The sequence below is a fragment of the Nocardia sp. GP40 genome, from assembly GCF_050434125.1.
Taxonomy (GTDB): Bacteria; Actinomycetota; Actinomycetes; order Mycobacteriales; family Mycobacteriaceae; genus Nocardia; species Nocardia albiluteola.
On record NZ_JBNPVW010000021.1, the window covers coordinates 1 to 56,087 of the forward strand.

58 protein-coding genes and 2 pseudogenes (1 of these 60 running past the window's edge) are annotated in these 56,087 nt (G+C 68.3%); 30 read left to right on the plus strand and 30 right to left on the minus strand.

Features of this window, described 5'->3' with window-relative positions; genetic code table 11:
* Positions 1–326: 326 nt before the first annotated feature.
* A complete protein-coding gene (locus tag ABH933_RS40780; protein WP_429427715.1) occupies positions 327–1,796 on the minus strand; it encodes a recombinase family protein in 1,470 nt (489 codons plus the stop codon).
* Positions 1,797–1,834: 38 nt separating this feature from the next.
* Positions 1,835–1,990: pseudogene (locus ABH933_RS40785) on the minus strand (transcriptional regulator); the annotation flags it as partial.
* 107 nt (positions 1,991–2,097) lie between these two features.
* Between ABH933_RS40785 and ABH933_RS40790 the strand changes: the two are divergent.
* Positions 2,098–2,829: an SDR family oxidoreductase gene (locus ABH933_RS40790; RefSeq protein ID WP_429427705.1), complete on the plus strand. Its 732-nt coding sequence runs from the start codon at positions 2,098–2,100 to the stop codon at positions 2,827–2,829.
* Here ABH933_RS40790 and ABH933_RS40795 read toward each other — a convergent pair.
* On the minus strand, positions 2,820–3,038 hold the full coding sequence (locus ABH933_RS40795) for a hypothetical protein (RefSeq protein ID WP_429427703.1): 219 nt from the start codon (positions 3,036–3,038) through the stop codon (positions 2,820–2,822). The two genes, ABH933_RS40790 and ABH933_RS40795, sit on opposite strands and share 10 nt — an antisense overlap.
* Here ABH933_RS40795 and ABH933_RS40800 point away from each other — a divergent pair.
* Entirely contained in the window at positions 3,037–3,399 is a 363-nt protein-coding gene (locus tag ABH933_RS40800; RefSeq protein WP_215917960.1) for a hypothetical protein, read from the plus strand. The genes ABH933_RS40795 and ABH933_RS40800 overlap by 2 nt on opposite strands.
* Before the next feature lie 62 nt (positions 3,400–3,461).
* Here ABH933_RS40800 and ABH933_RS40805 read toward each other — a convergent pair whose 3' ends face one another.
* Positions 3,462–3,590 carry a hypothetical protein gene (locus ABH933_RS40805; RefSeq protein WP_429427701.1) on the minus strand — a complete coding sequence of 43 codons (129 nt, stop codon included), beginning with the start codon at positions 3,588–3,590 and terminating at the stop codon, positions 3,462–3,464.
* A gap of 45 nt (positions 3,591–3,635) precedes the next feature.
* On the opposite strand from ABH933_RS40805, the gene ABH933_RS40810 reads away from it, so the two are divergent.
* Positions 3,636–4,622 carry a sterol desaturase family protein gene (locus ABH933_RS40810; RefSeq protein ID WP_429455277.1) on the plus strand — a complete coding sequence of 329 codons (987 nt, stop codon included), beginning with the start codon at positions 3,636–3,638 and terminating at the stop codon, positions 4,620–4,622.
* Between the two features lie 294 nt (positions 4,623–4,916).
* Here ABH933_RS40810 and ABH933_RS40815 read toward each other — a convergent pair.
* The 6 genes and pseudogenes from ABH933_RS40815 to ABH933_RS40840 form a co-directional block, all read right to left on the minus strand.
* Positions 4,917–5,384: pseudogene (locus ABH933_RS40815) on the minus strand (ABC transporter ATP-binding protein); the annotation flags it as partial.
* Complete coding sequence (locus ABH933_RS40820; RefSeq protein WP_429427697.1) at positions 5,381–6,955, minus strand: ABC transporter permease; 1,575 nt, start codon at positions 6,953–6,955, stop codon at positions 5,381–5,383. The gene ABH933_RS40820 and the pseudogene ABH933_RS40815, both read right to left, overlap by 4 nt.
* Entirely contained in the window at positions 6,952–7,974 is a 1,023-nt protein-coding gene (locus ABH933_RS40825) for an iron ABC transporter substrate-binding protein (protein ID WP_429427693.1), read from the minus strand. Before ABH933_RS40825 ends, ABH933_RS40820 begins: the two co-directional genes overlap by 4 nt.
* A 98-nt stretch (positions 7,975–8,072) precedes the next feature.
* A complete protein-coding gene (locus ABH933_RS40830; RefSeq protein WP_429427692.1) occupies positions 8,073–8,312 on the minus strand; it encodes a hypothetical protein in 240 nt (79 codons plus the stop codon).
* A gap of 45 nt (positions 8,313–8,357) precedes the next feature.
* Positions 8,358–8,537 (minus strand): response regulator transcription factor, encoded by a 180-nt coding sequence (locus ABH933_RS40835; RefSeq protein ID WP_429427690.1) that lies wholly within the window; start codon positions 8,535–8,537, stop codon positions 8,358–8,360.
* Positions 8,538–8,685: 148 nt separating this feature from the next.
* Complete coding sequence (locus ABH933_RS40840) at positions 8,686–10,191, minus strand: MFS transporter (RefSeq protein ID WP_429427688.1); 1,506 nt, start codon at positions 10,189–10,191, stop codon at positions 8,686–8,688.
* Between the two features lie 356 nt (positions 10,192–10,547).
* Here ABH933_RS40840 and ABH933_RS40845 point away from each other — a divergent pair, with 356 nt between their 5' ends.
* Positions 10,548–10,862 carry a DUF2563 family protein gene (locus tag ABH933_RS40845; protein ID WP_429427686.1) on the plus strand — a complete coding sequence of 105 codons (315 nt, stop codon included), beginning with the start codon at positions 10,548–10,550 and terminating at the stop codon, positions 10,860–10,862.
* Positions 10,855–12,831 (plus strand): alpha/beta hydrolase, encoded by a 1,977-nt coding sequence (locus tag ABH933_RS40850; RefSeq protein ID WP_429427684.1) that lies wholly within the window; start codon positions 10,855–10,857, stop codon positions 12,829–12,831. Before ABH933_RS40845 ends, ABH933_RS40850 begins: the two co-directional genes overlap by 8 nt.
* Before the next feature lie 50 nt (positions 12,832–12,881).
* On the opposite strand, the gene ABH933_RS40855 is transcribed toward ABH933_RS40850, so the two are convergent.
* Positions 12,882–13,358 carry a winged helix-turn-helix transcriptional regulator gene (locus tag ABH933_RS40855; protein WP_429427682.1) on the minus strand — a complete coding sequence of 159 codons (477 nt, stop codon included), beginning with the start codon at positions 13,356–13,358 and terminating at the stop codon, positions 12,882–12,884.
* Positions 13,359–13,553: 195 nt separating this feature from the next.
* Here ABH933_RS40855 and ABH933_RS40860 point away from each other — a divergent pair, with 195 nt between their 5' ends.
* The 4 genes from ABH933_RS40860 (at position 13,554) to ABH933_RS40875 (ending at position 17,529) form a co-directional block, all read left to right on the plus strand.
* On the plus strand, positions 13,554–14,342 hold the full coding sequence (locus ABH933_RS40860; RefSeq protein ID WP_429427680.1) for an SAM-dependent methyltransferase: 789 nt from the start codon (positions 13,554–13,556) through the stop codon (positions 14,340–14,342).
* A 145-nt stretch (positions 14,343–14,487) separates the two neighbouring features.
* The gene (locus tag ABH933_RS40865) at positions 14,488–15,510 is read left to right on the plus strand and encodes an alpha/beta hydrolase (RefSeq protein WP_429427678.1); all 1,023 of its coding nucleotides are present in this window, start codon (positions 14,488–14,490) and stop codon (positions 15,508–15,510) included.
* A gap of 67 nt (positions 15,511–15,577) precedes the next feature.
* Positions 15,578–16,474: an aromatic prenyltransferase gene (locus ABH933_RS40870; RefSeq protein WP_429427676.1), complete on the plus strand. Its 897-nt coding sequence runs from the start codon at positions 15,578–15,580 to the stop codon at positions 16,472–16,474.
* Positions 16,475–16,638: 164 nt separating this feature from the next.
* A complete protein-coding gene (locus ABH933_RS40875) occupies positions 16,639–17,529 on the plus strand; it encodes a helix-turn-helix domain-containing protein (protein ID WP_429427674.1) in 891 nt (296 codons plus the stop codon).
* Between the two features lie 6 nt (positions 17,530–17,535).
* On the opposite strand, the gene ABH933_RS40880 is transcribed toward ABH933_RS40875, so the two are convergent.
* Entirely contained in the window at positions 17,536–18,129 is a 594-nt protein-coding gene (locus ABH933_RS40880) for a hypothetical protein (RefSeq protein ID WP_429427672.1), read from the minus strand.
* Positions 18,130–18,203: 74 nt separating this feature from the next.
* Positions 18,204–18,374: a hypothetical protein gene (locus tag ABH933_RS40885; RefSeq protein WP_429427671.1), complete on the minus strand. Its 171-nt coding sequence runs from the start codon at positions 18,372–18,374 to the stop codon at positions 18,204–18,206.
* A gap of 114 nt (positions 18,375–18,488) precedes the next feature.
* Here ABH933_RS40885 and ABH933_RS40890 point away from each other — a divergent pair, with 114 nt between their 5' ends.
* Positions 18,489–19,511, plus strand: coding sequence for a sigma-70 family RNA polymerase sigma factor (locus ABH933_RS40890; RefSeq protein ID WP_429427669.1), 1,023 nt, complete (start codon positions 18,489–18,491; stop codon positions 19,509–19,511).
* Here ABH933_RS40890 and ABH933_RS40895 read toward each other — a convergent pair.
* Entirely contained in the window at positions 19,500–20,492 is a 993-nt protein-coding gene (locus tag ABH933_RS40895; RefSeq protein WP_429427667.1) for an NADPH:quinone oxidoreductase family protein, read from the minus strand. The two genes, ABH933_RS40890 and ABH933_RS40895, sit on opposite strands and share 12 nt — an antisense overlap.
* Before the next feature lie 140 nt (positions 20,493–20,632).
* Here ABH933_RS40895 and ABH933_RS40900 point away from each other — a divergent pair, with 140 nt between their 5' ends.
* From ABH933_RS40900 to ABH933_RS40910, 3 genes are read left to right on the plus strand one after another with little or no spacing between them, the layout of a single operon-like run.
* On the plus strand, positions 20,633–21,556 hold the full coding sequence (locus ABH933_RS40900) for an NADP-dependent oxidoreductase (RefSeq protein WP_429427665.1): 924 nt from the start codon (positions 20,633–20,635) through the stop codon (positions 21,554–21,556).
* A gap of 42 nt (positions 21,557–21,598) precedes the next feature.
* Positions 21,599–21,805 (plus strand): hypothetical protein, encoded by a 207-nt coding sequence (locus ABH933_RS40905; RefSeq protein WP_429427664.1) that lies wholly within the window; start codon positions 21,599–21,601, stop codon positions 21,803–21,805.
* Between the two features lie 30 nt (positions 21,806–21,835).
* Complete coding sequence (locus ABH933_RS40910) at positions 21,836–23,314, plus strand: FGGY-family carbohydrate kinase (RefSeq protein WP_429427663.1); 1,479 nt, start codon at positions 21,836–21,838, stop codon at positions 23,312–23,314.
* A gap of 30 nt (positions 23,315–23,344) precedes the next feature.
* Here the strand turns inward: ABH933_RS40910 and ABH933_RS40915 are convergent, their stop codons facing one another.
* Positions 23,345–23,683: a VOC family protein gene (locus ABH933_RS40915; RefSeq protein ID WP_429427662.1), complete on the minus strand. Its 339-nt coding sequence runs from the start codon at positions 23,681–23,683 to the stop codon at positions 23,345–23,347.
* Between the two features lie 107 nt (positions 23,684–23,790).
* Between ABH933_RS40915 and ABH933_RS40920 the strand changes: the two genes are divergently transcribed.
* A complete protein-coding gene (locus ABH933_RS40920; RefSeq protein ID WP_215923631.1) occupies positions 23,791–23,949 on the plus strand; it encodes a hypothetical protein in 159 nt (52 codons plus the stop codon).
* A gap of 1,481 nt (positions 23,950–25,430) precedes the next feature.
* The gene (locus ABH933_RS40925) at positions 25,431–27,023 is read left to right on the plus strand and encodes a TROVE domain-containing protein (RefSeq protein WP_429427660.1); all 1,593 of its coding nucleotides are present in this window, start codon (positions 25,431–25,433) and stop codon (positions 27,021–27,023) included.
* A gap of 48 nt (positions 27,024–27,071) precedes the next feature.
* Here ABH933_RS40925 and ABH933_RS40930 read toward each other — a convergent pair whose 3' ends face one another.
* From ABH933_RS40930 to mca, 3 genes are all read right to left on the minus strand, one after another.
* Positions 27,072–28,280 (minus strand): MFS transporter, encoded by a 1,209-nt coding sequence (locus ABH933_RS40930; protein ID WP_429427658.1) that lies wholly within the window; start codon positions 28,278–28,280, stop codon positions 27,072–27,074.
* Positions 28,281–28,420: 140 nt separating this feature from the next.
* Complete coding sequence (locus ABH933_RS40935; RefSeq protein ID WP_429427657.1) at positions 28,421–28,726, minus strand: hypothetical protein; 306 nt, start codon at positions 28,724–28,726, stop codon at positions 28,421–28,423.
* Positions 28,723–29,622, minus strand: a complete 900-nt coding sequence (gene mca / locus ABH933_RS40940) for a mycothiol conjugate amidase Mca (protein ID WP_215923628.1) — start codon at positions 29,620–29,622, stop codon at positions 28,723–28,725. The genes ABH933_RS40935 and mca overlap by 4 nt, the downstream gene beginning before the upstream one ends.
* A 283-nt stretch (positions 29,623–29,905) precedes the next feature.
* Between mca and ABH933_RS40945 the strand changes: the two genes are divergently transcribed.
* The gene (locus ABH933_RS40945; RefSeq protein WP_429427655.1) at positions 29,906–30,370 is read left to right on the plus strand and encodes a DUF4307 domain-containing protein; all 465 of its coding nucleotides are present in this window, start codon (positions 29,906–29,908) and stop codon (positions 30,368–30,370) included.
* A gap of 316 nt (positions 30,371–30,686) precedes the next feature.
* Complete coding sequence (gene greA / locus ABH933_RS40950; RefSeq protein WP_215923626.1) at positions 30,687–31,181, plus strand: transcription elongation factor GreA; 495 nt, start codon at positions 30,687–30,689, stop codon at positions 31,179–31,181.
* Positions 31,182–31,291: 110 nt separating this feature from the next.
* On the opposite strand, the gene ABH933_RS40955 is transcribed toward greA, so the two are convergent.
* Positions 31,292–32,440: a cystathionine gamma-synthase gene (locus ABH933_RS40955; RefSeq protein ID WP_429427653.1), complete on the minus strand. Its 1,149-nt coding sequence runs from the start codon at positions 32,438–32,440 to the stop codon at positions 31,292–31,294.
* Positions 32,441–32,545: 105 nt separating this feature from the next.
* Between ABH933_RS40955 and ABH933_RS40960 the strand changes: the two genes are divergently transcribed.
* Together ABH933_RS40960 and ABH933_RS40965 are read left to right on the plus strand one after the other, a co-directional pair.
* The gene (locus ABH933_RS40960) at positions 32,546–33,709 is read left to right on the plus strand and encodes an acyl-CoA dehydrogenase family protein (RefSeq protein WP_429427651.1); all 1,164 of its coding nucleotides are present in this window, start codon (positions 32,546–32,548) and stop codon (positions 33,707–33,709) included.
* Between the two features lie 185 nt (positions 33,710–33,894).
* Positions 33,895–34,290 carry a DUF6401 family natural product biosynthesis protein gene (locus tag ABH933_RS40965; RefSeq protein ID WP_429455283.1) on the plus strand — a complete coding sequence of 132 codons (396 nt, stop codon included), beginning with the start codon at positions 33,895–33,897 and terminating at the stop codon, positions 34,288–34,290.
* On the opposite strand, the gene ABH933_RS40970 is transcribed toward ABH933_RS40965, so the two are convergent.
* The 4 genes from ABH933_RS40970 to ABH933_RS40985 all read right to left on the minus strand — a co-directional run bounded on the left by ABH933_RS40970 (position 34,208) and on the right by ABH933_RS40985 (position 37,754).
* Positions 34,208–34,582 (minus strand): hypothetical protein, encoded by a 375-nt coding sequence (locus ABH933_RS40970; protein WP_429427647.1) that lies wholly within the window; start codon positions 34,580–34,582, stop codon positions 34,208–34,210. The genes ABH933_RS40965 and ABH933_RS40970 overlap by 83 nt on opposite strands.
* A 131-nt stretch (positions 34,583–34,713) precedes the next feature.
* Entirely contained in the window at positions 34,714–35,343 is a 630-nt protein-coding gene (locus ABH933_RS40975) for a transglycosylase SLT domain-containing protein (RefSeq protein WP_429427645.1), read from the minus strand.
* Positions 35,344–36,032: 689 nt separating this feature from the next.
* On the minus strand, positions 36,033–36,167 hold the full coding sequence (locus ABH933_RS40980) for a hypothetical protein (RefSeq protein ID WP_429427643.1): 135 nt from the start codon (positions 36,165–36,167) through the stop codon (positions 36,033–36,035).
* Positions 36,168–36,356: 189 nt separating this feature from the next.
* Positions 36,357–37,754, minus strand: a complete 1,398-nt coding sequence (locus ABH933_RS40985; protein ID WP_429427641.1) for a cystathionine beta-synthase — start codon at positions 37,752–37,754, stop codon at positions 36,357–36,359.
* Positions 37,755–37,897: 143 nt separating this feature from the next.
* Between ABH933_RS40985 and ABH933_RS40990 the strand changes: the two genes are divergently transcribed.
* The 5 genes from ABH933_RS40990 to ABH933_RS41010 all read left to right on the plus strand — a co-directional run bounded on the left by ABH933_RS40990 (position 37,898) and on the right by ABH933_RS41010 (position 41,457).
* Entirely contained in the window at positions 37,898–38,377 is a 480-nt protein-coding gene (locus ABH933_RS40990; protein WP_429427713.1) for a hypothetical protein, read from the plus strand.
* 215 nt (positions 38,378–38,592) lie between these two features.
* Positions 38,593–39,540 carry an SGNH/GDSL hydrolase family protein gene (locus ABH933_RS40995; protein WP_429427639.1) on the plus strand — a complete coding sequence of 316 codons (948 nt, stop codon included), beginning with the start codon at positions 38,593–38,595 and terminating at the stop codon, positions 39,538–39,540.
* A 72-nt stretch (positions 39,541–39,612) separates the two neighbouring features.
* On the plus strand, positions 39,613–40,833 hold the full coding sequence (locus ABH933_RS41000) for an acetyl-CoA C-acetyltransferase (protein WP_429427637.1): 1,221 nt from the start codon (positions 39,613–39,615) through the stop codon (positions 40,831–40,833).
* A gap of 115 nt (positions 40,834–40,948) precedes the next feature.
* Positions 40,949–41,146: an antitoxin Phd gene (locus tag ABH933_RS41005; protein WP_215923616.1), complete on the plus strand. Its 198-nt coding sequence runs from the start codon at positions 40,949–40,951 to the stop codon at positions 41,144–41,146.
* Complete coding sequence (locus ABH933_RS41010; RefSeq protein WP_429427635.1) at positions 41,146–41,457, plus strand: type II toxin-antitoxin system death-on-curing family toxin; 312 nt, start codon at positions 41,146–41,148, stop codon at positions 41,455–41,457. Before ABH933_RS41005 ends, ABH933_RS41010 begins: the two co-directional genes overlap by 1 nt.
* Before the next feature lie 37 nt (positions 41,458–41,494).
* Here ABH933_RS41010 and ABH933_RS41015 read toward each other — a convergent pair whose 3' ends face one another.
* Positions 41,495–42,355 carry an alpha/beta fold hydrolase gene (locus ABH933_RS41015; protein WP_429427633.1) on the minus strand — a complete coding sequence of 287 codons (861 nt, stop codon included), beginning with the start codon at positions 42,353–42,355 and terminating at the stop codon, positions 41,495–41,497.
* 59 nt (positions 42,356–42,414) lie between these two features.
* Complete coding sequence (locus ABH933_RS41020; protein WP_429427631.1) at positions 42,415–43,002, minus strand: TetR/AcrR family transcriptional regulator; 588 nt, start codon at positions 43,000–43,002, stop codon at positions 42,415–42,417.
* Positions 43,003–43,114: 112 nt separating this feature from the next.
* Between ABH933_RS41020 and ABH933_RS41025 the strand changes: the two genes are divergently transcribed.
* Positions 43,115–44,194 (plus strand): Gfo/Idh/MocA family protein, encoded by a 1,080-nt coding sequence (locus tag ABH933_RS41025; protein WP_429427629.1) that lies wholly within the window; start codon positions 43,115–43,117, stop codon positions 44,192–44,194.
* A gap of 74 nt (positions 44,195–44,268) precedes the next feature.
* On the opposite strand, the gene ABH933_RS41030 is transcribed toward ABH933_RS41025, so the two are convergent.
* The 3 genes from ABH933_RS41030 to ABH933_RS41040 form a co-directional block, all read right to left on the minus strand.
* Positions 44,269–45,120 carry a Bax inhibitor-1/YccA family protein gene (locus ABH933_RS41030; RefSeq protein WP_215923611.1) on the minus strand — a complete coding sequence of 284 codons (852 nt, stop codon included), beginning with the start codon at positions 45,118–45,120 and terminating at the stop codon, positions 44,269–44,271.
* A 147-nt stretch (positions 45,121–45,267) separates the two neighbouring features.
* Entirely contained in the window at positions 45,268–46,419 is a 1,152-nt protein-coding gene (locus tag ABH933_RS41035) for a class I SAM-dependent methyltransferase (protein WP_429427627.1), read from the minus strand.
* 484 nt (positions 46,420–46,903) lie between these two features.
* Positions 46,904–48,358 (minus strand): MDR family MFS transporter, encoded by a 1,455-nt coding sequence (locus ABH933_RS41040; protein WP_429427625.1) that lies wholly within the window; start codon positions 48,356–48,358, stop codon positions 46,904–46,906.
* Between the two features lie 110 nt (positions 48,359–48,468).
* Here ABH933_RS41040 and ABH933_RS41045 point away from each other — a divergent pair, with 110 nt between their 5' ends.
* Positions 48,469–49,167 carry a hypothetical protein gene (locus tag ABH933_RS41045; RefSeq protein ID WP_429427623.1) on the plus strand — a complete coding sequence of 233 codons (699 nt, stop codon included), beginning with the start codon at positions 48,469–48,471 and terminating at the stop codon, positions 49,165–49,167.
* 83 nt (positions 49,168–49,250) lie between these two features.
* Positions 49,251–49,877, plus strand: coding sequence for a DUF305 domain-containing protein (locus tag ABH933_RS41050; protein ID WP_429427621.1), 627 nt, complete (start codon positions 49,251–49,253; stop codon positions 49,875–49,877).
* 49 nt (positions 49,878–49,926) lie between these two features.
* On the opposite strand, the gene ABH933_RS41055 is transcribed toward ABH933_RS41050, so the two are convergent.
* Positions 49,927–50,214, minus strand: coding sequence for a hypothetical protein (locus ABH933_RS41055; RefSeq protein ID WP_215923641.1), 288 nt, complete (start codon positions 50,212–50,214; stop codon positions 49,927–49,929).
* A gap of 313 nt (positions 50,215–50,527) precedes the next feature.
* Here ABH933_RS41055 and ABH933_RS41060 point away from each other — a divergent pair, with 313 nt between their 5' ends.
* From ABH933_RS41060 to ABH933_RS41070, 3 genes are all read left to right on the plus strand, one after another.
* Positions 50,528–52,855, plus strand: a complete 2,328-nt coding sequence (locus tag ABH933_RS41060; protein ID WP_429427619.1) for a tetratricopeptide repeat protein — start codon at positions 50,528–50,530, stop codon at positions 52,853–52,855.
* A gap of 111 nt (positions 52,856–52,966) precedes the next feature.
* A complete protein-coding gene (locus tag ABH933_RS41065; protein WP_429427617.1) occupies positions 52,967–54,511 on the plus strand; it encodes a hypothetical protein in 1,545 nt (514 codons plus the stop codon).
* A gap of 32 nt (positions 54,512–54,543) precedes the next feature.
* Positions 54,544–55,167 (plus strand): TMEM175 family protein, encoded by a 624-nt coding sequence (locus ABH933_RS41070; protein ID WP_429427615.1) that lies wholly within the window; start codon positions 54,544–54,546, stop codon positions 55,165–55,167.
* A 71-nt stretch (positions 55,168–55,238) separates the two neighbouring features.
* Here the strand turns inward: ABH933_RS41070 and ABH933_RS41075 are convergent, their stop codons facing one another.
* Positions 55,239–56,087: the 3' portion of an NADP-dependent oxidoreductase gene (locus ABH933_RS41075; protein ID WP_429427613.1), read on the minus strand. 72 nt of this gene lie beyond the right edge of the window; only the last 849 of its 921 coding nucleotides appear in the window; its start codon lies off the right edge, out of view; it ends in the stop codon at positions 55,239–55,241.

The following is a 56,087-nucleotide window of genomic DNA, read 5'->3' on the forward strand; positions in this document are numbered from 1 at the left end:
CCGATCCTTCGGACAAGCCACAACCCGGACCTACCACCACTCAGTCTAACGACGGACTCCCAACTGCCTCTTGACATAAAGGGGAGCCATTACAGCTCACTCAATCTAGCTATATCCAGCCAGCCGGAAGGATATACTGACCGACCTTCAATCCGACTGCTGGAGCTAGCCGGAGGTTAGCGGGCTGCGGCCAGATATCTCTCGCGCAACTGGCCATCAGCGGGGAGTTCCAACTGGCCGCTAACACGCGACCGACCAGATGAAGACCGAGACCATTCACACGATTCGCCGCAGACTCCGCAGGGACCAGAATCCGGGGAGAAAGATCACGCGGCGACGGCAATGGGCTCGACCACGATCCGGGACCGGTCGAACACCGGACCTCGGACCGTGGCGGGCATGATCTTCACCCGCTTGCCGTGCAGGGCGCGTTTGAACATCGACCGTTTCTCGCCGACGTTCGCCGCCTTCCACCGCGCCTCCCACACCTCCAGGGATTCCGCGCGCGCCTTCGCCGAGTCATCGACCACCCGCGTGGCATCGATCGCCTCGAGGGTGACTTTCAACTCGTCGATCCGCCGATCCAACGGCGTGACAGCGGCGTCGTAGCGTTCCAAGCTGATCTCCCCGCGTCCGAGCCGACCGGACAACACCGTTGCCAACTCCTGCGACCGGGCCAGCTCATCGGCGACCGGCCGCCGCTTGGTCGCCGTCGCGACCGCTGCGGCGTTCATCGCCTCCGCATGACGCGGATCCGACAGGATAGCGACCACCAGCTTCCCGATCGCGGTGTCCAGCAGCCGCATATCCACCGACACCTTGTTGCACCCGCCACCGGTCAGCCGCTTCTGACATATGTACCGCCGCCGCGTCGTCCCATCGGGATACGGTGCCCGCTTGTACTGCGGTCGTCCGGTCAGTCCGCGACCGCAGTTCCCGCACTGCACCAGTCCCGAGCACACGTACTCCCCGGTCGCGGGTCGTCCCTTGCCCTGCCCAGCGAGCAATCCGGTCAGCCGGTCCCAGTCCGATTCGCTAATCAGCGCGGGTCCCTCGGTCCGGGCGACGTTTTCCCCCAGATACGGCACATAACCGCCGTTACGCGGATTGGCCGCGACCCGCTTCACCTTCTCCCCGCTCCACCGGGCACCGACCGAGGTCGTGATGCCCCGATCGTTGAGATCGAGCGCGATCTTCTTCATGCTTTCCCCGGCCAGGATCCGGCGCACCATCTCCCGGATCACCGCCGCCTCGGATTCACGGACCGTGGTCCCGTCGCGTTCGTACCCGAACGGGCGATGCGTGTGGTTGGACTCCCCGCGCGTGGCCTTCACCCGCTTGCCGCGCTTCACGCGAGTCGACAACCGGTCCGACTCATACGCCGCCGCGTTCAACTGATCGCGAAAAGTCTTGCGGCCGTTGGCAGTCGACAGATCATATTCGCCTTCGCTGTCCAACACCAGCAGGCCGCGTTCCGCCGCCAGGATCAGCCGTTCCCCCTCGATCGGCCGCCGCGAGAACCGCGCCATGTCGAACACGATCACCCCACCGCTCGCGCCCGACTCCAACCGCTTCATCAACGCGTCCCACGCCTTGCGCTGCACACGCGGATTCCACGCCGAGCGCCCCTCGTCGATGAACACTTCCCCGACCTCCGCGCCCAGCTCCGCCACCCGCGCTTGGCAGTCGTCGACCTGCCCGCCCGTGGACCGCTGCCGCTCATCCCCGATACGCGACACCCGCGCATAAATATCTATGATTGTGTGGTTACCGCCCGTGACCTGGCCATTCGCCATCACGATCACTCCCTTGGCTAAGGGGCCACTAATCCAATACTAGCCCCGGCCAGCAGGGCCAGTTCCTCCCGGCGCAGACCCGGCGTGCGGCGTCGGCCCGTGCTCGGCATGCCGACATCCGAGGGCGCGACTCGTTCCCGTCGGCGGCGCAGGAATACGCCCAGTTCACGACGTCGATCGGCGGAGTCGGTCATGCTCGGTGGCACCTCGGATTCCAGAATAAGCAGATTCTGGATACCAGGGTAAATGCCGCGCAGACTCGTTGCCGGGGGCGACCGCTCCCCTGACGAAGGGACTTCCGATGCTGGACGAGAAGGTCGTTGCGATCACCGGAGCGAGCAGCGGGATCGGCGAGGCGACAGCGCGGTTGCTCGCCACCCGCGGTGCGCGACTGGTGCTGGGCGCACGCCGCGGCGACCGCCTCGCCCAGGTCGCGGCGGACATCGAAAGGGATGGCGGTAGCGCCGTTTTCCTGCCGACCGACGTGACCGCGGCCGCGGACCTGCGGGCGTTGACCGCGCTCGCCACCGATCACTTCGGGCGCCTCGACGTGCTGGTGAACAATGCCGGACTCGGCACCATCTCACCGCTGGACGATCTGCGCGTCGACGACTGGGATGCGATGGTGGACGTCAACATCAAGGGCGTGCTACATGGAATCGCCGCTGCCCTACCGATTTTCCGTGCCCAGCACAGCGGGCACTTCGTGACCATCGCCTCCACCGCCGCCTACCGGATCGTTCCCGACATGGCCGTCTACGCCGGAACGAAATTCGCCGTCCGGGCCATCTGCGAGGGCCTGCGCCAGGAGGCCGGTGCGGACCTGCGCGTCACACTGGTCTCCCCGGGACCGGTCCGCACCCCGTTCGCCGAGGCGTCCACCAACCCCCGCGTGCGCGCCGCGATCAAGCAGACCAGTGACCGCATCGGCCTGCCCGCCGACGCGGTCGCCCGGGCCATCGCCTTCGCCATCGATCAGCCCGAATCGGTCGATGTCAGCGAACTCGTCATCAGACCTACCGCTCAGGCCTGAGACAGCAGCTGGGTCAGACCGACGATCGGCCCGGCTCGAGTGCAGGCGGTAGCGGTCACCGACTCGGCCACTGTCGTGGTGCCGCCGACGTGGTATCCGAGGGTGGCCGCCAGCGGTTCCGGTGGACCGTCCAGCGAGGATTGCGGGATTCTGTCAGGCTGTTCGGGGAAGCGCGTATGCGGTTCTGCTAGATGAGGGAGCAACATCATGATTCGTACATTCACCATGACCGTGGCCGTTTCGGCCGCGATGATCGGCGCGGGGGCCGGAATTTCCCAGGCCGCGGCGCCGGTGCCCGTGCAGCCGGTTGCCGCCGGACAGACCCAGGCGCTTCCCGGGCAGACGGTCGGCGGCGTCGTCGGTGGGGCGGTCGGCACGGTTGCGGGTGCGGGTCTCGGTGCGGTGGTAGGCGGCGCGGCCGGGTGCGTCGCGACGACGGTCGCGTGCCCCGTCGGGACGGTCGCCGGCATCGGCATCGGTATCGGCATCGGCGCGGCGACGGGTGCGGTCGTCGGCGCGACGGTGGGTGCGGGCGTCGGCGGCGCCATCGGCGCGCAGATCCCGGGCTGATTTCGTACGGCGGCGCTCGGGTCCTGTCGGGGACCCGGGCGCCGCTGTCGTTCGGTGGGGCCCTACCTCGCATCGCGGAATGGATCGGCGACGAGTACACCGATCGCGCCGGCCGCATCGCGCTCGCCGACCTGATCGCCGCGAGAGACGGCGAAGGCGCCTATCGGCAGGCCGAGAGCCTGCTCACCCATTTCGTCGCCAGATCGAACCAGTCGGCCCCGGAGAATTGATCGATCATGTTCGACCTCATCCTGCACGCCATTCCCGTTTTCGTGCTCTGCGTCGTACTGGAAGCCCTGTCGTTCCGATATCTCGCCGACGACGACGAACTCGGATACGAATCCCGTGACACCCGAACCAGTCTGGCCATGGGCATCGGCAGCTCCATCATCAACATCGGCTGGAAACTGGTGGTGGTGGCCACCTACGCCGGACTGTATCTGCTTGCGCCGGTACATCTTCCGACACACAATCCACTGACCTGGGTCGGGCTGTTCTTCGCGGACGAAATCGCCTACTACTGGTACCACCGCACGCATCACACCATTCGGCTGTTCTGGGCCAGTCACGTCGTGCACCATTCGAGCCGGCGCTACAACCTCTCGACCGCGCTGCGGCAGCCCTGGACGCCGTTCACGGCCCTGCCCTACTGGGCGCCGCTCGCACTCCTGGGCTTCCCGCCCTGGATGATCCTGCTGCAGCAGTCGATCAGCCTGCTGTATCAGTTCTTCGTCCACACCGAACGGGTCGGAATGCTGTGGCGCCCGCTGGAATTCGTCATGAACACCCCGTCCCACCATCGCGCGCACCACGGTTCCAACACCCAGTACCTGGACAGGAACTACGGCGGCATCCTAGCCATAGCGCACCGCACCGGCTCGGGTACCGGTCTCGGGATCCGCTTGCCCGCGGCCCCTGCGCATTTCGGCGCCCGGCGGGCTGTGGCCGAAATGATTACGACACAAACAGTTTCAGTTGTGAAGCAGGTGTCCGCTCCCGGCGACGCCGACATGGACGACGCTGTCGGCCGGGGGTGGCGGGTCGTCGGCGCTGGTGTAGGCGATCAGCCTGTCCGGCATCCCGTTCCCGGCGTCGGGGGCGAGTTCGACGCGGTGGTCGTACCCACGGAAGTGGCTGCGCACGATGCGGCAGGGGACCGAAGCCGGCGCCGGCTCGGTGACGAATCGGAGCTGCTGCGGGCGCACCAGCACGTATCCCCCTGACACGGAGGGCGATTCGAGGCCGAGCGCGCCCGCGGACTCGACGGGGATCAGGTTGGCTTCGCCGAGGGCTCGAGCTACGCCGGCGTCGACGGGACGCTGGAACAGTTCGTGCGGCTCACCGGCCTGGGCGATGCGTCCGTCGCGTAGGACGGCAACGAGATCGGCGAAGGCCAGTGCCTCGTCCACGTCGTGGGTGACCAGGATCGCGGTCGCGCGGGCCTGCCGGAGCAGGTCGGCGACCTCGGTGCGCAGGTCGGCGCGCAGGGCGGCGTCGAGCGCGGAGAACGGTTCGTCGAGCAGCAGCAGGTCCGGTCGCGGCGCGAGAGCGCGAGCAAGCGCGACGCGTTGCTGCTGGCCGCCGGAGAGTTGATGGGGGTGGCGATCGCCGAATCCGTTGAGGCCGACCAGATCCAGCATGTCGGCGACGCGGGTGTTCCGTCCCGCCCTGGGCAGGCCGAAACCGATGTTCGCGGCGACGCTCAGATGCGGAAACAGCGCACCGTTCTGGGGAACGTAACCGATGCGACGCTGTTCGGCGGGGATATGGGCGCGACCGTCGTCGAGCACCCGGCCGCCCACGGCGACCGTTCCCTGCTCGGCACGGTGGAACCCGGCGATCACGCGCAGCAGGGTGGACTTGCCGCAGCCGGAGGGCCCGAGCACACAGGCCAGCGCCCCGTCGTCGACGGCGAGGTCCACGCCGTGCAGGACGTGGTTGCGTCCATGGGTCGCAGTGAGATTCGTGATTTTCACGCCGGTCATCGAGCGCCTCCGTTCGCCGAGCGCAGGGTGCGGGTGGCCACCATCAGGACGGCGGGAATCGACAGCGCCGTCATCACCGCGGCGTAGGGCGCGGCGGCGCCCCACGCCAATCCCGTGGTGTAGACCCAGAATTGGGTGGCGAGGGTCTGGGTTCCGATGGGCCGCAGTAGCAGCGTTGCGGTCAGTTCGGTGGTGGCGGTGAGCGCGACCATCGCGAACGCGGCGCCGAGCCCGGGGACGATGAGCGGCACCGTGACTCGCGCCAGCACGGCCCACCACCGGACACCGAGCGATCGAGCGACCTCCTCGACGCCGGGAGGTACCTGTGCCAGGGACGCCCGGACCGCGGTGAGCGCGAGGGGGAAGAACAGGATGACGTATCCGGCGACGAGCATGGGCGGTTGCTGGTACAGGGGCTCGGCGTAGCGAATACCGAAGTACACCACCGCCAGTGCGACGGCGATACCCGGCAGCGCCCGGGTCAGATAGGCGACGCGTTCGACGCCCCGCGCCAGCCTGGTGTCGCGGCGCCAGGCATACAGGGCGACCGGAACGGCGGCCAGCGTCGCGGTGACGGCGGCAGCGAGCGCATAGCCGATGGTCGTCGCGGTCTGCGCCCAGATCGACCCAGGTGGCAGCGTGCTCGAATTGCCTTGCACCAGCCAGTATCCGAGCGCGTAGACGGGCACGCCGAGGGTGATCGCCACCACGGACAGCAGCGCGAGCAACGCCGGAATCTTGGCTCGCCGCAGGGCAACCGGCAGGCACGGGCGGCCGGTCGCACCCCCGGACACGACCCGTCCACGCCGCCCGACGCGGGCCTCGGCGGCCACCACCAACAGCGCCAGCCCGACGAGGACCAGGGTGAGCATGCTCGCCGACGCGGTATCGAAGGCCGTGGCGTACTGGGTGTAGATCGCGGTGGCGAAGGTCGTGAACCGCACCATCGCGAACGCCCCGTACTCCCCCAGCAGATACAGCGAGACCAACAGCGCGCCACCGGTGAGCGCAGGTCGCGCCAGCGGCAGGGTGACCCGCCACAGCGTGGACAGCGGCCCGTGACCGAGGCTGCGCGCGACCTCCTCGGCCGAGCCGTCGCCGCGGCGCAGCACCGCGGCGACGGGCAGGAAAACCAAGGGATACAGCGCGGATTCGATCAACACCGCGCCCCAGAAGCCGTGCACCGCCGGGAACAGCGACACCCAGCAGTAGCCGTGGACGAATTCCGGAACCGCCAGCGGCATCGTCAGAACGACTGTCCACCACCGCTTTCCGGGCAGATCCGTGCGCTCCACCAGCCAGGCGGCACCGAATCCGATCACCATCGTGATCAGTGTGACGACCACCGCCAGGCTGACCGTGTGCCACAGCAGCGTCACCATCAGCGGCCGGCGCAGCAGTCGGCGTGCGGCGGGCCAGCCGGACTGATATGCCTGCAGCGCAACGAAAATGAGCGGACTGGTGACCAGCAGCGTGATCAGGCCCGCGGTGAGACCGAGTCCGGGCAGCGGGCGGCGCGCCCATCCCCGGAGCGGGAATGCGCGCGCTCGCTCGACCACCGGGAGGGTCACGACAGCAGACCGGTTTCCTGCATGAGCTCGATGGCCTGCTTGCCGTCGCCGAGATCGCTCGCCTTGGCGATCGGGCCCGAGTCCTGCAGCGAACGAGTCAGCCGCGCATCGCTGACGCCGGAGACCAGCGGGTATTCGAAGCTCTCCGAGGTGGCGATGATCTGCTGGGCGGGCCGGCTGACCAAATAGGCCAGCCACTTCTGCGCCGCGGCCTGGTGCTTGCTCGACGCGAGCACCGCCGCGCCCGAAATATCGACCAGCGCACCGGGATCGCCCGGCGCGAAGTAGGACAGCGCGCTGTGGATGTTGGCCGCGCCCTTCTCCTCGCGCAGCCGGTACCAGTAGTAGTGGTCCACCACACCGCCCTCGACCTCGCCGCGATCGACGGCGGCGATCAGGTCCTCGTTGCTCTGGTAGACCTTGCCGTTGTCCTTGAGCCCCTGCAGCCAGGTGCGGGTGGCATCGACACCCGAGGCGGCGATCATGCGCGATACGATCGGGGCGAAGTCGGTCTCGCTCGGCGCGACACCCAGCCGGCCCTTCCATGCGGGTCCGGCCAGACCCTTCACCGAGGTCGGCGCCTGCACGGCCTGGACCTTGCCGGTGTTGTAGACGAACGCGGCCGAGCGCGCCGACACCCCGACCCAGTCCCCCTTGTCGGAGCTGACCTCGGCCGGGACGGCCGACAGCGTCGCGCCGTCGACCTTGGCGAGCTTGTTCTTCCCTTCCAGCAGGGTCAGCGCGGGCGGGTTCTCGGCGAAGTAGGCGTCGGCCGGGGAGGCGTCGCCCTCCTGCAGGATCTGGTTGGCCAGCTCCGCCTCATCGCCGGAGCGCACGTTCACCGTCACGCCGGTGCGCTGCTGGAAGTCCTTCACCAGTGCGGTCACAGTCTGCTCGTGCTGGCCGCTGTAGAGGGTGATCGAGTCCGACGCGGACTTGCTGCCGGAGCATCCGGCGATGGACAGCACCGCCGCCGAGGCCGCGGCGAGCGCCACGACGGTACGAAGGGAGCGGGACATGAGAACCTCCGATGGACACTGCTCCGCGGCAGTATCACCGCACAAGCGGAGGTTAGCATTACCTAAAACATCGGGGAAGCGCGGCCTGACCTTCAGTTCTATTTCGGTGTGATTCGGAAGAATCCGGTTGTGGTGCCCTGGTATTGGACCGGGCCCGGGGCGATCGTGCCGACCATCTGCAGGGTGTCGTCCACCGTGGTCGCGCCGACGAACTGTTCGGTGTCGAGCTGGCCGGTGTTCGGGTCGACGACGGCGAAGCTGAATCTGTCGCTCAGCCCCGCGGTGCCGTTGCCGAGCAGGGCGTGGCGGGTGAAGGTGTAGATCTTGCCGTCGGCCACGGACAGCCGGCCATCCGCATATTGCTCGACCAGCGCCGGACAAGCTCATTCCAGTTGTGCGGCAATGCCTTTGAGTTCACCACGGGAGGTCACACCGAGTTTCGGATAGGCCTTGTACAAGTGATAGCCGACGGTGCGGTGACTCAGGAACAGCTGCGCGGCAATATCCCGATTGGACAGACCCTGCGCGGCCAAACGCACGATCTGCAGTTCCTGCGGGGTCAACCCCGCTACCGCACGATCGCGGGGAACCTCACCGCTGTCCGGAGCTCCGGCTGCGACGAGTTCGTGACGGGCCCGCCGCGCCCATGGCTCCATACCGAGCCGAGAGAAGATCGTCAGCGCCTCGGACAGCTGCGTTCGCGCTGGAGCCTTACGCCGCGCTCGACGCAGCCACTCCCCGAAAAGTAATGCGGTGCGGGCATATTCGACCGGACGACCGTCGGCATCGTGCGCCGCCAGCGCCCGGGTGTACAGCTGTTCGGCCGCCTCGTCGTCGAGCAGTGCGCGACAGCGCAAGACCAGCGCGTCGGCCCACGGCTGCCGCACCGACTCGGCCCAGGCCTCGAACCACGCGAGCGGAGCGGCGGCCCGCTCGGGCGCTCCCGCCCGCACCGCCGATTCGACCAGGTCCGGGATGGATCGCAGGGCACTGAACTGATGGCTGAACGGTTCCCGGGTCAGGCGCTCGAGCCGGGTCAGCGCAGCCTCGGCGCGCCCCAGCCCGAGTTCGAGCACGCCGAGCGCCCAATGCGCCCAAGGCGTGACGGGTGCGCCGGACCCCATGGAGTCCCCGGCCAGTCCGGTGGCCGCGGAGCCCCGGCAGCTCTGTTCCTGTCCGCCCAAGGCCTGCAGGTAGGCGATCACACCAGTGAGGTGGCCGCTCCACTGCTGCTGCCCGGAGGAACAGCGCGCCCGAGGCCAGCGGCGTCATGCCGCGGCCCTGCTGCAGGTACAGCGCCAGGAAGAGGAAGAACGAACCCATCGTCATCTGATAGGCCAGCGAGAGCACCACGCCCACGGTGAACGCACGGTCCCGGAACAGGTTCGGATCGACCAGCGGTGCGGCGCCGCGGGCGGCCAATCGCCGCTGGTACCAAGCGAATACACCCAGCAGCACCGCCGCGGTGGCCAGCGACAGCCAGGTCCACAGGGGCCAGCCTTGCGTACGGCCCTGGATGAGCGGCAGCACCAACGCGACCAGAGCAGCCAGAATCAGGCCCACGCCATAGGGGTCGAGGCGGGTCCCCGCGTTTCCGCGTGACTCGGGCACCACTCGCCGCAGCACCGCCAGTGCGATCACACCCACCGGCACGTTGATCCAATAGATGGTCCGCCATCCGAGCCCGAACAGGTCGGCCTGGATCAGCGTGCCACCGATCAGCTGGCCGAACACCGCGGCCAGCCCCATGGTCAGGCCGTAGGCCGCGAAGGCTCGGGCTTGCCGTGCCCCCGCGAAGACCACGCTGATGATGCCGAGCACCTGCGGCGTGACCAGTGCCATGCCCACGCCCTGCACGACCCGCGCGGCGATCAGCTCACCCGCGCCGCCCGCCATCGCGCACACGATGGACGCCACCGTGAACAGCGCCATCCCGAGCCCGTATATGCGGCGTCGCCCGAACATGTCGCCCAGCCGGCCGCCGGTGATCAGACCCGCCGCAACGGCCAATCCGTACCCGGCGACCACCCACTGCATGGCCGCGCTGCTCGCATGCAGATCGGCCTGAGTCCCGGGAATCGCGACATCGACGATGAAGAAATCGAGGGTGGCCATGAAGATTCCGGCGAGCAGAACCAGCAGGGTGCCCCACGATGCGTGGTCGGAGGTGGCCCGGGCCGGTACGGCGACCGGGCTCTGGAGAGTGGAGGACGACATGACGGCTGTCATGAATCTTCGAAATCGGCTGCTTGTGAATGACAACCACGACGCTAGGAAGATCCGGGCGGCGGGGAATCTGTCGCGGTTAGGTACCGATGACTTGTCATCAACAGGTGGTTCACCACTTGCATTGCCGCGCCGCTTGTTCCGTCCATGTACGAAACGGCGAACCGACGACCACGAGCTGGTCGATCGACGCGAACGTCTTAAGTGCCTCCAGTAGTGGGAAGTTCGCTGGTCACGTCGGCGGCAGCTCGGAGCCTCCCAGGGGTGGATGGCGTGTAGATGCGCAGTTCGGAGGGGCTCACTACCGTGCTTGCTTCCGCCCGAGTTCCGAGATGTAAGGGATCCATATGTATGCCGATCTGGATCGGCTCGCCCTCGGTAGCTATCACACCGATACGGCCGCTGACCATGTGCGAGCAGCCCGTCAGCATCTCGAATCGGCCGAAGCGATGAACGGCATGTTCGGGCAGACCGGGGCCGCCCCGCATGCCGAGGTTGTCGTACGCGGTGCTCACAAACGGCAGATCGGTGCGCTCCACGGTCATCATCGAAACCTGACCAGTATCTACGAGAAAGCAACCGGCACCAGAAGCGTTTTCAGAGAGACGGATCGGGCAGCGGCTGATTCCACGCGGATGGGGTCGATCGCCGAACATGAATGAGCCGACACTGGTTGCTCTGTCCGTGCCTGAGCTGACTGCTGCCGCGGGAATAGATCCGTGGAAGCTGCAGGATCAGTTGCTGTCGGGCAAGCCGAATCAGATCAGCTTGCTGGCGCAGACGTTCTATGTGAGCGGGTCGCACACAAAAGAAGCGGATGATGCATTCACCCAGGCGTATAAGCATTTTCAGAATGCGCACGCCTCCGATAACGGATGTAATGCGATCAATGATTCGCGTGTTGTCAGCGACACGATAACCGAACTGAAGCCGACTGCGGACAATCTCAATCGAATCGGCGTCAATCTGGAGGAGATCGCGGGGGCGCTGGCAGACGCACAGAACAACACGTACGGTCCGATCGAGGCGCTCAATCGCTCAGTACAGCAGTTCGATTCGGAAATCGTCGCGCTACCGAAGCACAGCCACCTCGTCTACGAGGAAACGCGTCAGGGGATCGAGCAGGACGCGGAAAAAGTGGTGCGTACGGTCGGCGAGCAGTTGAACGGCATCGTCAACGACTACGAGAACGTGCTGAACGCCCGGATGACGGCTATCGAGTCGACCGGCTACATCCCGTCGGTCGTGCTCGATGACGGTGCGCCGGCGGCGCAGATACCCCCACAGTTTACCGACCCTAACCATGTCCCAAACCCCAAAGACGTGTTCGATTGGTGGACGCACCTCACTCCGGCCGCGCAGCAGGCCTTGCTGGCCGCACAGCCGGATGCGATCGGGAACCTGAACGGTATTCCGGTGGTCGATCGCAGCGCCGCGAACGAGCAGGTCATGAACAACGACATCCACAGGGCGGAGGATGCGGCAAACGTCCATGGCGTCAAGGTCGGCAACCCGATGGACGACACCAGCGCCCTCAGGGCACTGATGGAAAACCCAAACGCCTACACGAAGCTCGGCCTGACGGCTGACGAAGCCACGCGCGCCCACAATGCCCTCAACGTCCTCGCGGGCCTGCAGGCCGACGGCGGTCCGGACGCCGCCGTGCATCCCGGGCAGCTGCCGCCGACATACCTGCTCGCATACAATCCGCTCGCGTTCCACGGAAAAGGCACTGCCGCAATCGCTATCGGTAACCCGGACACCGCGGCCAATACCGCGGTCTTGGTACCGGGAGCGGGTCAGAGCGTGCGAGCCAGCGACTCGGACAACAGGGGTTGGTTCGTGACCCAGGGTTACCAAGCGCAGAATCTGTATGTCGAATCGAACCGAGCCAACCCGGGTCAGCCGACCGCGGTCGTGGCCTGGATGGGATACGACGACCCAGTCAACGGACTCACCGCCGTGGCGGCCGCCCCCTTCGAACCTCAACACGGGGCCGGTCCCGAACGCGCCGGTGGAATCCAGCTGGCCCAGGACATCAACGGGCTGGCAGCCACCCACCAGGGAAGCCAGCCCTCTCATATCACCGCGGTGGGCTACTCCGCCGGGGCCATTGTTGTCGGCGACGCGGCGGCCACGGGCATGATGCATAAAAGCCTCGGCGACGTTGTGCTTCTCGGCCCCGTCAGCACCGACACGGCGCACAAGGCGGCCGACTTCCACCTGAGTCACGGACAGGTCTATGTCGGCAGGGCACCCAACGACGCGAACGCGATCGTCGGCCATGGCTACTTGAATGCGGCGAGCACCTTGCTCGGGCAGGGAGGTGATCCGGACCCCCTCTCACCGGACTACGGCGCCGTCCCCATCAAGGCGGCAAATCCATCGAGTAATGATTTGCCGGTCGTCCATATCACTCCCAAGGGCCATCTGCTCTACTTCGACCCCGGCAGCGAACCACTGTATGCCACAGCCGACATCGTGTCCGGGAACGGTCAGCTGGCCGCGCACGGCATGTTGTCTCCCGACAAGATAGTCCCGCTCCCAGGCCGGGCCGGCGAGGAAGGGCTGACCACGTGGCAGCCGGGCGAGACCTCCGGAGCCGGTGTCAAGGACGACCACTTCCACTAACCGATCGACGGCCAGCACACCGGGCTGCTCCAGGACCGCTGAGGCCCGGTTCAGACCTTTCCGGTGATTCGTTCCGGCGGCATGCCCGGGCCGATGGTGGCCCGGATCTCTGACGGGTCATCCACACGACCGCAGTGGGCACACACGGTCTGGTGCGTGATTCCGGCCCCGCACACCGAGTGGGTGTAGAGGATCGGCGGCTCGCCGTCGGTCGCCCACTGGTCACCCCATTCGGTGAGCGCGACGAGGGCGGGCGCCAGCGCCCGCCCCTTCTCGGTGAGCAGGTACTCGTACAGCTCGGGCTGCTCGGAATACTTGTGGCGGTACATGATTCCGGATTCGACGAAGCCGTCGAGCCGGGACTTGAGGATATTGGTGGCGATGCCGAGGCTGCGCTGGAAGTCGCCGTAACGGGTCGCCCCGGCGAACAGCGCATCGCGAATGATCAGCAGGCTCCAGCGTTCGCCGATCACCTCGAGCGAGCGGGCGATCGAGCACACCTGCGAGTCATACATCTTCCCTAACACACCCGACAGTCTACCAGCACACTTGCATCATGAATGTGACTCACCGGGCAGTACCGCGCCGGGGGCGCCGACCATGCGCACCGCACCCTTCGCGACAGGGAAAAACGAGGCCCTCCGGTGACTGTACGTCGCATGATCCCGGCGGCTATTCTCGGTGCGTCGTGACCCGAAGGGCGTGGATATCGAGGAGGTTTGGTGTCGAACGACCGGCCGGCACCGGAGGGTGTCGATCCGACCAAGCCGAACGCCGCCAGAATCTACAACTATCTGCTGGGCGGCAAGGACAATTACGAGGCGGACCGGATGGTGGCGCAGCGCATGCTGTCCATCGCGCCGGACAATCGGACACTGGCCACGCTCAGCCGCGCGTTTCTGACGGGTTCGGCAAAGATGGCCGCCGAGAAGGGAATTCGGCAGTTCGTCGATATCGGGTCCGGCATTCCAGCCTCGCCCAGCGTGTACGAGACGGTCATGGCGGTCGATCCCGACTCCCGGCTGGCCTCCATCGATTACGACCCGGTCGTCATCGCGCACACCAACGCGATGTTCTGCGATCTGCCCGGTGTCACGCCGATGCTGGGCGACTTCCGCGAACCCGACGACATCATCGCGCGGCTGCCCGAGGCGGGCATAGACCTGTCCGAGCCGATCGCGCTACTGCTCGTCGGCCTCCTGCACTTCGTGCTCGAGGACGAGAAGCCGGCCGAGGTGATGGCCCGACTCCACGAGGTGATGGCGCCGGGCAGCTACGTGGCATTCACGCACGGCGCCACCGAGAGCGATGAGACGTGGGTGCAGCAGACCGTGACCGACACCGTGGGCAGCACCGCCCAGTTCGTCTTCCGGTCCCGCGCCGACGTGGCCACGATCTTCAAGGGTTTCGACCTGCTCGACCCCGGGATCGTGCCGGTCCAGCAGTGGCTCAGCGACGACCTTCCCGACACCCGGATGGTGGTACTCGGCGGTATCTGCCGAAAGCCGTAGGGCCCGAACGCTATCGATACGCCCGGAGATTGCCGAAGTAGTTGCACGACGCTCCGCCTACCGATAGCCTGCGCCCTGACAATCCGATGCGGCCCGCGCCGGTGGGGCCTCACTCTTTCGCATCTCATCACAGGGAGCGCTGCGCGTGCGAGTCTTCAGATGGGCACGAACCATATTCGCCGCAATCATGCTGTGCTGCTTCGCAACCGGCGTGGCGGCCGCCGACAACGGCTCGGCCCCGGCGTCCTGCCGCTCCTTTCCGATCGCGGTGCCGCAGGGCCGATTGGCCGCGACCCTCTGCACGCCACCGGGCGGGTCGCGCACCGTCATGGTGTTGATGTCGGGCTCCAATTTCAACGGCACCTACTGGGATTTCCCGTACGAGCCGCAGATCTACAACTTCCGCCGGGCGATGAACGCGGCCGGGTACGCCACGCTCGTGGTGGACCGGCTCGGCAACGGCGCGAGCACCCATCCGCAGAGCGAGACGTTGACGGCCACCGGCACCGCGCAGGACCTGCACGTCATCGTCCAGGACGCCAAGCACGGACTCGACGGCGCCGCGCCGTTCGGCAAGGTCGTCACCGTCGGGCACTCGCTGACCTCCGGCACCTCCGTCATGGAGTCCACCGCGTACCACGACGCCGACGGCCTACTGCTGACCGGTTATTCGCACGCGGTGAACGTCCCGGAGACCCTGAGCGTGATCGCCACCTACCACTCGGCCACCAGCGATCCCGAATTCGCCGGGCGCGGACTGGATCCGGGTTATCTGACGACGCGACCGGGTACGCGCGTGCACGACTTCTTCGATCCCGGCGATATCGACCCGGCGGTGCTCGCACTGGACGAAAAGGATAAAGAGGTCTTTTCCCTCACCGAATACCCGGACGGAATGGTCTCCACACTGCCCGGCATGTCCAATTTCATCACCGTTCCGGTTCTCATCGTCGTCGGCGCACGGGACCGGATGCTCTGCGGCGCGAACTACGCCAGCTGCGCGAGCTCGGCCACCATGCAGGCCGAGGAGGCACCGTTCTTCGGTCCCGCGGCGCGGCTGCGCACGTTCGTGTTGCCGGGCAGCGGCCACGGGGTGAACCTGGCGCGCAACACCCAGGCCTATCACGCCGCCGTCGTCGACTGGGCGAATTCCACCATCGGAAAGTAGTCTCCGGCTGGTGTTCCCCAGTGGCACAGCACAAGACGCAATCACACCGTTGGAGGCCGGAGGAAATATGAGCACGCCCGCTGACTTGACACTCGACCGGCTCCGGCAGGATCTGCGGGAGTTCGCGCGCCTGTCCGAGGCGCGCTACGTGCCCGCTGCGGTGGATCCGGTCCTGGACGCCCTGGCCGAGCTGTGGACAAGCTCGTGGATCGGAGTGCGAACCACCACGCATCCGGTCGGGCAGCGCGAAGTCAGTGCCCGGCTGATGAATTCGAGTCCGACCGCCGATCCGGTGGGCACCCTGCGCGACGCCGGGCTGCTCACCTTCACCGGGCATCCGATGGAAAAACTGCTGACCGAGATCCCCGCCGCCGTACCGGTGCGCTGGGGTGTGGATCTCGCGGTCGCGACCGGCGTGCAGAAGATCTGGCTGGTGTTTCCCGAACTGCTCACCGTGCGGCGGATGCTCGGGTTCTCCGGCGTACCCGCCGCCGCGGGCACGCACGCCGAGCATCTGACCCGCTACGGCGGCGACATCGGCATGATGGCAATAGATTTCGTCAGCCACACCATGAACTGGTACTCCCGCGTGCTCACCCCGGGCGAGCTCACGCCGTCCGACATCGTCACCATCCTGCGCGAGCTGAACTTCGCCCCGGCCGCCGATGAGGAGCTGGCCCTGTTCGCCAGGACGTTCAACGCCTATCGCACCTTCTCCTGGAACTCGCCCGACATCCAGCGCATCTGCTTCCCGGTGCGCAGCGATGCCGCCGGCTTCCCCACCCACCTGGACCCCGTACTCGAGCGCTTCGTCACCGGAGCCCCGTATGCGGACACCGGCCCCCGCGGATTCGTGTTCTACACCGCCTACGGTCCGACCGGCCGGTACTACAAGGTGCAGGCCGACTACACCTCCGCGCTGAACGCGACCTTCCCCGGTGGCACGCGTCCGCCGATGCAATGAGGCGCCGCGTTACGGCACAAATAGGACAGAGGATCTCGCCCGGTGAGTTGGCTGATTTCGGGCCCGGCAGGCTAGCATGGTCACAGATGTTGTAGGCGATTGTGCCTGCGCAAGTGCCGGTCTGACATGCGCCGGTAGCCACAGGACACAGCGGAGAAGGTCCCATGACGGCAGATCCGGCGTGGAAAGAGATCGCCACCTCGCCCGTAGCTCAGCGCGGCCCGACGGCACTGCGGATCATGGTCGGCGGTCAGCTACGCAAACTGCGCGAGGCCCGCGGGATCACGCCGCAGCAAGCCGGCGACCGCATTCGCGGCTCGCACGCCAAGATCAGCAGGCTCGAGCTCGGCCGGACCGGATACAAGGAACGCGATGTCAGCGATCTGCTGACCCTGTACGGCGTCGTCGACCCCGAGCAGCGCGAGTCCTTCCTGAAGCTTGTTCGCATGGCCAACGACCAGGGTTGGTGGCACGGCTACAGCGACTTGCTCCCCTCCTGGTTCGAGAACTATCTCGGGCTCGAGGGCGCCGCGCAATGGATCAGAACCTATGAGGGACAACTGGTTCCGGGCCTGCTGCAGACCGACGACTACGCGCGGGCGGTCGTCACGATGGCGCACAACGATCACGACGTGATCCGCCGCGTCGAGCTGCGGCGCAAGCGTCAGGCCATTCTCGACATACCGGGCGGTCCCTCGCTGTGGGCGATCCTGGACGAATCGGTGTTGCGCCGGCCCGTCGGCGGGCGGGCCGTGCTGCGGGCCCAGCTCGAACATCTGCTGAAGATGTCACATCATCGGAATATCACCATTCAGGTGCTCCCGTACGCGGACAGCAGCCAGGCCGCCGTGGCCAGCTCGTTCGCCATCCTGCGCTTCGCCGAGGAACAGCTCCCCGATATCGTTTACCTGGAACAGATTTCGAGCGCGCTGTACCTCGACCGGCCGCAGGATCTCGAAACGTACCGCCACGTCATGGACTGCCTCAGCATCGAGGCTGCCTCGCCGGTCGCGTCGCGCGCGCTGCTGGCCGCCGCGGCCGAGCAGCTGAAGTAACGCCGCTCAGCTCCAGACGCCGCTGTCGACCACCCAGATACCGTGGTCGCCCTGGGTCGCGGGTTGCACTAGATGCAGCGCGACCTTGCCGCCGTCCTGATTGGTGACGAACACGACCATCGGTGCGCCGGTACTGGTTTGCACGCTGGTCCACCCGAATCGGTTCTGCACAAAGGACTTTGCGACCTGCACGCGATCCAGGCGCCACGGCTGGTGGCCACCGTTCACGGCAGTTTGCAGATCGGCGGCCTGCGCGGCGGTCAACCCCTCACCGGTGAAGGTGGTTCCGGGCGCGGGACGACCCGTGACCGGCTGCTGCGAGGTGGTCGCCGGGACGGACGTGATCGGCTGCGGGGCAACGGAATCCGAGGGAATTGCCTGGTCCTGCGAGGAGAGCCCGGGCGAAGTCTCCGGTGCCGGTGAAGCATTCGGCCCGGACGGAGTATCCGACGAGGTGACGGCGGTCGAGGACGTGGTGGACGTCGGCGCCGTTGTGGTCGAGCATCCGCCCATCACCGCCGCACCGGCAAGCACTCCCACCAGCATTGCCGCCGCTCGATGCGAAAACCGGCCGAGAAGGCGATCGGTTCGGTCGGTCATGGTGTACCCCCGGTCGGTTCGGCGTGAGATCCGCGTGGATCATTGTCCTGATTTCGCACCACCGAACCGCATCGTTACCCCGGCAACGCGACGGGCCGGCCGTCCGGCGCGCAGGCCGGCCACATGTCGGTGAGCCACGCCTGCTCGGCAGCACCCATCACATCCCGGTGCGCCCGGACCTCACGCACCAAACCGAACAGTGCGATCACCCCGCGCGCCGTCGAGATGGCGCCCGAGATATGCATTTCCCGGCTGCCGCACAGCTTTCCACGGGAGGAAGATGAGGGAACGGACCGGACGATCGGAGACGGCATGGACAGGGACGAGACCGGCGCGGCCGCGCTGCCCGAGGCGGTCGCATGACGTCACATCCGCGGGCGGCATCGGACCGGGACGGCTTCGCGGCCGACACCGAGCGGTTCCGCCGGGAGTTGCTGGCGCACTGCTACCGCATGGTCGGCTCGGCACACGACGCGGAGGATCTGGTGCAGGAGACCTATCTGCGGGCATGGCGGTCCTATGCCGGGTTCGAGGGCCGCGCATCGATGCGGACCTGGCTCTACCGCATCGCCACCAACGTCTGCCTGACGGCACTGGGGTCACAGCGGCCCCGGATGGTGCCCTCGGGGCTGGCGGGCCCGTACGACGGCCCAGAGCGCGCACCGAGTCCTCTTGCACAGGAACAGGTTTCGTGGCTCGAGCCGCTGCCGGACGAATGGATCGCCCCGCCGCAGGACGATCCAGAGGCGGTGACGGTCGCCCGCGAGTCGGTGCGGCTGGCCCTCATCGCGAGCCTGCAGCATCTGCCCGCCCGCCAGCGCGCGATCCTCATCCTGCGCGATGTGCTGGCGTTCTCGGCGGCCGAGACCGCCGAGGTGCTCGACACGACCACGGCGGCGGTCAAGAGCGGCCTGCAGCGCGCCCGCGCCCGGCTGGACGAGCTCGGGCCGGAGCCCGACACCCTGCTCGAACCGGCCGACCCGCGGGCCCGCGCGCTGCTCGATGGGTATATCGCCGCCTTCGAGCGCTCCGACGCCTCCCTGCTGGAGCACGTGCTGCGCGCGGACGCCACGCTGGAGGCGACGCCGTTCGGCGATTGGCAGGCGGGCCGGGTGGCGTGCATCCACATGCTCGACAGCTACGTACTCGGCGCGCCCGGCGATTGGCGCATGGTCGCGACCACCGCCAACGGCCAGCCCGCCGCCCTCACCTACCGCCGGGATCCGGACGGCGTGCTGCGCGGGTACGGGGCGGTGGTGCTCGCCGCCACCGCCACCGGCATATCCCGCGTGATCGCCTTCCACCATCGCTCGCTGGCCGCGGCGTTCGGCCTCCCGGACGTGCTCGCCGATCCCGTCGAGCCCGTCCGGTCAGGGCAGTAGGGCCAGCTTGCCGACGGTCGCGCGACTCTCCAACTCCGCCAGTGCCTTCGGGCCGTCGGCCAGGGCGTATCCGGTGGGCTGCCCGGGGGTGATCACCCCCGCGGCGATGAGCGCGAACAGCTCGGTCATAACCTCGCCGAAGACCCGTGGCGCGGCCTGGATCAACGTCCCGATATTGAGGCCGATGATGTGAACCTGGTACTCGTACACCAGTTCCCAGTTGGTGAGCGCGGCGTCACCGCCCGCCGCGCCGAACACCACCACGCGCCCGGTCACCGGCTTGGCGGCGGCCAGACTCGCATGAAAGCCCAAGCCACCCACCGACGCCAGTACCAGATCGACGCCGGCGCCGCCGGTCAGCCGCGACACCTCGGCGGCAAGATCGCCTGCGCGGGAATCCACTACGTGGTCCGCACCCAACGCCCGCACGATCTCGTGCTTGCCCGCCGACGCGGCGGCAATGACCGTCGCGCCGTAGTGCTTGGCCAGGCGCACCGCGACCTGGCCGGTTCCGCCCGCCGCGGCGTGAATCAGCACGGTCTGCCCGGCGGCGATGCCGCCCAGCGGTTTGAGCGCGGCCAGCGCCGTGGGCCAGCTCACCGTCAGGCCCAGGGCCTGTTCCGCGGTCCAGCCCGCGGGCACCGGCACCGCCGCGGCGGCGGGCATCGTCATGTACTCGGCGAAGGCGCCGTACCCGATGCCGATGACGCGGGCGCCGGGCCCGATCCCGGTGACCCCCTCGCCCGCGGCGACAACCTCACCGGCGGCCTCGAAGCCCGCCAGATAGGGCGGCCGGGGGTTGTTCCCGGACGCTCCGCGGGTCTGGGAGACGTCGCGGTAGTTGACTCCGGCGGCGGCGACGCGGATCAGCACCTCGCCCGGTCCGGGGACCGGTACCGGGGCGTCGGTGATCAGCTGCATGTCCTGCGGGCCGTGCAGCGACATCTGCCGCAGGGCGCGCATGGTGGTGGGGATGCTCATGACATACGGACCCGAACCGTCCCCGAAAGGAATCGACGCCGAGCCGATTGTCGATTTCGGTCCTCGTGGTGCGTCGTACAGACGACACTACAAAGGGTTGCGGCGGCGGCCGGGCCACGAACGACGCGAGAGGATCCGGGATGAAGGCCATTCGCCTGCACGCACCGACGGGCATCGAGGGACTCGTCTACGAGGACGTGCCCGACGCCCAGCCCGGCCTCAACGACGTGCTGATCAAGGTCGCGGCGTGCGGCATCACGCACAACGAGCTCGATTGGCCGGTATGGAAGTGCCGGGCCGGTCACCCGCGCGCGGGAATCATTCCGGGCCACGAGGTCTCGGGAGTGGTGGTCACGCTGGGCTACGGCACGGCCGGATTCGCGGTTGGCGACGAGGTTTTCGGGCTGGCCGACCAGCTGCGCGACGGCGCGGCCGCGGAATACATTGCGGTGGAGGCCCGCAACCTCGCCCGCAAGCCGCGCACCCTGGATCACGTTCAGGCCGCGGCGGTTCCGCGCGCGGGCCTCACCGCGTGGCAGGCCCTGTTCGATCACGGCGCCCTCACCAAGGGCAAGACCGTGGTCGTGCACGGCGCGGGCGGCGCGGTCGGGTCGATGGCGGTGCAGCTGGCGCGGTGGGCCGGAGCGCGGGTGATCGGCACCGGACGTGAGCATTCCCGTTCCCTGGCAATCGAACTCGGCGCCGACCGCTACCTCGCGCTGGACACCGCCGATCGCCTCGAGGATGTCGCGGGCGAGGCCGACCTGGTCGTGGACACCATCGGCGGGGAGGTGCTCACCGGCTCGTCGGTCCTGCTGCGCCCCGGCGGAATACTGGTCACGATCAAGGCCGCCGCGGAGTTCCCGACCGACCGGGACGACATCACGAAGGTCGTCTTCGTCCAGGTGGCCGACCGCGCGCAGCTGAGCGAGCTCGCCCGCCTGATCGACGAGGGGCACCTGCGCCCGCAGCCCGGCTCGGTGTACCCGCTGGCCGACGCCGTCGCCGCGTTCACGGCGAAGGCGGCGGGCGGCCTGCCCGGCCGGACCGTACTGCGTCCCTGATCGGCCCGCTCGACTGCCGTCGGGGCGTTCATCGTGAAGGCCATGAGCGCCCAGCCAGCAGACCGTGCTGCACCCCGATCGACCCACTCGACCACCCTCGCGGTGTTCATCGCGAGGGCCGCGGGCACCCCGGCCGGCCGCACCGTGCCACGTCCCGATCGGCCGCTGCATGTGCGGCGCTGGTCGCGGCGCGGCCGTCCGGTCTCGCCGGAATTCTCGGATCGTGCGCGATTCACGTATCGGGCGTGAGATCCGGAGCGAGCGCATACGCTGGCGACCGTGGACTTGCTGGTTGGCATCGATCTGGGGACCGGAAGCAGCAAGGGGGTCCTGGTCCGGCCGGATGGGGTCGTGGTCGCCGAACATCAAATAGCACACGAGATTTCGCTGCCCCGGCCCGGATGGGCCGAGGTGGATCCGGTGGGGATGTGGTGGGCCGAGGTCGGCGCGATCAGCCGGGCCCTGGTGGCCGCCGCGCCGCGTGCGGCACATATCGCCGGACTGTGCGTCAGCGGCGTCGGCCCCTGCCTGGTGCTCTGCGACGAGCACCTCGATCCGGTACGGCCGGCCATCCTGTACGGCATCGACTCCCGGGCCTCGGCCGAGATCACCGCCCTCACCGCCGAGTTCGGCGCGCAGGAGATCCTGCGGTCGGCCGGCAAATCGCTGTCCAGCCAGGCGGTGGGACCGAAGATCGAATGGGTGCGCCGCCACGAGCCCGAGGCGATGGCGCGTGCTCGGCGCTGGTACGGCTCCAACTCCTTCATCGTGGCCAAGCTGACCGGTGAATACATCCAGGATCATCACACCGCCAGCCAGTGCGATCCGCTCTACGCCCTGCGCGACTTCGATTGGCACGCGGAGTGGTCCGGGCGCATCCTGGGCAGTCTGCCGCTGCCCCGTCTCGTGTGGCCGGGCGAGACCGTCGGCGCCCTCACCCCCGACGCGGCCGCGCACACCGGGATTCCCGCCGGCACCCCGGTCGTGGCGGGCACGGTCGACGCCTACGCCGAGGCATTCAGCGTCGGGGTGCGCAATCCCGGCGATCTGATGCTCATGTACGGCTCCACCATGTTCCTGGTGCAGGTGCTGGAGAAGTACCACACCAATCCGGCGCTGTGGACGACCGCGGGCGTCGAACCGGGCACGTTCACGTTCGCGGCAGGCACCTCGACCGCGGGCAGCCTCACGCAGTGGCTGCAGAAGGTCACCGGCGGGGCGCCGTTCGAGGAGCTGATGGCCGAGGCGGAGGCGGTGCCACCGGGCTCCGAGGGCCTGATGGTGCTGCCGTACCTGGCCGGCGAGCGCACCCCGGTCTTCGATCCGGACGCCCGCGGCGTGTTCGCCGGGCTGACATTGCGGCACGGGCGCGGTCATCTCTTCCGCGCCTCGTACGAGGGCATCTCGTTCGGCATCCGCCAGATCCTGGAGATGTTCGACGACGCGGGTTCACCGGCCGTCCGCGCGGTCGGGGTCGGCGGCGGGCTGCACAGCACGGTATGGACGCAGGCACTCAGCGACATCACCGGACTGACCCAGCTGCTGCCGGAGCAGACCATCGGCGCCAGCTACGGCGACGCGCTGCTCGCCGCGATCGGGGTGGGACTCGTTGCGCCCGAGACGGATTGGGCCCGCATCGCGCGAGAGGTAGCGCCGGATCCCGACGCTCGCGCGCGCTACGACGAGCTCTACGCGACCTGGCGGGAGCTGTACCCGGCGACCCGCGAGCAGATACATCGGCTGGCCGCATTCGGCTGAGCGGCTCCGCGCCGAATCCGTAAGCGCCCGTCAGGAAGCGGGGCACCATACGGCGAGCTCGGCGCCGCCGGGTTCGCGGAAGTGGAACCGGCGGCCGCCGGGAAAGTCGAAGGGTTCGACCGTGACGACGCCGCCCGCGGCCTCGATCGTCTCGCGCGCCTCCGGCAGATCATCGGTGCGGATGGTGACCAGCGGTGCGGCGGCCTGCTCGGCCGCATCGGCCTGGAAGCCCAGCGTGATGCCGCCGCCCTGCACGTCGGCGTAGGTGGGTCCGTACGCGGTGGCGGTCCAACCGAAGGCCTTCTCGAAGAAGGCACTCGACGCGCCCGCCGAGCCGGACGGGAACTCGATGAAATCGATGGTGAACATGGACCATACGATAGCCAGGGGGACCGACAGATTCGCTTCCCCGAGACGCGGCCCCCGCGTGCCGAAACCGTGACTCGCCGATCCCGGGGAATGGGTATTTCTCCGGTATGAGAAACACCGCTTCACCCGGCTCGACGGGCCGGCGGCCCTGGTACGCCGACCTCGAGGAGGCCGAGGCCCGGGGCGCCCACGGCAGCGCCGGAATCGGATACTTCGACTGCGACTGCGACATCTGCCGCCACCGGCACCACGAGCGGCCGTTCTGATCGCGACCGCCGCCCGCACCCGCGTGTGCCGCCGTCCAGCAGTGCACGCGGTGCTCTTGCGCGGCCCGGACAGCCGGATCGAGCGGCCGCCAACCGTCAACGGAGGACGGACTCGAACGGCGGCCCGTCGAGGAGGCTACGACATGCCCGCCGGATCTGCGCCACAATCGATTCGCGATCGTCGAGGCCGGCCTCCCAGTACATGATGAGCCACTCAGCGCCGGCGAATCCAGACCCCTGGCCAGCGCCTCGGCGGCGATCATCGGCAGGTCCTCGGGATACACCTCGCCCACCGCGAACAGGTCGGCTGCCGCCCGAAGTTCCTCCGTGCAAGCCAGCCTGCGCGCGAACCGAATCCGGGTCAACCGAATTCGCCGCGCCGACGGTTTCCGGTCCCCGGTCCGCGGAAAATGGGATGCGATGCATCAATACTGGCCCGTACCATCTCTTTTCGTGCCCGGTGCGTAGGCAGCGGTTACTTCGACTCTTAATCGGCGGGTTGCGGGTTCGAGTCCCGCCCAGGCTTCGCGGCCTGGTAGCTCAATGGCAGAGCAGCATGTTCCGTCGCCGACCTGGATCTCGGGCACACCCCTCGCTGCACGTGCGAATCGGCGGCGCCGCGACGGCGCCGAAATCCCGCCGCGGCGGCGCCCGGTGCGCGGGCAACAGGTACTTCGGGTTTCACATCCTGGAACGGGTCGCCCCGGTGACCAACTCCCCTGCTGCCGAACAGATCTCGGGCCCGCTTCGCGGGAATTCGTTTGCGACCCACATTTCCGGCCGCTATCGTTTCGAGTGCGCCCGGTGCGCAGGTAGCGGTTACTTCTCGGACGAAAGGGTCGCGGGTTCGAATCCCGCCCGGACTTCGGTCCGCGTAGCTCAGCCGGCAGAGCATTTCGCAAATACCGCCACCGCCGGGATCTCGGGCGCACATCTTCGTCTCACCCGCCACCGGCCCTTCACGCCGGTCGGCTCGGGTGCCATCGCAGATTCCCTCTCCGACTTCGCGATTCGCGCACAGGCGTACACACACGTTCGTTGCCGACCGGGCGCCATCCTCGTCCGGGGCACTGCCTTCCGAAACAAATGAGATGCGGCCAATTCGGCAGCGCGCTACCGTAACTACCACGCCCGGTGCGCAGGAAACGGTTACTTCTGGCATATCAGGTTCGACTCCTGTCCGGATTCCAGGAATCCGGTCGGCTCGCAAGAGCCGGTTACCGTTGCCGATTTGTTCTCGGGCGCTATAGTTTCGCACCTCCCGGTGCGGGGCCCACGGTTACTTCGAACTGCAATTCACCAAGTCCGTGGGCAATTCGATCTCGGGAGGCCTGTGCATCAGCCCGATGCGCCGACGACGGATGCTCCCGGATTGTCGAATCACGGAGCGCCGGTTCGAATCCGGCCGCCGCCCGACAAGCGGCGATGTCGTTGCGTTCCCAGGCCGCGCTCGCCTCCCCGCACGACATGGGGGAATTCCTGTGAGCAAGTTCAATTCCGGACGCCTGCGCGCCGCCGCGACCTCGGCGGTGAAGTCCGCACGCACGCCGACCGGACGCACCTACGAGGGCGCGCCCGGCTACGAGCGCACGCCGCAGGGTGAACTTTTCCTGCTCGCGGTATCGAACATGTTGGGCGAGAACACCTTCTACGAGACCTCCGGCGCACGCGACGACCGCTACGCGGTGCTGGTGCGCGAGAACACCCTCGCCGATCCCGAGTGGACCGCACGCCTGCTGCGCTGGCTGCGCACCTCGGCGAATATGCGCACCGCCGCACTCGTGGGCGCGGCCGAGTTCGCGCAGGCCCGACTTTCGGCCGGACAGTCCGGAATGAGCCGTCAGGCAATCGATTCCGTGCTGCAGCGCGCCGACGAGCCGGGTGAGCTGATCGCCTACTGGTTCGCCACCTACGGGCGGGCGCTGCCCAAGCCGGTCAAGCGCGGCATCGCCGACGCGGCCCGGCGTCTCTACGACGAGCGCGCCCTGGCCAAGTGGGATTCCACCGCACACGCGGTGCGCTTCGGCGACGTGCTCGACCTCGCGCACCCGGCACCCATGGCCGACAAGCCCTGGCAGGGTGAGCTTTTCGCGCACGCACTGGACCGGCGCCACAACCGGGGCACCGCGCCCGGCGAGGGCCTGCGGATCCTGCGCGCCCGCACGGAACTGCTCGCCATGCCGGTGGCGGATCGCCGGACGTTGTTCGACGACGCCGAGCGGGCCCGCGAAGCGCTGCGCGGCGCGGGCATGACCTGGGAGTCGGTGGCCGGCTGGCTGCAGGGCCCGATGGACGCGCGCGTCTGGGAGGCCCTGATCCCGTCGATGGGTTACATGGCGCAGTTGCGTAACCTGCGCAATTTCGACGAGGCCGGGGTATCCGACGAGGTCGCCGCGGAGGTAGCGGCCAAGCTCGCCGATCCCGAACAGGTCGCGCGCTCGCGGCAGCTGCCGATGCGGTTCCTGTCGGCGTACCGCGCCGCGCCGTCGCTGCGCTGGGGCCATGCCCTCGAGCGGGCGCTGGGCCACTCGCTGGCCTCGGTGCCCACGCTGTCCGGGCGCACCCTGGTGCTGGTGGACACGTCGAGCTCGATGAACGCGGGCTTCTCCCGCGACGGCGCGCTGCGCCGCTGGGACGCCGCGGTCGTCTTCGGGCTCGCGCTGGCGAGCCGGTGCGAGCGGGCCGACGTCGTCTCGTACTCGTGGGGCGAGGGTGACGCGGGCAGCCGGGTGTTCACCCAGCGGCGGGGCGAGTCGCTGCTGCGTGCGGTCGAGCGGTGGAAGGCCGGCGGCTACTTCATCGGCGGCGGCACCGATACGGCCGGCGCGGTGCGGGGGCACTTCGCGCGGCACGATCGCGTGGTGATCCTCACCGACGAGCAGGCCACCGGTGGCAACGTCGACCGGGCACTGCCCGCCGCGGTGCCGCTGTACACCTGGAATCTGGCGGGGTACCACCTCGGTCATGCCCCCAGCGGGTCGCACAACCGGCACGTCTTCGGCGGCCTGTCCGACAAGGCGTTCGCGATGATCGGTCTGCTGGAGGCCGGCGCCCGCGCCGACTGGCCGTTCTGACGGCGGTGTCCGGCAACTCGAATCGAGTTGCCGGACACCGTAGGTCGACTACGACCGCGCGGAAGCCGCAGTGCGCGTATGTATCACGGCGGTGACGACCGCGGCCAACACAATGGCGGCAGCCGCACAGGCCGCGGTGGTGGCCCATCCGAGCCAGCTGACCGCCGCCGCGCCGAACGCCGTCCCGAAGCTGCCGCCGATGAAATAGACGATCATGTACGCGCTGTTGAAACGGGCCGGGGCGCCGGGATCGATGGCCAGCACCGTGCTCTGATTCGCCACCTGCGCGGCGAACAGTCCGGCATCGAACAGGCCCAGGCACAGCAGGGTGATTGCCGTATTCGACAGGAACACCGCAAGAATCACCGTGCTGACGACGGCCAGCGCCAGGCCGATCAGGATCACCCGGCGGGCGCCGACGCGATCGGTCCACGTCCCCGAAATCCGGGTGGCGGCGACGCCGAGCAGCCCGGCGAAGGCGTACAGGCCGATTCGTTCGGGCGAATAGGAGAACGGCGGCTGGGACAGCGCGACCGAGAGCCCCGCCCAGATCGTGCAGAAGGCGAAGAACCACAGCGTGCCCCGACCGGCGGCCAGCCGCAGCACCGGATACCGGGTGTACAGGGCGGGCATTCCGCGCAGCGTCGCAAGATAGCCGCGCGTCGCAGTTCCCGCCGCCGCCGGCAGCACCGGGCGGGTGACCGAGGCGAGAACGAGACAGACGACGGCGAAAACGACGAGCATGCCCCGCCACCCGATGACATTCGCCAGCCACCCACCCGCGATGCGTCCGGCGAGGACCCCGGACGAAATTCCGGCGGTCACGATCCCGAGAACGGTGGCTCGCCGATGCGAGTCCGCGAATCGTCCCGCGACCGAACTCAATTGGGCCCCGATCGCCGAACCAGCCCCGATCACGAAGATCGCCGCACCGAGCAGCCACGCCGATCGCACCGCCGCCGCACCCATTAAAGCCACTGCCAGAGCACCGAATTGGGCCGACACCACCACCCGCGGCGCATACCGATCGACGAGCGGCACCAGCAGGGCCAGGCCGGCCAGATAGCCGACCGGTCCACCGGCCAACGCCGTTCCGACGGCCGCGACCGAGATATGCAGCGACCGTGCTACCTCCGCGATAGCCGGTTGCAACGGATAGATACTGGCCGTGCCGGTCGCGGCCGCCAGCGCCATGAACCACACGACAGGCGTCCGCAGCACCGCGACCCGGGTATCCGGAATGAGGTCGGTTTCCATGACACCGACGGTAGGAACGCCGGAATCATCCGGCTGGCGGCAATCGGACCACATAGTTCCGGGCCCGGATACGAGAAACGCACCCCCTCGACATGCGAGAGAGTGCGTCTCGAACCCGGTGCGGATGTCGCCGCGGCAGCTCAGGGGGCGCCGGGCGGTTCCGAGTTCGCGGCGGCCTCGGGCTTCGAGCCCGCGGCCGGATCCGCCTCCGTCTCCGTTTCGGCCGCACCCGGATCGGTGCCCTCGTCGGCGGCCTGGTCCGGCTCGGGATGCTCCGGGGAGAAGTCCGCGGGCAGGCCCTTGATGTGCTTGTTCATCGAGCGGATCAGCAGCACGGTGCCCGCCAGCAGGACCAGGATGATCACCAGGCCCAGCGGCGAGGCCTTGCCGAACTCCGGGCCGGTGGGGTTGGTGGTGGTGCCCTGCGCAAGGACGGTCAGAATCATCGGTCGGTGACCTCGGTGTGTGGGTCTTCGATACCGGCGAACAGGTCGGTCTCCGGGATCTCGGTGCGCACCCGCGTCTTGGCCAGCTCGAATTCCTCGGTGGGCCACAGCCGCTGCTGCATCTCCATGGGAATCGCGAAGAAGGCGCCGTTCGGGTCGATCTGGGTGGCGTGCGCGCGCAGGGCGTCGTCGCGCTGCGGGAAGTACTTGGAGCATTCGATCTGGGTGGTCACCCGGCCGAACATGTCGCCACGCTCGGCGGCCATCTTGCGGAACCGGTCCAGCCACTCCTGCATCGGGAACGGCTCGCCGATCCGCTCGTACTCCTCGGCGAAGGTCTCGATGCGCTGGATGCTGAAGCCGTGGTCGTAGTACAGCTTCAGCGGGGTCCACGGCTCGCCCGCGTCGGGGAAGCGCTCCGGATCCCCCGCCGCCTCGAACGCGGCCATCGACACCTTGTGGCACATGATGTGATCCGGGTGCGGGTAGCCACCGTTCTCGTCATAGGTGGTCATCACGTGCGGCCGGAACTCGCGAACGACGCGGACCAGCGCCTCGGTGGCCTCCTCGAGCGGCACCAACGCGAAGCAACCCTCCGGCAGCGGCGGCAGCGGATCGCCCTCGGGCAGGCCCGAGTCGACGAACCCCAGCCAGCGGTGCTGGACCCCGAGCGCCTTGGCGGCCTCGGCCATCTCCTCGCGCCGCACCTCCTCGATGCGGTCGAGGATGCCGGGCACGTCCATCGCCGGATTGAGGATCGACCCCCGCTCGCCGCCGGTCAGCGACACCACGAGGACGTCATCGCCCTCCGCGGCATACTTCGCGGTCGTCGCGGCGCCCTTGCTGGACTCGTCGTCGGGGTGGGCATGCACAGCCATGAGGCGGAACCCGCTCACTAGTTGCTCACCTCATTGCTCATCCGTTAGTCACCTCATCGCTCTCCGCCACACATTCGGGCAGGGGTGCCAGATCTCTCTCCCTATAGTTCCATCCGGCCCACATTTGTTCCGAGCTACCCCCCGGGGATGGTGCGTGGGCGGAGCTTGCGGAGCCCACGGGGTGGGTAAGTCACTGTGTCGCGGCTCTCGGCCACGCGGGGCCGCGCAACCGGGCGATACCCGCATGGGGCACCATCGACTGGTAGCGCACGGCGCGCTGAGATAGAGGAGCGAGCACATCATGACCGAGGCCGCACCCGAGACCGGACGGTCCGACACCGCGGCCCCGTCGCGCTCGCTCGGGGATCGCTACGGGACCACCCGCCGGCGCCGGACCCCGCGCTGGATGCCGCTCGCCCTGGGCGGCGTGGTCGTGGTGCTGGGCCTGGTCATCGCCTATCTCGGCTTCAAGCAGTTCGGACCCAAGGACGTCGACCCCGAACAGCTGGGCTACTCCGTCGTCAATGACTCCACCGTCGAGGCGCATTTCAAGGTCACCCGCACCCATCCCGAGCAGCCGGCGTTCTGTTTCGTCCGCGCGATGGACAAGGACGGCAACGAGGTCGGCCGCCGCGAGGTGCTGATCGTGCCCTCGAACAGCGGTACCGTGGAAATGAAGGTCACGGTGCGGAGCCTCGCCAAACCGGCGGCCAGCGATGTGTACGGCTGCGGCAGCCACGTACCCGCCTACCTGCGGGCGGGCTGAACCGGCCCATCCAGGCGCATCCGGCGAATCGCCTGGCAATCACCGCCCCGACCTGCACCTTTGCAAAACGTGGTAAAATGATGCGATACACGGTTCCGAACGCTCGGAGCCGTGTTTGCTGCATTGGCGGCCAGCGCTGTCGGTTCCCGGCACACAATGCCACACGGGAACAGGGCCTGTCGGGGTTCGACGGATATCCCCCAGGGATCGCTCTAGCCGTCCACTGTGGCCGTGCGCGCCCCAGGGTGGGGCGCATGTGGCTGCAGGTATTTGGGAATCCCGGTTAGCCGGGAACAACTACGAGGGAGTGATCGAGATGACTGAGACGCAAGTGACCTGGCTGACACCGGAGTCGCATGAGAGGCTCAAGGGCGAACTCGACGCGCTCATTGCCAATCGTCCGGTCATCGCGGCCGAAATCAACGAGCGCCGCGAGGAAGGCGACCTGAAGGAGAACGGTGGCTATCACGCGGCGCGCGAGGAGCAGGGTCAGCAGGAGGCCCGCATCCGCCAGCTGCAGGAGCTGCTGAACAACGCCAAGGTCGGCGTCGCGCCCACCAAGTCGGGCATCGCGCTGCCGGGTTCGGTCGTCAAGGTCTACTACGACGGCGACGAGACCGACACCGAGACGTTCCTGATCGCCACCCGCGAGGAGGGCCTGGGCGGCTCGAACCTCGAGACCTACTCGCCGAACTCCCCGCTGGGCGGGGCGCTCATCAACGCCAAGGTCGGCGAGACGCGGGAGTACACGCTCCCCAACGGCAACATCATGAAGGTGACGCTGGTCAGCGCGGAGCCCTACCACAGCTGACGCGCCCGGCCGGTCGGCAGCAGCCGGTCGAGCGCCGCTGCGAACCTCCGAAAACAACACAGCGGCCGCACCGTTTCCGGTGCGGCCGCTGTTGTCTTGTCGCGAGGTGATTACCCCAGCGCGCGCTCGATATCGGCGAGCAGGTCGCCGACGTCCTCGATGCCCACGGACAGGCGAACCAGATCCTCGGGCACCTCCAGCTCGGACCCGGCGGTCGAGGCGTGCGTCATCGCGCCCGGGTGCTCGATCAGCGACTCCACCCCGCCCAGGGATTCGGCGAGGGTGAAAAGCCTGGTGCGCGAGCAGAAGTCGAGCGCGGCCTGCCGACCACCGGCCAGCCGCACCGAGATCATGCCGCCGAAGCGCCGCATCTGCTTCTGCGCGACCGCATATCCCGGGTGGTTCGGCAGGCCCGGGTAGATGACCTGGGCGATGGCCGGATGTCCGGACAGGAACTCCGCGATCGTCTCGGCATTGTCGCAGTGCCGATCCATGCGCACCGCAAGGGTTTTGATGCCGCGCATGGTCAGGAAGGCATCCGTGGGGCCGGGCACCGCGCCGGCGCCGTTCTGCAGGAAGGCGAAGGCGGCATCGAGTTCGGGATCGTCGGTGATCAGCGCGCCGCCGACGACATCCGAGTGTCCGCCGAGGTATTTGGTGGTCGAGTGGATCACGATGTCGGCGCCCAGCAGCAGCGGCTGCTGCAGGTACGGGGAGGCGAAAGTGTTGTCCACCACCAGCTTCGCGCCGCCGGCGTGCGCGATCTCGGCCAGCGCGCCGATATCGCCGATGTTGAGCAGCGGATTGGTCGGCGTCTCCACCCAGACCAGTTTCGTGTTGGGGCGCAACGCATTACGCACCGCGTCCGGATCCGACACCCGCGCGACCGAGTATTCGATGCCCCACTGCGTGAAGACCTTGTCGATCAGCCGGAAGGTGCCGCCGTAGGCGTCGTCCGGGATCACCAGATGATCACCGGGCCGCAGCGTCGCGCGCAGCGCACAGTCCGTGGCCGCCATGCCGGAGGAGAAGGCCCGGCCGTGGCGCCCGGACTCCAGGGCGGCCAGGTTGGCCTCGAGCGCGGTGCGCGTCGGGTTGCCGGTGCGGGCGTACTCGAAGCCGCCGCGCAGCCCGCCCACGCCGTCCTGGGCAAAGGTGGAGCTGGCGTAGATCGGCACATTCACCGCACCGGTCTGCGGATCGGGCTCGTATCCGGCGTGCACGGCCCGTGTGGAGAACCCCAGCTGGTCATCGGTCATGGCTCACAGCCTAGGAGCGCTCCCCCTCGCCCGGCCCGCCGGGTGGCGCCGCCGGCTGCGGCGTTCGGTCGATCGGCCGGGTGAGCGCGGCCTAGGGTGGATCGCATGGTGACCGTAGACGAGCTGTTCGCAATCGATTCGCTGCTCAGCGACCAGGAAATTCAGATCCGCGACACCGTGCGGGTGTTCGCCGAGCAGCGGCTGCGACCGCATATCGCGGACTGGTTCGAGCGGGGCACGTTCCCGGTCCGCGAGCTGGCGCCCGAGCTGGGCAAGCTGGGCCTGCTGGGGATGCATCTCGAGGGGTACGGCTGCGCGGGCACGTCGGCTACCGAGTACGGCCTGGCCTGCATGGAACTCGAGGCGGTCGATTCCGGCGTGCGCAGCCTGGTGTCGGTGCAGGGCTCGCTCGCCATGACGGCGATCCACCGGTTCGGCTCCGAGGAACAGAAGCAGCGCTGGCTGCCGGACATGGCATCCGGTCAGGCGATCGGCTGCTTCGGGCTCACCGAACCCGATTTCGGCTCCAATCCGGGCGGGATGCGCACCCGTGCGGTCCGCGACGGCGCGGACTGGGTGCTCGACGGCTCGAAGATGTGGATCACCAACGGCTCGGTCGCCGACGTCGCGGTCGTGTGGGCACGTACCGAGGAGGGGATTCGCGGCTTCCTGGTGCCCGCGGGCACCCCGGGCTTCACCGCCCGCGAGATGCACCGCAAGCTCTCACTGCGCGCCTCGATCACCGCGGAGCTGGATCTGGAGGGGGTGCGGCTGCCCGGCGAGGCGATGCTGCCGGGCGGTAAGGGCCTCGCGGCGCCGCTGGCGTGCCTGTCGGAGGCGCGGTTCGGCATCGTCTTCGGCGCGCTCGGCGCCGCCCGCGACTGCCTGGCCGCGGCCATCGACTACGCGCGCACCCGCGAGGTGTTCGACAAGCCGCTGGCCGCGTATCAGCTCACCCAGGCCAAGCTGGCCGATATGGCGGTAGAGCTGGGCAAGGGCGAGCTGTTGGCGCTGCATCTGGGCCGGCTCAAGGATCGCGGCGAACTGCGGCCCGAACAGGTCAGCGCGGGCAAGCTGAACAGCACCCGGGAGGCCATCGCGATCGCGCGAGAGTGCCGGACCATCCTGGGCGCCAACGGAATCACCCTGGACTATCCGGTGCTACGCCACGCGAACAACCTGGAGTCGGTGCTCACCTACGAGGGCACTGCGGAGGTGCATCAGCTGGTGCTGGGTGAGGCCCTGACCGGATCCAAAGCATTTCGCTGACAGGCAATTTGAGCGGCGAGCCGAATGGGATTTCCCACTCTCTACAAATGCCCGGAGGTTGCTAGGCTGTCGGGGTATTTCTGTTCGGCTCCGCGTTGCTCGAAGTGTCGGCGCGTAAGACTTTGAAGCGCCTGCATAAATCGCACGGAGTTCCCGCGCTGACCGCGGCGCGGGAATCACCGGCGGTGTGCGCGGCACTGGATCAGCACGCGGCCGCGATCCGCGACATCCTCGAGCTCGGCATCGAGAATTCGGCGGTCGTGCCGGTGCCGGTGCTGCTGGCCGGATACGCCCGCGGACTGGTGGAACATTCGGGGCGGGCGGTGCTGCGCGCGCCGCACGATACCGCCGGCTGGGTACGCGCCGAATGGATCCAGTTGAGATTGGCCGGTGTGTGCTCGAACATGTCACGACGCAGCCGCCTCGAAGATCGGTACAGCAGCGAGAGAGGTTCGCGCCGGAAGGGCACTCGGGGCGACAGGGCCCGACCGCCGACGATCAGCCCGCGTGGGGCTCGCTGTCGACCAGGTGCAGCCCGGGCCGCCGCCGGGCGGGCGTCGAACCGCCCGCACCGCCGATGAGCAGCACCGCGAGCACGCCGCCGACGATGAGCAGCACCGTCAGGAGGAACGGCACGGTGACCTCGGACGGCACGCCGACGCGGCCCAGCGCCGTGGCGCCCCCCGCGCCCCAGAGGACCACGGCCGCGAAGCGGCCCAGCATGCGACCCCGCCCGGAATCACCGATTCGATTCGTGACCCAGCCCATGACCATGCGGCCGAGCATGGCGGTAATCGCACCGATGACCAGTGCCACCGCGATATCCGGTACCCACGACGCGATATCTCGCAACAGCGAGCCGACCGTGTTCACGAATCATCCCCTCGCACCCATGCGCCCCGGCCGGATACCGGAACTCCAATTCGGTTATACCTCGCAAAAATCCAACGATCCACTATTTGCGTGAATATTGCCGGTTCAAGTATTGCGAGAGAGGAGACCGGTCAGTAGGCCGAATTGACGTTATCCATGGAGCCATAGCGGTCGGCGGCGTAATTGCAGGCCGCGGCGATGTTGGCGACCGGGTCGTAGATGTCCCAGGAGGTGCCGTTGACGTGGTACGCCCGGAAGGTCGGGTCGATGACCTGCAGCAGCCCCTTGGACGGGATGCCCGCCGCGGCGTTGGAGTCGTACAGGTTGATGGCCTGCGGGTTACCGCTCGACTCGCGGATGACGTTGCGGTAGATGCCCGCGTAGCTACCCGGGATGTGGTTCGCGGCCAGGATGTCCATCGCCTGGTGGATCCAGCCGTCGAGGTTGTCCGCGTAGACCGGCGCCGGCGGGGGCGGCGGCGGAGGCAGCAGCTGCGGCATCGGCGCCGGGGCCGGCGGCATCGGCAGCGCGGGAGCAGGGGCGGCGGCGATCGGCGCGGCGGTCGGCGCGGCGATCGGCGCGGCGGCCGGGTGAGCGGTGGCCTCCGCGATCGTGTGGGCCAGGGCGACCGGCTTGACCTGGGTCGTGTGCTCCCCGCCCGCCGAGGTGATGGCGGCGAGGGCGGCCACGGCCAGGGTTGCCGCACCGGCGGTCCGCGCGACCGCCTTGGCTCTACTGCTCTTGTTGGACGTACTCGACATCGACGTTTCCTACTCTTGTTTTCGGCCGTTACCGGCCTGCAGCAGGCAGCACCGATCAGGGGCGGGCACCGCTCTCGGCGGGCTCGTCCCCGGTGCGACATGCTGGTGGACTCGAGAGGGAGGCTGTGCGCTCCCCGTGGGATTCGGCTCGACTCAGCGGCGGCCGGGCGGTCCGGCGACGACGCGGGAGGCATGTGCTGCCGTGGCGGCACACGCTGCAATTGCGGTGCCTCCCGGCACGGCGGCAGCGATCGTGTTCCGCATGAGCGTCACCAACTCCTCATGTAATCCAGACTCGGGGTCTGATAACCAACGAGGTCACAGGATGATTGCGGTAGGTTAACGTAAACCTAACCAAAGGTGAACAACTAGTGTTGCGACCCTTCGGTGCGGACGATCCGAGGTTGCTATAACGCCGTGAGCGGGCGATTTAATCGTTACCTATCGGTGACCTACATCACAGAAAAAGTCGGTGTGTCGAGCTGGACGAGACCGATTCGACCCGGTTTTCGGGGACCTTGGACACCGTTTGGTAACAGCGTCGAGACCTATCGCATCCACTAGAAATGTGCTCGGCGCCACATGGTACGACGCTCGAGGCAATCGGGCGGCAAAGCGATCCGGGCCCCCGAGCATCGCGCGCACGGCGGTCGACACTCCGCACGGCAGCGGCGCGGGCGGGCGCTCGCTCAGCGCGAGGGCGGCCCCAGGACCGGGGCCGCGATCATCGACAATGCCGGGAACCGGATCCGGTTCAGCAATTCCGACGCTCCGAGCACAGCCGCCGGCAACGCCATCCAGGAGATCGCCTGCCACCGGTCCATGCCTACCTATGATGCGCAAGACATATGTAACAGCGGACTACATACCAGTTATCGCCACGGCCGTGCGGCCAGGCAGCCAGCTCAGCGTAGATTTCCCAGCTGATTAGCTACACGGCGGCAGCTGCCGCTCATCCCAGCCGAAGCATCACGCCTCGGCCGGGAAATCAGCGATCATGCAGCGACCGACGCTCAGTGTGTGGACGGGATCCCCGACGCGCTCAGGAACCCGAGCAGGTCGTGCCGGGTGATGACCCCGATCGGCTTGCCGTCCTCGACCACCATCAGCGCGTCGGTGGCCTCGAGCTCCTTGGTGACCGCGGAGATCGGCTCGCCGGAGCCGATGAGCGGGAAGGACGGACTCATGTGCTTGGACACCGGATCGGTGAGATGGGCGCGGCCCTCGAACACCGCGGACAGCAGATCGCGCTCGGTGACGCTGCCGGCCACCTCGCCCGCCATCACCGGCGGTTCCGCCCCGACCACCGGCATCTGCGAGACGCCGTACTCGCGCAGGATCTCGATGGCATCGCGCAGCGTCTCCTGGGGATGGGTGTGCACCAGATCGGGCAACGCGCCGGACTTGCCGCGCAGCACGTCGCCGACGGTGGCCTCGGCGACGCTGCCGTCCAGGCGGGACTGCAGGAAGCCGTAAGAGCTCATCCACTGGTCGTTGAAGATCTTGGACAGATAGCCGCGACCACCGTCGGGCAGCAGCACCACGACGACCGCTTCCGGGTCGCGCTCGGCCACCCGCAGCGCCGCCACCACGGCCATGCCGCAGGAGCCGCCGACCAGCAGGCCCTCCTCGCGGGCCAGGCGTCGGGTCATCTCGAAGGAATCGGCATCGGAGACCGCGATGATCTCGTCCGGGATCGCCGGGTCGTAGGCGCTGGGCCAGAAGTCCTCACCGACGCCCTCGACCAGATACGGCCGCCCGGTGCCGCCGGAATACACCGAGCCCTCGGGATCGGCGCCGACGACCTTGACCTTGCCGCCCGAGACCTCCTTGAGGTAGCGGCCGGTGCCGGTGATGGTGCCGCCGGTGCCCACACCCGCGACGAAGTGGGTGACCTTGCCCTCGGTGTCGCGCCAGATCTCGGGGCCGGTCGTCTCGTAGTGGCTGGCCGGGCCGCCCGGGTTGGAGTACTGGTCCGGCTTCCACGCGCCCGGGATCTCGCGGACGAGGCGATCGGAGACCTGGTAGTAGCTGTCCGGGTGCTCGGGCGCGACCGCGGTCGGGCACACCACGACCTCGGCGCCGTAGGCGCGCAACACGTTTCGCTTGTCCTCGCTGACCTTGTCCGGGCAGACGAAGACGCATTTGTACCCGCGCTGCTGGGCGACCAATGCCAGGCCCACGCCCGTGTTGCCGGAGGTCGGCTCGACGATCGTGCCCCCCGGCTGCAGCAGTCCCTGCTCCTCGGCGGCCTCGATCATCTTGACCGCGATGCGGTCCTTGGAGCTGCCGCCGGGGTTCAGGTACTCGACCTTGGCCGCCACCAGGCCGGACTCCGGACCCACCACGGAGTTCAGCCGGACGAGCGGAGTATTGCCGATCAGCTCGACGACGTGATTCGCGATGCGCATGCCGCCCATAGTTCCAGAAGTAGCTGAACAATCCCACGCGCCCCCGGACGGTTCTCGCATCCGATGAGCGAATTCGCGCGACGCCGGTCCGATTTCCCTTCGAGCACACGAGGCTCCGGGGGCCTATCATCTGCGGCGTGAGGATGCCGAAGAGTGCCCGCAGTATCGCAGCCGTGCTCGGAACCGTCGGGGCCACGACGGCGATCGCGTCGTCCGCCGTGGCGGGCGCACAGACCACCGAATTCCCCCAGACCACCAGCCTGTTCTACGGCGGACTGTGTGGCGGGAACATCCGGACCTGGGCCGACACCAGCCCCGACTACGGCGGCCGGGCGGTGATCAACATCCAGGCCCAGCCCATCGCGGGCCTGGGCTCCGGTTCCTATCCGCTCGCACCGCTGTGCAACGTGCAGACCACGGTCGCGTGGCGCAATCTGAACACCGGCGCGGTCGGCCAGTGGGGGGTGAACGTCGTCGCGGGCATCTACGGCAGCATCCTGTATGCCCTCTACCAGAACACCGGACCGGGCACCATCGATGTCACCGTCAGCACCAACAACCTGAGCGTGCCCACGCACGCCACCTTCGTCGTCCCGGGTTCACCGCCGCCCCCGGGCCACTGAGCCGAGGTCGTCACGGACAAACGCACCCCATACCCGAAAGCCGGGTCAGGGGTGCGTTTTTGGGAAATCCGGCGGTTGTACGCGGCGCGGCCCGCATCCGCCACCTGTCCGGCGGCTGCCGCACACCGTCACCGGGAACCGATGTGCGGAGGTGAACGTTCCTCATGGCGTCCGGTGCGAACACAGATCCAGCGATACCCAGGAGGTCGTTGACGATGACGCGCACATGGCGCACGCTCGCGGTCACCGGTGTCGCGACGGTGGCGGCGGGGTCCAGCGCGGGCACCGCGTGGTGGGCGACCTATCGCCTGCTGATGGCGCAGGCCCGCTCGGCGCGCACCGCCATCGGCCGCGACACCGCCAAGCCGCCGGAGGCCGACGGGGTGTATACGGCCGGCTGCGGAGAGCCCGAATCATGGCGTATCGGTGTGCGGTTCGACGTCCACCTGATGATCTTCGGCGATTCCACCGCGGCCGGCGTCGGCTGCGGCACCCCCGATGAGGTTCCGGGGGTCCGGATCGCGCGCGGCCTGGCCGACACGACGGGCCGGCGAATCCGGTTGAGCACCAAGGCGATCTCCGGGGCTACCTCCAAAGGCCTTGCCGGACAGGTGGATGCGATGTTCGTCGCGGGTCCGCCACCGGATGTCGCGGTGATCCTCGTCGGCGCCAACGACGTCACCAAGAAGCATTCGGTATCGCGCTCGGCGCACCGGCTGCGGCAGGCGGTGCAGCGGCTGCACGAGGCGGGCAGCGTCGTCGTGGTCGGCACCTGCCCGGATCTCGGCACGGTCATCGCCATTCCGCAGCCGCTGCGCACCCTGGTGCATGGGTGGAGTACGCGCCTGGCACGGGCGCAGGCGGCTGCGACCCGGAGTGCGGGCGGATATCCCGTCCGCATCGGGGATCTGCTCGGCCGCGACTTCCGCAGCGCCCCCGAGGCCCTGTTCTCCGCCGACGGCTTCCATCCCTCGGCCGCCGGATACGAACTCGCGGCCGGGCACCTGCTCCCCGCGGTCCTGCGCGAACTCACCGACCACGAATCCCGGCCCGCGGACCCGCGGCCTGTCCGGGCCGGAAGCGTCGGCCGAGTGTCACACCTCACGGCCGGTTCGGACATCGGAGGCATACCGGGTGTTCCTCGGCCGACAGGTGCGACGTAAATTCGGAGGAGAATTCCACTCGTGTGTACCGAACGGCCGCTTGGTCGTTCACCGTCCGATAAAGGAGTCCTCATGCCCGAGGCCGTCATCGTTTCGTTCGCCCGCTCCCCCATCGGGCGCGCCGGCAAGGGTTCCCTGGTCAGCATGCGTCCGGACGATCTCGCGACCCAGATGGTCCGAGCCGCCCTGGACAAGGTTCCCGCGCTGGACCCGCATCAGATCGACGACCTGATGCTGGGCTGCGGCCAGCCCGGCGGCGAGGCCGGATTCAACATGGCCAAGGTCGTGGCCACCCAGCTGGGCTACGACTTCCTGCCCGGCGTGACCCTGAACCGCTACTGCTCCTCCTCGCTGCAGACCACCCGCATGGCCTTCCACGCGATCAAGGCGGGCGAGGGCGACGTGTTCATCTCCGCCGGCGTCGAGACCGTCTCGCGCTTCCCGAAGGGCACCTCCGACGGCTGGCCCGACACCCACAACGGCACGTTCGGCGAGGCCGAGGCCCGCACCGCCAAGCGCAGCGAGGCCGGCTCGGACCGCTGGGCCGACCCGCGCGAGAGCGGCGAGCTGCCCGACATCTACATCGCGATGGGCCAGACCGCCGAGAACGTCGCCCAGTACACCGGCATCTCCCGCGAGGACCAGGACCACTGGGGCGTGCGGTCGCAGAACCGCGCCGAGGAGGCCATCAAGGCGGGCTTCTTCGAGCGCGAGATCACCCCGGTGACGCTGCCGGACGGCACCGTCGTCACCACCGACGACGGCCCCCGCGCGGGCACCACCTACGAGAAGATCTCGCAGCTCAAGCCGGTGTTCCGCCCCGACGGCACCATCACCGCCGGTAACGCCTGCCCGCTCAACGACGGCGCCGCCGCGCTGGTCGTCATGAGCGACACCAAGGCCAAGGAGCTGGGCCTGACCCCGCTCGCGCGCATCGTGTCCACCGGCGTGTCCGGCCTGTCGCCCGAGATCATGGGCCTGGGCCCGATCGAGGCGGTCCGCAAGGCGCTGAAGCTGGCCGGAAAGACCATCGACGACATCGACCTCTACGAGATCAACGAGGCGTTCGCGGTGCAGGTGCTGGGCTCGGCCCGCGAGCTGAAGATGGACCTGGACAGGCTGAACGTCTCCGGCGGCGCGATCGCCCTGGGCCACCCGTTCGGCATGACCGGCGCCCGCATCACCGCCACCCTGATCAACAACCTCCAGACCCACGACAAGCAGTTCGGTCTGGAGACCATGTGTGTCGGCGGTGGCCAGGGCATGGCGATGGTGATCGAGCGCCTCAGCTGATCGTCCCGACAGTCGGTCCGGCCCTCGGTGTAGCCACGGCAGCCGGGGGCCGCATCGCCGGGCTGAGGCGTGAAACCAGTCAGCACTACGCGGTACCATTCGGTACCATCGAGTGATGGCAGGTCTCAACGTGAGGTTCAGCGAGGAGGAACTGACCTCCTTGCGTGAGCGTGCCGAAGCGGAGGGGGTCAGCATGCAGGTATTTGTGCACAATGCGGTGATCACCGCGATCAATGAGCGGGCGCGCGTGTTCAACGAGGCGGCCGAACATGTCCTACGGGTCAGTGAGGAGCTGAACCGGAGACTCGCCTGATGCAGTACCTGACACTGCAGGAACTGCTGAATCTGGCGAAACGGCTTGGTACGGACGAAGTCCGAGACTACGGGCTCCTCGACTCCGCCTTGGCGCGGCCACAATCGAGCGTCTTCGGCCAGGATGCCTATCCCGACGTGTGGACCAAGGCTGCGGCGTTGATGGAATCATTGGCCCTCAACGGCCACCCGTTGGATGCCGACTTCAACGTGGACACAGCGGAGCAATTCGTCCTGGGTGTATGCCAGGGAATGCACGACGTGACAACCACTGCGGAGCATTTGAGACAGTTCGCCGCAGAAGAACTCTGATGTCGCGGCCGAGACGGGACGCGATGGCGCGGCGGCTTCAGGCCTGCTGCCGATCGACTCGGGCCAGGAACTTCTTCACCAAAGGGCTTGCGACGGAACGGAATTCCTCGAAGTAGGCATGCCGCGCGCCCGGAATCAACCGGACTTGCGCGCCCGGGATGCGCTCGGCGATGAGCGGGGCATTGGCGGCGGGGTTGAAGCGGTCGTCGGCGCCATGGATGACGAGGGTGGGGGCGGCAATGTCGGGCAGCGCGTCCCAGGCATCGTGGCGATGGCTCGCGATCAAATGGCGGCGCTGGGCATAGGACGGCATGTCCGGATCGCCGAGGGTCTGGTACGGACCGGTGGTGCGGGCCAGGTAGTCGGGGGTGTACATCAGGTCCAGCAGCGTCTGGTGAGAGGTGGCCGGGTCGGCGAGCAGGTGGCGGATGTCGCTGCCGCGCTCGATGCTGTGCTTACCGCCGGCGGATGTGCAGCCGAGTACCAGTGCACGCACTCGATCGGGGTGGCGCGCCGCGACCCACTGCGCGACCCGCCCGCCCATCGAGGTGCCGTATACGTCGGCTCGGTCGATGCCCAGATCGTCCAGGGCCGCGATGGCATCGTCGGCGAATCCCGGTGTGCTGTAGACGATGTCGGGCTTGTCGCTGTCGCCGGTGCCGCGGTAGTCGAGGGTGATGGTGCGATGGGTGTCGTGGAAGTCGTCGCGAATGCCGTCCCACCAGTGGTGATTATTGGACTGCCCGGCGATCAGCAGCAGCGGGAAGCCCTTGCCCGCAACCTGGTACGCGATGCGAACGCCGTCCCGAGCCCGCGCCCATGATCGGAGCGCACCGGTGGGCGACGCATGATCCGCGCTGCGGGCCGGCGGCTGGGTACTGGGCTGAATTCCGGGCATGCCTGCGAAATTACCCGTGAACGAACGGATACGGGTCCGCAGGTGTAGGTGCGACGGGGCTACGCGCCCTCGCCCAGCAGGGCGCGTAGCGCGGAGTCGCCGAGTTGCCGCAGCTCGGCATGACTGCGCCCGGCCGCGGCCTGGACGGCGATGCCGTCGGAGATCGTGTGGATGAGGGCGGCCAGCGCGGCCGGTTCCTGGCGGGACGGCAGGTCGGTGGCTTGCTCGAGACGCCGACGCAGCGCCGCCTCGCCGGCCTTGCGGACCGCGACGGCGTCCCGACGGACAGCGCGCGCATCGGGTCCACCCGCTTGAACGGTCTTGACGCACAAGCAACCGTGGGGCGTATTCTCCCCCGCGGTCAGGTCGACCGCCCCGTGGATCAGCCGCTCGACGACCTCGCGGACGGTGGGCGCCTCCAGCGCCTCGGCGGCGTATCCGCCAGGGCCGTCGAGGTAGCGGGCCAGGACCCTGCCGAACAGTTCCTCCTTGTTGCCGAAGGCGGCGTAGAGGCTGGGCTTGTTGATGCCCATCGCAGCGGTCAGGTCGGTCAGCGACGTGCCCTCGTAGCCGTACCGCCAGAACACCTCCAGCGCGCTGTCGAGTGCGGCGTCTGCGTCGAATGAGCGTGGGCGTCCGCCGGGCATGTCGTCCTCCGGGCTATCTCCATAGTTTCTTACCTATCGGTACATTACCCCTTGCGCCGAGACATCCGGGCCCCTAGTTTCATACCGAAAGGTACACAACTAAGGAGTGCGCATGATCCGAGTCGGAGTTGTCGGGGCCAGCGGCTGGGCGGACGGCTCGCACCTGCCCGCGCTCGCGGCGCTCGAGGAGTTCGACGTGACCGCGGTCGCGACCACCAACCGAGCCAGCGCAGAGCGGGCGGCCGCCGCCCACGGCACGCGGCACGCCTTCGCCGGAGCCGCCGAACTCGTCAGGCACCCCGAGGTCGACCTGGTCGTCGTCTCGGTGAAGGCCTCCGGGCATGCCGCCGCGATCAGGGCGGCGCTCGATGCCGGCAAGCACGTCGTGTCCGAGTGGCCGCTGGGCATCGACGCCGGCGAGGCGGCCGAGCTGACCGAGGCCGCCACCGCCGCCGGCGTCGTTCACGCGATCGTCCTGCAGGGCCACCATTCCCCGAGCGCCCGCTTCGCCGCGGACCTCCTGGCCGACGGCCGGATCGGCACGCTCGAATCCGTCGCGCTGGTGGCGGAGGGCTCTCCCTGGGGCGGCAGCCGGATACCGCCCGACCTGGTGTTCGGCCTCGATCCCGCGGAGGGAACCAACATCCTGAGCATCATGGCCGGCCACTTCCTCGCCACGCTCGAACGGGTCGCCGGCCCATTGAGGCAGGTCTCCGCGCGGCTGCCCCGCACGCACGATCGCGTGCTCGTCACCGGGACGGAGCGAACCGTGCCGAATGCCACCGCGAGCCACGTGCTGTTGCACGGACGGCTGGCCGGCGGCGCCACCGCGTCGGTCGCGGTGCACGGCGGCAACGGACCCGCCCGGTACGGGTTCCGCCTCGAGATCGTCGGCAGCGACGGAGCACTGACGGCCACCCCTGCCCAGCCCGGGACATTCATCCACTGGGGCGACTGGGACATCCGGATCGGCGAGGAAACCCTGGCCGTGCCCGACGCATACCGCACCGTCCCCGCCGGCGTCCGATCCGGGCCACCGGCCAATATCGCAGCCCTCTACCGGGAGGTCGCCCGGGCCATTGCCGAAGGCCGGCAAGCGAATCCCAGCTTCGAGGCCGCCCTGCGCCACCACCGGCTGCTCGCCGCCATCGAAGAGTCCGCGACCGGCGCAGTGGCCCGGGACATCGCGTAGCGGGCGGGGCGGACATACAAAACGGGTGGTCACCGGATTTCCGGCGACCACCCGTTCGAGTCGGGAGCAGTCGGCTAGTTGCGCTGCAGGTAGCTCAGCAGGCGCAGGATCTCGAGGTACAGCCACACCAGGGTGACCGTCAGGCCCAGGGCGACCCGCCAGGCCGCGCGCTCCGGGGCGCCGGCGCGGATCAGCTGGTCGGCCGCGTCGAAGTCGAGCAGGAAGCTGAATGCCGCGATGCCGATGACGATCAGGCTGAACACGATCGACATCGGGCCACCGTCGCGCAGGCCGAGGCCGCCCGCATGGAAGAAGCTTGCGACCAGATTGCCGAGCATCAGCACGACCACACCGATGATGGCCGCGACCACCATCCGGGTGAAGCGCGGCGTGACGCGGATCGCACCCGTCTTGTAGACGACGAGCATGCCGAAGAACACACCGAATGTCCCGAGCACCGCCTGGGCGATGAGCCCGCCGCCGCCGACACCCCGGAATTGAACGTTGGTGAACACGAACGAGATCGCGCCGAGGAACAGGCCCTCGAAGGCGGCGTAACTCAGCACGAGGGCCGGGTTGTCCTGCTTGCCGCCGAAGCTCGCGACCATGACCAGCACGAACGCGACCAGGGCGCCGATGCCCGCGAGGGGCCCGGCCAGCGCGCTGTTCATGGCGGTCAGGGCATAGGAGATGATCGCCATGACGGTGACCACGCCGAGCGTGATGCCGGTCTTGGTCACCACGTCGTCGATGGTCATCGGCCGGGTGGCCGGGACCTGCTGGTAGGGCTGATAGGGCTGCTGCGGATACGGCTGGCCGTACTGGTCGAACTGTCCGGCGCCGGCGGGCGGCGTACCGAACCCCGCGTAGCCGCCGCGCTGCTGCTGCGGCAGATTTCTGAAGATCGGGTTGCTGGAAGTGCGCACCGTTCTCGGCCTTTCCGGAAGTCGCAACCCACGGCGATCGTGGGCCGTTCTGAGTATCCAACGTCCGGCCTGGAACACAAGTTCCCAACCGAACAGAAAGCGGACAAATCCGACTCTACCGTCCGGAATTCGCGCCCACCCCGGACGCTATTGCGTACCGGACCCGCGCAAACCCCGAACCGACCTGGTAACGGTGAACTTTCGATTACGCCCGACCACGTCGGTCGTGCCGACGACTCGTTCCACCACGCCGCGATAGTTCAAGTGCGAGTTGTAAACCGTCCACAGCTCGCCGCCCGGGCGCAGCACCCGCCCGGTCTCGCTGAACATCTTGATCGCCGAGCCGGTGTGCACCGCCGCACCGACATGGAAGGGCGGGTTGCACAGGACCAGATCGGCGCTGTGGTCAGCGAGCGCGGACATCGCGTCGTCCCGCAGGATCCGGACCCGATCGGCGACGCCGTTGGCGGCCGCGGTGGCCCGGGCCGAGGCGACCGCGGCCGCGGACTGATCGGTGCCGACCACGCTCACGTGCGGGCGGGCCCTGGCGAGCGCGACGGCCAGAATGCCGGTGCCGCAACCGAGATCGATCGCCTCGCGCGCGTCGGGCTTCATGCGCCGCAGGTGTTCGATCAGGAAACGGGTGCCGATGTCCAGGCGCGGACCGGAGAAGGCCGCGCCGTGCGCAACCACCTCGAGATCCAGTTCGTCCAGTCGCTTGCGAATCGGAAACGGCGGGTCGCCCAGGGATTTGGGCTCGCACGCGGTCAGGATCCGCGACTTCTGCCGCCCCCGGCTAGCCTGCACCGACGAAAAGGATTCGGCCAGTACGTCGTTCATCGCCGGGGTGAGATATTTGTCCCTGGCGCCGGCGAATACCTGCACGTCGGGATCAGCGTATCGGGCGATGGCGTCGGCGATTTCGGCCAATCCGGACAGCGCCCGCGGCAGCCGCAGCAGCACCACCCTTACGCCCGTGAACAATTCGCGATCGAGCGCGCCGGGGGTGTAGCGATCGGCGAGTCCGACCGTGCGGGCGTTGTTGGCCAGGGCCAGTTCGCCGGTGAGCAGGTCCTGGTGCACCCGCACCCCGTGCAGGTCGTGGGCGGCAACGGCGCCGAGGGTGAGCGCGCCGTACCCGTCGTCGACGACCGCGACCCGGCCGTCCCCCGCCGCGGCGAGGGCATCGGCGGCGACATCGAGAATCAAGCGGTCCGCGGCGTCGACCGCGTAGAGATTCACCGCTTCCACGTCGGGGTGGCGCCGCAAACGGCCCAGTATGTCGTCGACCTCGTGCACACCTACAGTGTGCTAGATCGTTGCCGAAACGTCGCGCCCACCCCGGTAGTTATCCCTTCCCCCACTCGCACCACGCGTAACAACGTGCGGTTGACCAGGCTCGAACCGCACTGCTGACCGGTTGCTCGTCGGCTTCAATAGGTTCTTGACAGCCCTAGCGCCGAAACAGTCCCTGCCCCAGTCGATTTGCCCGAAACGGTCGGATTGTTTCAGATGGCGTCAACGCAGATCCTTTGCGCCACTGCGGATCAAGCCAGCACGCTGCCGTCGCACGCCGGACTACCACACGGCTCGACCATCGCGGGCGTGAAACGCGCGCGGACCACACACACGCGGCGCATGTCCCCCGGGCCGACGCCGATGCACCCCTGGCGGCTCAATGCCCTGTCGGCATCGGCGTCGGTCGTATCCGAGCAGTGCCCGGCAGGCTGTGGCATCCACCGAGCACCACACGGTATTCGGAGCCGCCGCACCCGTGGCTGGGTCAGTCCGTGATCGGGGTGGGTTCGGGGGTGGTCGTCGCCCGGCCCTTCGGCATGCCGACGGCCGCGATCGCCATGACCAGCGCCATCGCGGCCACGCCCAGGAACACCCAGTGCACCGCCGAGGCCAGTGCCGCGGGCGCGGGATGGGCGGCGTGGCCGACCCGCGCGTTCACCAGCGCGCCGAAGATCGCGACGCCCACCGCGCTGCCGATCGACCGGGCGAACATGTTGTTCGAGGTGACCACGCCGCGCTCGGTCCACTCGACGCTGCTCTGCGCGGCGATGAGAGTCGGGCTGGCGGTCAGGCCCATGCCGATACCGATCGCGAAACAGCTCGCGGCCACCTCGACCAGCGACGAGTGCGCGCCGAGCAGCAGCAACGACGCCCCGCCGAGGGTCGCCAGGCCGCCGCCGAGCAGCGCGGAGGTCCGGAAGCCGAACCGCAGGTACACCCGGCCCGACTGCGAGGCGGCCAGCGGCCAGCCGAGGGTCAGCGCGCCCACGGTCAGGCCCGCGATCAGCGCGTCCACGCCCAGCACGCCCTGGGCATAGGTCGGCACGTAGGAGGTCAGGCCGAGCATGATCGCGCCCACCAGCACCGAGATCAGGCTGCTGGCCACGATAATTCTGCGACTGAACGTCCACAGCGGCAGCACCGGATTCTCCGCGCGCCGCTCCACCAGCGCGAACAGCACCAGTGCCGCCGCACCCCCGACGAACAGCACGACGCTGATCGGCGAGGACCACGCCCACGCCTGCCCGCCCTCGAGCACGGCGAGGATGACAGCCCCGACGCCGAGGGTGAGCAGCGCGGCGCCCGGATAGTCGATGCGATGGCGGGTGCGCGGCGCGGTCTCGCGGAAGCTACGCAGCAGCATCCAGGCCGCCAGCGCGGCCAGCGGCAGGTTCACGAAGAAGATCCAGCGCCAGCTCAGGTACTCGGAGAAGACGCCGCCCAGCAGCGGCCCCAGCACCGACGACAGCGCCCACACACTCGCCAGGTAGCCCTGCGTCTTGGCGCGCTCCTCGAGGGTGTAGATATCGCCCGCGATCGTCATCGACATCGGCTGCACCGCCCCGGCGCCGACACCCTGTATCGCCCGAAAGACGATGAGCGCCACCATACTTGTCGCCAGCCCGCACAGCAGCGAGCCGAGCGCGAACACCGCGATGCCGAAAAGCATCACCGGCTTGCGCCCGAAGGTGTCGGCGAGCTTGCCGTAGATCGGGACCGTCACCGCCTGCGCCAGCAGGTAGATCGAGAACAGCCAGGGGAATTGCGCGAAACCGCCGAGGCTCTTGGTGATGGTCAGCACCGCGGTGGCGATGATCGTGGAGTCCAGGGCCACCAGTGCGCTGGCCAGCATCAGGGAGATCAGGATCGGGCCGCGTTCGGAGCGGAAGCCGACGGCGGCGGTCGCGGATGGGGCGGATTTATTTGTGGCGGTGCTCACGCAGTCCCTCTGGCTCGCATTTACTTCAACATGGAAGTTCAACGCGCCGCCGATGGGGCTATTCCGGGGTATACCTGGAGGGGGTATTAAAAGATCGCTACACTGTCCCCGTGATCGATCGGCGCCAGACCTCCGCACCCGGATACGTCCGGGCGCTGGGTCTTTGGGCACTGCTCGCGGGCGTGCTGGTCATGCACATCGTCGCCCTCATGCCCACGCGCATGATGCACGCTGGATACGTTGCGGGACAGTCGATTACCGCATCGTCCGTGGCCGGTTCGGCCACCGCCGAGGATGCCGCGATGCCGATGGCCGGCAGGCCCGGCTCGGCGATGGCGTCCGCAGTGGCCGCCCGGGTGATATCCGACACACAACCCGATACCTCGCTTCTCGGCCCCGCTCGGCCGGGCGGGTCACGCGCACAACCCGCAACCGCGACAGCGCTCGCGGGCACGCACCCCTCCCCGCCGATCTCCTCCCGGGCGATGGCGAAAGCGCCACGAGTGATACCGGATTCGCACGCGACGACGCCGAGCGCAGCCCCGGCTGTGCCGATGCGCGCGATGGCGGGAATGGGTGCCACGCACGGTTGCGACTGCGGCGGCTGCGGGATGACGATGGCCGAGATGCATGCCTGCGTGTTCATCCTGACCGCGCTCACCCTGCTCCTGGGCCTGGCGCTGCTGGGCCGGATCTCCGGACGCACAGCCGATTCCGCGCGCCCCGCTCCCCGCTGGCTGTCCAGGCGCGCCCGTCCGCCGCCGTGGACGATGCCCTCCCTGGCCGAATTGTCGATTCTGCGGATCTGATGGACCGCCGCATCGGCGTGTGCACGCACGCGGATGCGGGTCCCCCGCACACACAGAATCCGCAATCACCAAGGAGTACAACCATGTTCAGTTCGCGCACCCGAATCACCCTCGCCGGCACCGGAATCGCCGCCGCACTGCTCATCGCGGGCTGCAGCAGCAGCTCCGGCGGGTCCGGCAGCGGCACGATGACGCCAATGGCCGATATGCCCGGCATGAGCCAGCCGAGCGCGAGCTCGACGGCGTCGGCCCGTACCGATTTCAACGCCGCCGACGTCACCTTCCTCGACATGATGTACCCACATCACGCGCAGGCGGTCGAGATGGCGAAGCTGGTGCCGAGCCGGTCACAGAATCAGCAGCTGATCACCCTGGCGGCGAATATCGAGAAGGCGCAGTCACCGGAGATGACGCAGTTCGCGGGCCTGCTGAAGAGCTTCGGCAAGCCCGCGCCGACGGCCACCATGGATCACCCCATGGACGGGGTGATGTCACAGGATCAGATGACCGCGCTCGAGAAGTCGACCGGCACGGCCTTCGACACCATGTGGCTGAAGATGATGATCGAGCACCATCAGGGCGCGGTCACCATGTCGGACACGGAGCTGGCGGGCGGGGTGAATCCCGACGCAAAGACGCTGGCGCACAACATCATCACCGCGCAGCAGGCCGAGATCCAGCAGATGCAGGGCATGTTGAACCAGCACTGACGCATGCCAATGGGGTCCCCCGGCCGGCGGGGGACCCCATTCGAGCGGATCAGCTGCCGATGACGGCGTTCATGATGGTGCCCGCGCTGGTGGCGACGCCGCCGCCGATCATCGCGCCCGCCACCATCTTCGGCGACTCCAGGTTGCCGCCGCTCCACTTCTCCCAGGCGAAGCGGCCGCCGCCGTAGGTCACGGCGGTGACGCCGGACAGCAGCACGAACCAGGTGAAGTACCGGACCAGCTTGAGCAGCTTGTCGGCCGCCGGCGGGGTCTCCGGGGTGGGGTTGCCGACCTGGGCCAACACCGTCGTGTACATCTCATGTGCGGCGAGAACCATGCTCACGTTCGTTGTCCTCTCGGATGCTGAGGTGATGCTGGCGTGACCACCCGCCCGGGCGAACTGTGCAAACGGCGGGAGCAAGCAGGAAGAACTCGTCGATCACGATCATTGAACCGCATTTGCCCCCCATCGCGCAGGCAGACACACAAGATCGGCCGGTAACGGAGCGGCCGAAACGCCCTCCAACGGTGGGAATTCCCTTCGCGAAATATTTATGGATTGTTTACGGCGGCCTCTGGCAGCATGTGCGGTACCGGGTGGGGACGAGTTCCACACGGCGGCAGCAGCGAACGGTTTCGGGTGGGCGGCGATGACGCGGTGTGAGCAACCGGAGTGCACAGGCACGATCCGGGAGGGGTATTGCGACGTCTGCGGGCTCGCTCCCGAACAACCGGTGGCGCCCGGCGCCGGCGCCTCCCCCGCCGCGGTCGCGCGGTGCGAACAGCCGGGCTGTTCCGGCGTCATCGAGGACGGCTACTGCACGGTCTGCGGCCTGGCTCCCGAGGACGCCGCGGCCCGATCAGCCTCCACCCCCCGCTCCGCCACGGTCGCGGGCGCCTCGTCCGGCATCTCGCGCCGCTCGACCCGGCGCGGATCCAGCCGCTCCCGCTCGAACCGGACCTCGCGATCGAGCCGCGGCCACCTCGGCGCCGGACTCGTCACGATCGCCCCGGTGCCGTATCGGGATCCCTCGACCGCGATCATGACCGATCCGCAGGTACCCGAGCGCGACCGGTTCTGCAGCCGGTGCGGCAACGAGGTCGGCCGCGGGCATGATGGCCGCGCGGGCCGCAGCGAGGGTTTCTGCGCGCACTGCGGGGCCGGATTCTCCTTCACGCCCAAGCTGTCCCCGGGCGATCTGGTCTCGGGGCAGTACGAGGTACTGGGCTGCCTGGCCCACGGTGGCCTGGGCTGGATCTATCTGGCGCGCGACCGCAATGTCAGCGACCGCTGGGTGGTGCTCAAGGGCCTGCTGGACAGCGGCGACAGCGATGCGATGGCGGCCGCGGTGGCCGAGCGGCAGTTCCTGGCCACCGTCGAACATCCGAATATCGTCAAGATCTACAACTTCGTGCAGCACCCCGATCCGCGCAGCGGGGAGCTGGTCGGCTACATCGTCATGGAGTACGTCGGCGGCGCCTCCCTGAAGGAGCTGCGCTCCAAGCGAAACGGCTCCGGGCAGCTCGAACCCCTGCCGCCCGCACAGGGGCTGGCCTACATGCTCGAGATCCTGCCCGCCATAGGGTACCTGCACTCGTTGGGCCTGCTGTACTGCGACTTCAAGCCGGACAACGTCATTCAGTGCGAGGAACGGCTGGAGCTGATCGACCTGGGCGCGGTGCGCCGGGTGGACGACGACGACAGCGTGGGCTTCAAGACCGACGGCTACTGCGCGCCGGAACTCGAGGACGAGGGCGCCTCGATCGAATCCGATCTGTACACCATCGGGCGCACCCTGGCGGTGCTGACCTTCAATTTCGACTACCGCAAGCGGTACGTGCACGATATTCCGCCGACGGTGGATGTGCCCGTGCTGCAACAGCATCCCTCGCTCGAGCGGCTGCTACGCCGCGCCACCGCGCCCGATCCGGACGATCGCTTCGGCTCCGCGACGGAGATGGCCGAACAGCTCACCGGCGTGCTGCGCGAGGTGGTGGCGGCGCAGGAGGGCGTGGCCCATCCGGCGTTGTCCACAGTGTTCAGCGCCGAGCGCGGGGTATTCGGGGCCGAACCCCGGAACTGGCCCGCGCCGCTGGCCCCGGCCGCTGTGACGCGGACTCTGCCGGTGCCGCTGGTGGATTCGGCCGACCCGGCCGCGCGCTGGCTGGCCACGGCCGGCGGCGGTGACCCGGCCCGGGTGGTCGCGATGCTGACCGCCGCCCCGATCCAGACCTACGAGGTGGGCCTGGCCCTGGTGCGGGCCCGCCTGGAGGCGGGCGACACCGCCACCGCCGTCGCCGAATTGGACGGCCTCGAGGAGACCGAGGCGGCGGACTGGCGGATCGGCTGGCATCGCGGCCTGGCCGCGCTCAACAGCGGTGACTTCAGCACCGCGCGGACGCATTTCGACGAGTCCTACGATCTGCTGCCCGGCGAGGCGGCGCCGAAGCTGGCCCTGGCCGCGGCGATCGAGTGCGCGGGCGACCCGGCCGCCGCCGCGCGGCTGTACCGGCTGGTGTGGGGTACCGACCAGAGCTATCCCAGCGCCGCCTTCGGGCTGGCGCGAACCCTGCTGGCGCAGCGCGATTTCGAGGGGGCAATCGCGGCGGTGGAGTCGGTGCCGGAGACCTCGAGCTATTTCGTCCCGGCCCGCCTGGCGGCGGTCCGCATCCGAGTGCAGGCCGCGACCGAGCAGTATCTGGTGGTGGCCGGGCAGCGGCTGGGCGAACTCGACCTGGATCCGGAGCGCAAGGCGCACTTCGGAATCCAGGTACTGGACGCCGCCCGCACACTGGCATCGCAGCAGCGCGGAGCCGCGAGCGCCGTGCAGATTCTGGACTGCCCGATGAACGATCGGGCCCTGCGCCGTGCCCTGGAATCGCAGTACCGGACGCTGGCCCGGCTCTCCACCGACGAACGCAGCCGCCGGGATCTGGTCAACCGCGCCAACGACATCCGGCCGCTGAGCTGGATCTGACGCCCGCGCCGGCAATCACCACGAGGGAAACGTTATGCAGGCAGTCCCCGAGCATCTGCCCGATACCAGTGGAGCACAGGTCAATACGAGCATATCGACAGGAGCGCGACCGTGACCGAGCGAAGCGAGGGAACCACGGGCACAGCACCAACGGTCGCAGCGGAGCGAAGCGGAGCTGCGACCGCGACCCAGGTCCGCCCCGATGCCCCGAGCGCCCGGCGCGGAGCGCTCTCCACGGCCAGGGACCGACTACCCGAACGTTCGGACCGCCCGGCCTGGATCCGGCTGCTCGCCGTGGTGGCGGTGATCGCCGCGTTCGCCACGGCCCTGACCGTCGCCCTGGGCGCGAGCGCGCTGCGCAACGGCATCGACTCACTGGGCCACGAGACCGCGCCGGGCGTCGCCGCGAGCCAGGATCTTGCCTCCGCGCTCGGGGACATGGACGCCCAGACCACGAATCTGCTGCTGGTGGGCGACGATTCGGCCCTGTCCGATACCCGCACCTACGCGCTGACCACCTACGAACAGCGCCGCACACAGGCCGACCGGGACCTGCAGCAGGCCACCGCCATCGCCGGTAACGACGCCGGCGCCAAGGACACCGTCAACAATCTGCTCGACCAGTTCGGCCAGTATCAGGCGCTGGTCGCGAATATCGAACTCCTGGAGAGCTCCGGGCACAACCCCGCCGGACACCCCTCGGCCGACATCCTGAGCCAGTACCAGCAGGCAACCGACATGAACGCCGGGATGCTCAGGGAGACACAGATTCTCACCGATCAGAACAGCACCGTGCTGCAGACCGCCTACGCCTCGACCCGGCACAGTGCGGCGATCTCGGGCAGGTGGCTGGCGATCTTCGCCCTGGTGTTGTTCGTGGCGCTGATCGGGCTGCAGATCATGCTGCGGCTGATGATGCGCCGATGGCTCAACCCGGCACTGCTGGTGGCCACCGCGCTGGCGCTGGCCATGGTGATCGGCGGGGCGATCGCGACCGCGCAGGCCGAGAGTCAGCTGCGGACGGCCAAACAGGACGCCTTCGATTCGCTGCTGTCGCTCGAGCAGGCCCGCGCCATCGGCTACGACGCCAACGCCGACGAGAGCCGGTACCTGGCCGATCCCGCCCGGGCCCGGGACTATCAGAACGCGTTCCTGAGCAAGTCGCAGCGGCTGGTGCAGCTGGGCATGCCCACGCAAACCCAGTATTACGCACTGCCGCAGTACTATCCGGCGCTGGTGACCGGCGTGGACGCGGTCGACGGCGGGCACGGCGCGGCGTTCGGCGGCCTGTTCGGCGACGAACTGCACAACATCACCTTCGCGGGCGAGGGCGATGCGGCGAAGGCCACGGTGGACGCCTACCGGGCCTACCAGGCGGACGACCACACCCTGCGCGCGGACGCGGCCACCGACCTGCGGCAGGCGATCTCGTTCGACACCAACCCGCAGCCCGGCTCCTCGGACGGCGACTTCGACGCCTTCAACTCCCAGCTCGACATCCTGATCGGGATCAACCAGCACGCCTTCGACACGTCGATCCCCGCGGGCATCGACGCGCTGAGCGGCTGGGCGACCTGGCTGTCCTACGTGCTGTTCGCCCTCATCACCGTGGCGGTCTACCTGGGCGTGCGGCCCCGCCTCGCGGAGTACCGTTAACACGCCGGGGGATCATAGGCCAGACTTTACGCATGGATACTGGCCGTACTGAGGCGTTCAGCGACGGGGTGTTCGCCGTCGCCATCACCCTGCTCGTACTCAATTTCCACACGCCCGAGGGGAATTTGCGCTCGGGGCTGCTGCACATGTGGCCGTCCCTGCTCGCCTACGCGGTCAGCTTCCTGAACGTAGGGATCATGTGGATGAACCACCACGCCATGTTCCGGCACGTGGCGCGGGCCGATCGGCCGCTGCAGCTGTTGAATCTGCTGCTGCTCATGGCCGTGGTGCTGGTGCCGTTCCCCACCGACATGCTCGGCCAGCTGCTGGGCCACGAATTGCACGGCGGGGACACCGCGACGGGCGCATTCGTCTACGGCCTGGTGATGATCGCCATGGCGGCCGGATTCAGCGGCGTGTGGTTCTACGCGGTGCTGCGGCCGGGCATCCTCAACGCACGAATCGACCGGCATGCGTTGCGCGTAGCCACGTTTCGCTTCTGCGTCGGCGCGGTCGTCTACGTCCTGGCCACCGCGCTGGCGCTGTGGGAGCCGCTGGCCGCCCTGATCATGTTCGGCCTGCTCTCGTTCTACTACTCCTTCGAGCACCTGCCGCTGGCACCGGTGTCTCAGGACAGGTCTTCATCCTTCGCGTAGCCGGGAGCAGTAGTTATCCACAAGTTACCCGGGATGGCTTGTGTTTCACGAGGTGGCCGATAGGTTTCGTCTCACGCTGACGCGCCGCCGTCCTCCCACGGCACCAGCACGATCTTGCCGCGCACCCGGCCGGATTCGCTGAGCTTGTGCGCCTCCGCGACGTCGGCCAGCGACATCACGCGCTCGATCTCGATCCGCAGTTTTCCCTGCGCGGCAAGGGTTCCGACCTCGCGGGCGTCCGAACTGTTGGGATCCATATAGACGCGGACGTACCGCGGGTCGCCCTCCGCGTCCGAGCCCTGGGTGTCGAAGTAGACGCCGTCCGCGCGCAACGTGCGCAACGACCGCTGCCCGTAATCGCCGCCGATCAAGTCCAGTACGACGTCCACCTCGCGCACCACCTCCGCGAAATCGACCGTGGTGTAATCGATCAGCTCGTCGGCGCCGAGCGAACGCAGGAAGTCGTGATTGACCGCGCGGGCGGTGCCGATCACAGAGGCGCCCCGGGCCTTGGCGATCTGAACCGCGACATGGCCGACGCCACCGGCGGCCGCGTGGATCAGGATCCGCTGCCCGGCACGCAGATTTGCCAGCGCCTGCCAGGCGGTCAGGGCGGCGGTCGGCAGGGCCGCGGCCTGCACGGCATCCAGCCCTGCGGGCCTGATCGCGAGCGTATTCGCCGGTACCACAGCGTATTCCGCATAGGCTCCGAAGCGGCTCATGAAGACGCCGAAGACCTCGTCGCCGCGCTCGAGCCCGGTCACCTCCTCGCCGCGTTCGATCACGGTGCCCGCCACGTCGAGCCCGAGGGTGAGCGGCGGCTCCCCCAGCCGGTCCCGCAGGTATCCGGCCCGGATCTTCCAGTCGGCCGGATTCACCGAGGTCGCCGCGACCCGGACCAGCACCTCCCCGGGGCCGGG

Bases quoted from the DNA above. Each gene is read 5' to 3' on its own strand.
- ABH933_RS40780 (WP_429427715.1), bottom strand. From the start codon at position 1,796: ATGGCGAATGGCCAGGTCACGGGCGGTAACCACACAATCATAGATATT.
- ABH933_RS40790 (WP_429427705.1), top strand. From the start codon at position 2,098: ATGCTGGACGAGAAGGTCGTTGCGATCACCGGAGCGAGCAGCGGGATC.
- ABH933_RS40800 (WP_215917960.1), top strand. From the start codon at position 3,037: ATGATTCGTACATTCACCATGACCGTGGCCGTTTCGGCCGCGATGATC.
- ABH933_RS40795 (WP_429427703.1), bottom strand. From the start codon at position 3,038: ATGATGTTGCTCCCTCATCTAGCAGAACCGCATACGCGCTTCCCCGAA.
- ABH933_RS40805 (WP_429427701.1), bottom strand. From the start codon at position 3,590: ATGGGTGAGCAGGCTCTCGGCCTGCCGATAGGCGCCTTCGCCGTCTCT.
- ABH933_RS40810 (WP_429455277.1), top strand. From the start codon at position 3,636: ATGTTCGACCTCATCCTGCACGCCATTCCCGTTTTCGTGCTCTGCGTC.
- ABH933_RS40825 (WP_429427693.1), bottom strand. From the start codon at position 7,974: ATGTCCCGCTCCCTTCGTACCGTCGTGGCGCTCGCCGCGGCCTCGGCG.
- ABH933_RS40840 (WP_429427688.1), bottom strand. From the start codon at position 10,191: ATGTCGTCCTCCACTCTCCAGAGCCCGGTCGCCGTACCGGCCCGGGCC.
- ABH933_RS40845 (WP_429427686.1), top strand. From the start codon at position 10,548: ATGTATGCCGATCTGGATCGGCTCGCCCTCGGTAGCTATCACACCGAT.
- ABH933_RS40850 (WP_429427684.1), top strand. From the start codon at position 10,855: ATGAATGAGCCGACACTGGTTGCTCTGTCCGTGCCTGAGCTGACTGCT.
- ABH933_RS40870 (WP_429427676.1), top strand. From the start codon at position 15,578: ATGAGCACGCCCGCTGACTTGACACTCGACCGGCTCCGGCAGGATCTG.
- ABH933_RS40875 (WP_429427674.1), top strand. From the start codon at position 16,639: ATGACGGCAGATCCGGCGTGGAAAGAGATCGCCACCTCGCCCGTAGCT.
- ABH933_RS40880 (WP_429427672.1), bottom strand. From the start codon at position 18,129: ATGACCGACCGAACCGATCGCCTTCTCGGCCGGTTTTCGCATCGAGCG.
- ABH933_RS40885 (WP_429427671.1), bottom strand. From the start codon at position 18,374: ATGCATATCTCGGGCGCCATCTCGACGGCGCGCGGGGTGATCGCACTG.
- ABH933_RS40890 (WP_429427669.1), top strand. From the start codon at position 18,489: ATGACGTCACATCCGCGGGCGGCATCGGACCGGGACGGCTTCGCGGCC.
- ABH933_RS40895 (WP_429427667.1), bottom strand. From the start codon at position 20,492: ATGAGCATCCCCACCACCATGCGCGCCCTGCGGCAGATGTCGCTGCAC.
- ABH933_RS40900 (WP_429427665.1), top strand. From the start codon at position 20,633: ATGAAGGCCATTCGCCTGCACGCACCGACGGGCATCGAGGGACTCGTC.
- ABH933_RS40905 (WP_429427664.1), top strand. From the start codon at position 21,599: ATGAGCGCCCAGCCAGCAGACCGTGCTGCACCCCGATCGACCCACTCG.
- ABH933_RS40915 (WP_429427662.1), bottom strand. From the start codon at position 23,683: ATGTTCACCATCGATTTCATCGAGTTCCCGTCCGGCTCGGCGGGCGCG.
- ABH933_RS40920 (WP_215923631.1), top strand. From the start codon at position 23,791: ATGAGAAACACCGCTTCACCCGGCTCGACGGGCCGGCGGCCCTGGTAC.
- ABH933_RS40930 (WP_429427658.1), bottom strand. From the start codon at position 28,280: ATGGAAACCGACCTCATTCCGGATACCCGGGTCGCGGTGCTGCGGACG.
- ABH933_RS40935 (WP_429427657.1), bottom strand. From the start codon at position 28,726: ATGATTCTGACCGTCCTTGCGCAGGGCACCACCACCAACCCCACCGGC.
- ABH933_RS40945 (WP_429427655.1), top strand. From the start codon at position 29,906: ATGACCGAGGCCGCACCCGAGACCGGACGGTCCGACACCGCGGCCCCG.
- greA (WP_215923626.1), top strand. From the start codon at position 30,687: ATGACTGAGACGCAAGTGACCTGGCTGACACCGGAGTCGCATGAGAGG.
- ABH933_RS40955 (WP_429427653.1), bottom strand. From the start codon at position 32,440: ATGACCGATGACCAGCTGGGGTTCTCCACACGGGCCGTGCACGCCGGA.
- ABH933_RS40960 (WP_429427651.1), top strand. From the start codon at position 32,546: ATGGTGACCGTAGACGAGCTGTTCGCAATCGATTCGCTGCTCAGCGAC.
- ABH933_RS40975 (WP_429427645.1), bottom strand. From the start codon at position 35,343: ATGTCGAGTACGTCCAACAAGAGCAGTAGAGCCAAGGCGGTCGCGCGG.
- ABH933_RS40980 (WP_429427643.1), bottom strand. From the start codon at position 36,167: ATGGACCGGTGGCAGGCGATCTCCTGGATGGCGTTGCCGGCGGCTGTG.
- ABH933_RS40985 (WP_429427641.1), bottom strand. From the start codon at position 37,754: ATGCGCATCGCGAATCACGTCGTCGAGCTGATCGGCAATACTCCGCTC.
- ABH933_RS40990 (WP_429427713.1), top strand. From the start codon at position 37,898: ATGCCGAAGAGTGCCCGCAGTATCGCAGCCGTGCTCGGAACCGTCGGG.
- ABH933_RS40995 (WP_429427639.1), top strand. From the start codon at position 38,593: ATGACGCGCACATGGCGCACGCTCGCGGTCACCGGTGTCGCGACGGTG.
- ABH933_RS41000 (WP_429427637.1), top strand. From the start codon at position 39,613: ATGCCCGAGGCCGTCATCGTTTCGTTCGCCCGCTCCCCCATCGGGCGC.
- ABH933_RS41005 (WP_215923616.1), top strand. From the start codon at position 40,949: ATGGCAGGTCTCAACGTGAGGTTCAGCGAGGAGGAACTGACCTCCTTG.
- ABH933_RS41010 (WP_429427635.1), top strand. From the start codon at position 41,146: ATGCAGTACCTGACACTGCAGGAACTGCTGAATCTGGCGAAACGGCTT.
- ABH933_RS41015 (WP_429427633.1), bottom strand. From the start codon at position 42,355: ATGCCCGGAATTCAGCCCAGTACCCAGCCGCCGGCCCGCAGCGCGGAT.
- ABH933_RS41020 (WP_429427631.1), bottom strand. From the start codon at position 43,002: ATGCCCGGCGGACGCCCACGCTCATTCGACGCAGACGCCGCACTCGAC.
- ABH933_RS41025 (WP_429427629.1), top strand. From the start codon at position 43,115: ATGATCCGAGTCGGAGTTGTCGGGGCCAGCGGCTGGGCGGACGGCTCG.
- ABH933_RS41050 (WP_429427621.1), top strand. From the start codon at position 49,251: ATGTTCAGTTCGCGCACCCGAATCACCCTCGCCGGCACCGGAATCGCC.
- ABH933_RS41055 (WP_215923641.1), bottom strand. From the start codon at position 50,214: ATGGTTCTCGCCGCACATGAGATGTACACGACGGTGTTGGCCCAGGTC.
- ABH933_RS41060 (WP_429427619.1), top strand. From the start codon at position 50,528: ATGACGCGGTGTGAGCAACCGGAGTGCACAGGCACGATCCGGGAGGGG.
- ABH933_RS41070 (WP_429427615.1), top strand. From the start codon at position 54,544: ATGGATACTGGCCGTACTGAGGCGTTCAGCGACGGGGTGTTCGCCGTC.